The 55,485-nt window shown below is 57.9% G+C and carries 56 protein-coding genes and 2 pseudogenes (1 of these 58 only partly in view); 27 read left to right on the forward strand and 31 right to left on the reverse strand.

Translation table 11 applies throughout. The features are described 5' to 3' along the window. Positions 1-363 precede the first annotated feature (363 nt). The 3 genes from RYB66_RS09070 to RYB66_RS09080 are packed head-to-tail and all read right to left on the reverse strand — an operon-like array spanning position 364 to position 2,686. A complete protein-coding gene (locus RYB66_RS09070; RefSeq protein WP_004656474.1) occupies positions 364-696 on the reverse strand; it encodes a hypothetical protein in 333 nt (110 codons plus the stop codon). A 28-nt stretch (positions 697-724) separates the two neighbouring features. Then, entirely contained in the window at positions 725-2,275 is a 1,551-nt protein-coding gene (locus RYB66_RS09075; protein WP_002555028.1) for an AmpG family muropeptide MFS transporter, read from the reverse strand. A 54-nt stretch (positions 2,276-2,329) separates the two neighbouring features. Then, positions 2,330-2,686 (reverse strand): MGMT family protein, encoded by a 357-nt coding sequence (locus tag RYB66_RS09080; RefSeq protein WP_005740986.1) that lies wholly within the window; start codon positions 2,684-2,686, stop codon positions 2,330-2,332. A 164-nt stretch (positions 2,687-2,850) separates the two neighbouring features. Between RYB66_RS09080 and RYB66_RS09085 the strand changes: the two genes are divergently transcribed. Next, entirely contained in the window at positions 2,851-3,858 is a 1,008-nt protein-coding gene (locus tag RYB66_RS09085) for a DUF481 domain-containing protein (RefSeq protein WP_005733444.1), read from the forward strand. Positions 3,859-3,911: 53 nt separating this feature from the next. On the opposite strand, the gene RYB66_RS09090 is transcribed toward RYB66_RS09085, so the two are convergent. Beyond that, complete coding sequence (locus RYB66_RS09090; protein WP_005740987.1) at positions 3,912-4,670, reverse strand: SDR family oxidoreductase; 759 nt, start codon at positions 4,668-4,670, stop codon at positions 3,912-3,914. 278 nt (positions 4,671-4,948) lie between these two features. Here RYB66_RS09090 and RYB66_RS09095 point away from each other — a divergent pair, with 278 nt between their 5' ends. The 3 genes from RYB66_RS09095 to groL all read left to right on the forward strand — a co-directional run bounded on the left by RYB66_RS09095 (position 4,949) and on the right by groL (position 7,684). After that, complete coding sequence (locus tag RYB66_RS09095; RefSeq protein WP_002555024.1) at positions 4,949-5,443, forward strand: FxsA family protein; 495 nt, start codon at positions 4,949-4,951, stop codon at positions 5,441-5,443. Positions 5,444-5,697: 254 nt separating this feature from the next. Then, the gene (locus tag RYB66_RS09100) at positions 5,698-5,991 is read left to right on the forward strand and encodes a co-chaperone GroES (RefSeq protein WP_003304675.1); all 294 of its coding nucleotides are present in this window, start codon (positions 5,698-5,700) and stop codon (positions 5,989-5,991) included. Between the two features lie 49 nt (positions 5,992-6,040). Further along, entirely contained in the window at positions 6,041-7,684 is a 1,644-nt protein-coding gene (gene groL, locus RYB66_RS09105; RefSeq protein ID WP_002555022.1) for a chaperonin GroEL, read from the forward strand. 80 nt (positions 7,685-7,764) lie between these two features. Here the strand turns inward: groL and RYB66_RS09110 are convergent, their stop codons facing one another. Next, positions 7,765-8,505 (reverse strand): phosphatase PAP2 family protein, encoded by a 741-nt coding sequence (locus tag RYB66_RS09110; protein WP_004666171.1) that lies wholly within the window; start codon positions 8,503-8,505, stop codon positions 7,765-7,767. A 177-nt stretch (positions 8,506-8,682) separates the two neighbouring features. Here RYB66_RS09110 and colR point away from each other — a divergent pair, with 177 nt between their 5' ends. The 5 genes from colR (at position 8,683) to RYB66_RS09135 (ending at position 12,478) form a co-directional block, all read left to right on the forward strand. Further along, positions 8,683-9,366 (forward strand): two-component system response regulator ColR, encoded by a 684-nt coding sequence (gene colR / locus RYB66_RS09115; RefSeq protein WP_002555020.1) that lies wholly within the window; start codon positions 8,683-8,685, stop codon positions 9,364-9,366. Continuing rightward, entirely contained in the window at positions 9,356-10,645 is a 1,290-nt protein-coding gene (locus RYB66_RS09120) for a sensor histidine kinase (RefSeq protein ID WP_002555019.1), read from the forward strand. The genes colR and RYB66_RS09120 overlap by 11 nt, the downstream gene beginning before the upstream one ends. A 201-nt stretch (positions 10,646-10,846) precedes the next feature. Further along, on the forward strand, positions 10,847-11,527 hold the full coding sequence (locus tag RYB66_RS09125) for a class I SAM-dependent methyltransferase (RefSeq protein ID WP_002555018.1): 681 nt from the start codon (positions 10,847-10,849) through the stop codon (positions 11,525-11,527). Positions 11,528-11,531: 4 nt separating this feature from the next. Next, the gene (locus RYB66_RS09130) at positions 11,532-12,254 is read left to right on the forward strand and encodes a lipopolysaccharide kinase InaA family protein (protein WP_002555017.1); all 723 of its coding nucleotides are present in this window, start codon (positions 11,532-11,534) and stop codon (positions 12,252-12,254) included. Next, entirely contained in the window at positions 12,251-12,478 is a 228-nt protein-coding gene (locus RYB66_RS09135; protein ID WP_002555016.1) for a hypothetical protein, read from the forward strand. The genes RYB66_RS09130 and RYB66_RS09135 overlap by 4 nt, the downstream gene beginning before the upstream one ends. Before the next feature lie 24 nt (positions 12,479-12,502). Here the strand turns inward: RYB66_RS09135 and RYB66_RS09140 are convergent, their stop codons facing one another. The 3 genes from RYB66_RS09140 to RYB66_RS09150 form a co-directional block, all read right to left on the reverse strand. Further along, positions 12,503-13,609, reverse strand: a complete 1,107-nt coding sequence (locus RYB66_RS09140; RefSeq protein ID WP_117140071.1) for a DUF1513 domain-containing protein — start codon at positions 13,607-13,609, stop codon at positions 12,503-12,505. A gap of 16 nt (positions 13,610-13,625) precedes the next feature. Further along, on the reverse strand, positions 13,626-14,690 hold the full coding sequence (locus RYB66_RS09145; protein ID WP_005779024.1) for an imelysin family protein: 1,065 nt from the start codon (positions 14,688-14,690) through the stop codon (positions 13,626-13,628). Between the two features lie 78 nt (positions 14,691-14,768). Continuing rightward, the gene (locus tag RYB66_RS09150) at positions 14,769-16,196 is read right to left on the reverse strand and encodes a di-heme oxidoredictase family protein (protein WP_005779026.1); all 1,428 of its coding nucleotides are present in this window, start codon (positions 16,194-16,196) and stop codon (positions 14,769-14,771) included. Between the two features lie 206 nt (positions 16,197-16,402). On the opposite strand from RYB66_RS09150, the gene RYB66_RS09155 reads away from it, so the two are divergent. Beyond that, entirely contained in the window at positions 16,403-17,032 is a 630-nt protein-coding gene (locus RYB66_RS09155; RefSeq protein ID WP_004656445.1) for a pyridoxamine 5'-phosphate oxidase family protein, read from the forward strand. 124 nt (positions 17,033-17,156) lie between these two features. On the opposite strand, the gene RYB66_RS09160 is transcribed toward RYB66_RS09155, so the two are convergent. From RYB66_RS09160 to RYB66_RS09175, 4 genes are all read right to left on the reverse strand, one after another. Continuing rightward, positions 17,157-18,515 carry an imelysin family protein gene (locus RYB66_RS09160; RefSeq protein ID WP_316894271.1) on the reverse strand — a complete coding sequence of 453 codons (1,359 nt, stop codon included), beginning with the start codon at positions 18,513-18,515 and terminating at the stop codon, positions 17,157-17,159. Positions 18,516-18,684: 169 nt separating this feature from the next. Beyond that, entirely contained in the window at positions 18,685-20,736 is a 2,052-nt protein-coding gene (locus RYB66_RS09165; RefSeq protein WP_117140073.1) for a putative bifunctional diguanylate cyclase/phosphodiesterase, read from the reverse strand. Positions 20,737-21,124: 388 nt separating this feature from the next. After that, complete coding sequence (sodB, locus tag RYB66_RS09170; protein ID WP_003313497.1) at positions 21,125-21,706, reverse strand: superoxide dismutase [Fe]; 582 nt, start codon at positions 21,704-21,706, stop codon at positions 21,125-21,127. A 192-nt stretch (positions 21,707-21,898) separates the two neighbouring features. Continuing rightward, the gene (locus tag RYB66_RS09175; RefSeq protein WP_005740997.1) at positions 21,899-22,501 is read right to left on the reverse strand and encodes a LysE/ArgO family amino acid transporter; all 603 of its coding nucleotides are present in this window, start codon (positions 22,499-22,501) and stop codon (positions 21,899-21,901) included. A gap of 94 nt (positions 22,502-22,595) precedes the next feature. Between RYB66_RS09175 and RYB66_RS09180 the strand changes: the two genes are divergently transcribed. From RYB66_RS09180 to RYB66_RS09195, 4 genes are all read left to right on the forward strand, one after another. Beyond that, positions 22,596-23,495, forward strand: a complete 900-nt coding sequence (locus RYB66_RS09180; protein ID WP_005753926.1) for a LysR family transcriptional regulator ArgP — start codon at positions 22,596-22,598, stop codon at positions 23,493-23,495. Positions 23,496-23,569: 74 nt separating this feature from the next. Continuing rightward, on the forward strand, positions 23,570-24,562 hold the full coding sequence (locus RYB66_RS09185) for an NAD-dependent epimerase/dehydratase family protein (RefSeq protein WP_316894274.1): 993 nt from the start codon (positions 23,570-23,572) through the stop codon (positions 24,560-24,562). Between the two features lie 84 nt (positions 24,563-24,646). Then, entirely contained in the window at positions 24,647-25,498 is an 852-nt protein-coding gene (locus RYB66_RS09190; RefSeq protein WP_004656426.1) for an ATPase, read from the forward strand. A gap of 166 nt (positions 25,499-25,664) precedes the next feature. Next, positions 25,665-26,288, forward strand: coding sequence for a hypothetical protein (locus RYB66_RS09195; protein ID WP_410478404.1), 624 nt, complete (start codon positions 25,665-25,667; stop codon positions 26,286-26,288). 71 nt (positions 26,289-26,359) lie between these two features. Here the strand turns inward: RYB66_RS09195 and RYB66_RS09200 are convergent, their stop codons facing one another. The 3 genes from RYB66_RS09200 to RYB66_RS09210 are packed head-to-tail and all read right to left on the reverse strand — an operon-like array spanning position 26,360 to position 28,940. Continuing rightward, a complete protein-coding gene (locus RYB66_RS09200; protein WP_016981203.1) occupies positions 26,360-27,409 on the reverse strand; it encodes an alkene reductase in 1,050 nt (349 codons plus the stop codon). 21 nt (positions 27,410-27,430) lie between these two features. After that, a complete protein-coding gene (locus RYB66_RS09205; RefSeq protein WP_005734688.1) occupies positions 27,431-28,597 on the reverse strand; it encodes an MFS transporter in 1,167 nt (388 codons plus the stop codon). A 28-nt stretch (positions 28,598-28,625) separates the two neighbouring features. Then, a complete protein-coding gene (locus RYB66_RS09210; protein WP_002554999.1) occupies positions 28,626-28,940 on the reverse strand; it encodes an ArsR/SmtB family transcription factor in 315 nt (104 codons plus the stop codon). 164 nt (positions 28,941-29,104) lie between these two features. Here RYB66_RS09210 and RYB66_RS09215 point away from each other — a divergent pair, with 164 nt between their 5' ends. Further along, positions 29,105-29,704 (forward strand): ACP phosphodiesterase, encoded by a 600-nt coding sequence (locus RYB66_RS09215; RefSeq protein WP_016981204.1) that lies wholly within the window; start codon positions 29,105-29,107, stop codon positions 29,702-29,704. Here RYB66_RS09215 and RYB66_RS09220 read toward each other — a convergent pair. Next, on the reverse strand, positions 29,662-30,498 hold the full coding sequence (locus tag RYB66_RS09220) for a lysophospholipid acyltransferase family protein (protein ID WP_004656418.1): 837 nt from the start codon (positions 30,496-30,498) through the stop codon (positions 29,662-29,664). The two genes, RYB66_RS09215 and RYB66_RS09220, sit on opposite strands and share 43 nt — an antisense overlap. Then, positions 30,498-31,253 carry an L-ornithine N(alpha)-acyltransferase gene (gene olsB, locus RYB66_RS09225; protein ID WP_005741003.1) on the reverse strand — a complete coding sequence of 252 codons (756 nt, stop codon included), beginning with the start codon at positions 31,251-31,253 and terminating at the stop codon, positions 30,498-30,500. Before olsB ends, RYB66_RS09220 begins: the two co-directional genes overlap by 1 nt. Before the next feature lie 313 nt (positions 31,254-31,566). Between olsB and RYB66_RS09230 the strand changes: the two genes are divergently transcribed. The 4 genes from RYB66_RS09230 (at position 31,567) to RYB66_RS09245 (ending at position 34,851) form a co-directional block, all read left to right on the forward strand. Then, positions 31,567-32,673, forward strand: coding sequence for a serine hydrolase (locus tag RYB66_RS09230; RefSeq protein WP_316894278.1), 1,107 nt, complete (start codon positions 31,567-31,569; stop codon positions 32,671-32,673). Next, positions 32,670-33,008, forward strand: a complete 339-nt coding sequence (locus RYB66_RS09235; protein ID WP_005741005.1) for a hypothetical protein — start codon at positions 32,670-32,672, stop codon at positions 33,006-33,008. The genes RYB66_RS09230 and RYB66_RS09235 overlap by 4 nt, the downstream gene beginning before the upstream one ends. A gap of 81 nt (positions 33,009-33,089) precedes the next feature. Continuing rightward, on the forward strand, positions 33,090-33,671 hold the full coding sequence (locus RYB66_RS09240; protein WP_316894279.1) for a YceI family protein: 582 nt from the start codon (positions 33,090-33,092) through the stop codon (positions 33,669-33,671). Between the two features lies 1 nt (position 33,672). Further along, entirely contained in the window at positions 33,673-34,851 is a 1,179-nt protein-coding gene (locus RYB66_RS09245; RefSeq protein WP_316894281.1) for a phosphatidylserine/phosphatidylglycerophosphate/cardiolipin synthase family protein, read from the forward strand. A gap of 41 nt (positions 34,852-34,892) precedes the next feature. On the opposite strand, the gene RYB66_RS09250 is transcribed toward RYB66_RS09245, so the two are convergent. The 6 genes from RYB66_RS09250 to RYB66_RS09275 all read right to left on the reverse strand — a co-directional run bounded on the left by RYB66_RS09250 (position 34,893) and on the right by RYB66_RS09275 (position 39,521). Next, positions 34,893-35,126, reverse strand: coding sequence for a DUF6124 family protein (locus RYB66_RS09250; protein ID WP_002554991.1), 234 nt, complete (start codon positions 35,124-35,126; stop codon positions 34,893-34,895). 568 nt (positions 35,127-35,694) lie between these two features. Further along, a complete protein-coding gene (locus RYB66_RS09255) occupies positions 35,695-36,135 on the reverse strand; it encodes a type VI secretion system amidase immunity protein Tai4 (RefSeq protein WP_057404439.1) in 441 nt (146 codons plus the stop codon). Between the two features lie 28 nt (positions 36,136-36,163). Beyond that, positions 36,164-36,598: a type VI secretion system amidase immunity protein Tai4 gene (locus tag RYB66_RS09260; protein WP_117140077.1), complete on the reverse strand. Its 435-nt coding sequence runs from the start codon at positions 36,596-36,598 to the stop codon at positions 36,164-36,166. Continuing rightward, on the reverse strand, positions 36,598-37,098 hold the full coding sequence (locus RYB66_RS09265) for a type VI secretion system amidase effector protein Tae4 (protein ID WP_316882796.1): 501 nt from the start codon (positions 37,096-37,098) through the stop codon (positions 36,598-36,600). Before RYB66_RS09265 ends, RYB66_RS09260 begins: the two co-directional genes overlap by 1 nt. A 50-nt stretch (positions 37,099-37,148) precedes the next feature. Further along, positions 37,149-37,637, reverse strand: a complete 489-nt coding sequence (locus RYB66_RS09270) for an Hcp family type VI secretion system effector (protein WP_002554988.1) — start codon at positions 37,635-37,637, stop codon at positions 37,149-37,151. A gap of 360 nt (positions 37,638-37,997) precedes the next feature. After that, positions 37,998-39,521 carry a fumarate hydratase gene (locus RYB66_RS09275; RefSeq protein ID WP_002554987.1) on the reverse strand — a complete coding sequence of 508 codons (1,524 nt, stop codon included), beginning with the start codon at positions 39,519-39,521 and terminating at the stop codon, positions 37,998-38,000. Between the two features lie 179 nt (positions 39,522-39,700). On the opposite strand from RYB66_RS09275, the gene RYB66_RS09280 reads away from it, so the two are divergent. After that, positions 39,701-40,639 (forward strand): iron-sulfur-binding ferredoxin reductase, encoded by a 939-nt coding sequence (locus RYB66_RS09280; protein WP_316894283.1) that lies wholly within the window; start codon positions 39,701-39,703, stop codon positions 40,637-40,639. Positions 40,640-40,758: 119 nt separating this feature from the next. Here the strand turns inward: RYB66_RS09280 and pyk are convergent, their stop codons facing one another. Then, positions 40,759-42,210, reverse strand: a complete 1,452-nt coding sequence (pyk, locus tag RYB66_RS09285) for a pyruvate kinase (protein WP_002554985.1) — start codon at positions 42,208-42,210, stop codon at positions 40,759-40,761. 176 nt (positions 42,211-42,386) lie between these two features. On the opposite strand from pyk, the gene RYB66_RS09290 reads away from it, so the two are divergent. Continuing rightward, positions 42,387-42,782, forward strand: coding sequence for a tetratricopeptide repeat protein (locus RYB66_RS09290; RefSeq protein ID WP_002554984.1), 396 nt, complete (start codon positions 42,387-42,389; stop codon positions 42,780-42,782). Between the two features lie 193 nt (positions 42,783-42,975). Continuing rightward, the gene (locus tag RYB66_RS09295; RefSeq protein ID WP_005745539.1) at positions 42,976-43,335 is read left to right on the forward strand and encodes a PilZ domain-containing protein; all 360 of its coding nucleotides are present in this window, start codon (positions 42,976-42,978) and stop codon (positions 43,333-43,335) included. Positions 43,336-43,363: 28 nt separating this feature from the next. Here RYB66_RS09295 and RYB66_RS09300 read toward each other — a convergent pair whose 3' ends face one another. Both RYB66_RS09300 and RYB66_RS09305 read right to left on the reverse strand, forming a co-directional pair. Then, positions 43,364-44,707 carry a DUF58 domain-containing protein gene (locus RYB66_RS09300; protein WP_057404443.1) on the reverse strand — a complete coding sequence of 448 codons (1,344 nt, stop codon included), beginning with the start codon at positions 44,705-44,707 and terminating at the stop codon, positions 43,364-43,366. Then, the gene (locus tag RYB66_RS09305; protein ID WP_005779058.1) at positions 44,704-45,807 is read right to left on the reverse strand and encodes an AAA family ATPase; all 1,104 of its coding nucleotides are present in this window, start codon (positions 45,805-45,807) and stop codon (positions 44,704-44,706) included. Before RYB66_RS09305 ends, RYB66_RS09300 begins: the two co-directional genes overlap by 4 nt. Positions 45,808-46,100: 293 nt before the next feature. Here RYB66_RS09305 and RYB66_RS09310 point away from each other — a divergent pair. The 3 genes and pseudogenes from RYB66_RS09310 to RYB66_RS09320 all read left to right on the forward strand — a co-directional run. Beyond that, positions 46,101-46,373 (forward strand): annotated as a pseudogene (locus RYB66_RS09310) (haloacid dehalogenase); the annotation flags it as partial. Beyond that, positions 46,361-46,495 (forward strand): annotated as a pseudogene (locus RYB66_RS09315) (D-amino-acid oxidase); the annotation flags it as partial. The pseudogenes RYB66_RS09310 and RYB66_RS09315, both read left to right, overlap by 13 nt. Before the next feature lie 531 nt (positions 46,496-47,026). Continuing rightward, entirely contained in the window at positions 47,027-48,412 is a 1,386-nt protein-coding gene (locus tag RYB66_RS09320; RefSeq protein WP_002554979.1) for a GntP family permease, read from the forward strand. A gap of 120 nt (positions 48,413-48,532) precedes the next feature. On the opposite strand, the gene RYB66_RS09325 is transcribed toward RYB66_RS09320, so the two are convergent. Genes RYB66_RS09325 through RYB66_RS09340 form a run of 4 tightly spaced genes read right to left on the reverse strand, consistent with a single transcriptional unit; the run spans position 48,533 to position 53,025 of the window. Next, entirely contained in the window at positions 48,533-49,750 is a 1,218-nt protein-coding gene (locus RYB66_RS09325) for a DUF4350 domain-containing protein (RefSeq protein ID WP_005745550.1), read from the reverse strand. Next, positions 49,747-51,336 carry a DUF4129 domain-containing protein gene (locus RYB66_RS09330; protein ID WP_316894286.1) on the reverse strand — a complete coding sequence of 530 codons (1,590 nt, stop codon included), beginning with the start codon at positions 51,334-51,336 and terminating at the stop codon, positions 49,747-49,749. Before RYB66_RS09330 ends, RYB66_RS09325 begins: the two co-directional genes overlap by 4 nt. Next, positions 51,323-52,303, reverse strand: coding sequence for a stage II sporulation protein M (locus RYB66_RS09335; protein ID WP_005745552.1), 981 nt, complete (start codon positions 52,301-52,303; stop codon positions 51,323-51,325). The genes RYB66_RS09330 and RYB66_RS09335 overlap by 14 nt, the downstream gene beginning before the upstream one ends. Then, complete coding sequence (locus tag RYB66_RS09340) at positions 52,300-53,025, reverse strand: RDD family protein (protein WP_002554974.1); 726 nt, start codon at positions 53,023-53,025, stop codon at positions 52,300-52,302. Before RYB66_RS09340 ends, RYB66_RS09335 begins: the two co-directional genes overlap by 4 nt. Before the next feature lie 179 nt (positions 53,026-53,204). On the opposite strand from RYB66_RS09340, the gene sbcB reads away from it, so the two are divergent. Then, entirely contained in the window at positions 53,205-54,635 is a 1,431-nt protein-coding gene (sbcB, locus tag RYB66_RS09345) for an exodeoxyribonuclease I (RefSeq protein ID WP_004658864.1), read from the forward strand. Between the two features lie 70 nt (positions 54,636-54,705). On the opposite strand, the gene mvaT is transcribed toward sbcB, so the two are convergent. Further along, positions 54,706-55,086 carry a histone-like nucleoid-structuring protein MvaT gene (gene mvaT, locus RYB66_RS09350; RefSeq protein WP_002554971.1) on the reverse strand — a complete coding sequence of 127 codons (381 nt, stop codon included), beginning with the start codon at positions 55,084-55,086 and terminating at the stop codon, positions 54,706-54,708. Positions 55,087-55,443: 357 nt separating this feature from the next. Between mvaT and purU the strand changes: the two genes are divergently transcribed. After that, on the forward strand, positions 55,444-55,485 hold the beginning of the coding sequence (gene purU, locus RYB66_RS09355) for a formyltetrahydrofolate deformylase (RefSeq protein WP_003363851.1). It continues 810 nt past the right edge of the window; 42 of the gene's 852 nt are visible here — the first part of the coding sequence; the start codon lies at positions 55,444-55,446; the stop codon falls past the right edge of the window.

Raw genomic sequence — 55,485 nt, forward strand, 5'->3', positions numbered from 1 at the left:
GGTTTTGTGGCGCAAATAGCGCCGTTAGATCCTTTAACATTGTTGCTCCGTTATATAAAACCAGCCGCTCGTTCCGCTAGAGAGTGCTGATATAGAGAGGGGCGTGAGTCTATAGACTTCTTTCCGGGGCACACACTTAAATTGCAATGGGCCATCACCGGGCAACATTACTCCTCATGGCGCGCTGAGGTAGTGGGGAATGGCTAACGATTTCGTCGTCCAATTCATAAGAAGCTGTAGTGCGTTTCTTACGGCGCAATGAACACAGCCATGCAGGCTGCAAGACTTTGCTTTTGGAGAGGGCTGGAGGCGTGTGCTATGAAAAGCCCTGGCTCACGAGCATCAGGGCTTTTTAGTTGGCGATTACTGCAGGCTTATATTGGCCAGCGTGACGATAATGCCGATGCCCGCGACAGTGGCGGCTACTGCGTTGATGGAGAACACTGTGCGTATCTTTCTGGACAGTCTCCATGGCTTTACGGCGAACGCATAAATCAGCAGAAAGATGATCGCAAAGATTTCCACCTGCGCGAGCAGCACTACCGCACTGCCCAAGGCCATTGATCCGGACAGGCCATCAGCGTCTCGCGACAGATAATATGTCAGCAGGGTGCCGATGATGGGTAGCCAGATCCCCAGGCTGATAAGAATCAGTGGGATGGGGTTGAAAGGGCGTGTTTGGTTTTCGGTGTCCACTTTTTTTCCTTGATGAGTGATCCAGCGATCAGGGCTTCTCAATCTCTGAAACTGCTGTCGGCGCCTCGGCCTTCGCGGTGCGTATCTCGCGGCTCCATTGCAGGATGATCATCACCAGCGTTGGAATGCCCAGTAAAGCGGTGATCAGGAAGAAATTGTGATAACCGAATTTCTCCACCACCACGCCGGAATAACCGCCCAGCAAACGCGGCAACAACAGCATGATGGAACTGAGCAGTGCGTATTGAGTGGCGGAAAACTTCAGGTTGGTGAGGCTCGACAGGTAGGCGACAAACGCTGATGTCGCCAGCCCGGAGCTGAGGTTGTCCAGTGAGATGGTCAGGATCAGCATCTTCACGTTCGGCCCCATGTCCGCCAGCAACAGAAACAGGATGTTGGTCGCTGCCGAGGTGAAGCCGCCGATGAACAGGATCGGCATGATGCCGAAGCGTACGATCAGCAGACCACCGGCGCCAGCGCCCAGCAGGGTCATGATCAGGCCGAAGATCTTGCTGACACTGGCGATCTGGTCCTTGGTGAAGCCCTGGTCGATGTAGAACACGTTGGCCATGACGCCCATCACCGTGTCCGACATTCGATAGGTTGCAATCAGGCCCAGTAACAGCAGGGCCTGCCAGCGATAACGCATGATGAAGTCGTTGATCGGCGTAAGTACCGGTGCCAGCCCGCGACGACCCATTGACGACAGGCAGGCGAAGGTCAGAAGCGTATAGAGAATGGCGCGCAGGAAAGCCCGGTCTTCCAGCAGCAGGTCCATCCAGCTGGTGCCGTTGAACAGCACGCTGGCGAAGTCGGTGTTGTAAAGCTGGGTAAACATTGCTGGTACTGAAACCAGCAGCACAATGAGCACGAACACCGAGGCCAACTGGTGGGTAAAACCATAGCGCGCTGCCGACAGTTGGGTGCGCAACGGTACGGGTGGCTCGCGCATGATCAGTGTAGTGACCAGCGCTGGCAGCATCAGCAGGCCAAACAGCACATAGGTGCCGGTCCACGCCGAATGCTTGTAGGCAAAGCCTGTTGAGCCGAAACCTTCAGCGAAGTACAGCGCGCCCGCGGTCGCCAACAGTGCGGCCACCCGATAGCCGGACATATAGCTGGCGGCGAGGGCGGCCTGCTGGGTGTCCTGAGCGATTTCAAGGCGATAGGCGTCGATGGCGATGTCTTGGGTTGCGGAGGCGAAGGCCACCACCACGGCAATTGCGATCAGCCAGGATAAATGCTTCTGCGGATCGCAGAAGCCCATCCCGATCAGGCCGAGAATCACCAGACTCTGTGCCAGCACCAGCCAGGAGCGCCGCCGCCCCAGCTTGCCCAGAAACGGCAGGCGCCATTGGTCGAGTAAGGGCGACCAGACCCATTTAAAGGCGTAGGCAAGACCGATCAGGCTCGCATAACCGATGGTCTCGCGAGCAACACCGGCTTCGCGTAACCACACGGATAATGTCGAAAAGACCAGCATATAAGGCATGCCCGCAGCGAATCCGAGCAGCAGTAACACTAATGTCGACGGGCTGGCATATGCGGCGAGCGCGGCGCGCCAGGTTTTACGGGGCATGGGCTGGAATCTGCCTCAGGTTACGAAAACAAAGGGCGCACTCTAACCGCTGTGCTATAGGGGACGCCAGCCATGGCGCTGCATATCCACCCGATTATTCAGAATGGTAACGCCCTCGGCGCGCAAACGGGCCCGCTGTTCGTCACCGGACACACTGCCAACGGGCAGACTGAGCCGACCGCCGGCCCCCAGCACCCGATGCCAGGGCAGGGAAGAGCCGTCCGGCAACTGACTCAATGTACGGCCCACCCAGCGCGCAGCTTTGCCCAGCCCTGCCAGTTCAGCCAGTTGACCGTAGGCGACCACCTTGCCCTCCGGTATTTGCGCCATCGTCAGGTAGAGGGCCGTACGTCGCATTTCGGCAGCTGACGGCTCGCCAGGGTAAAGAAGTGTCAAGTCCGGGTCGGTCACGCGTTTATCCTGTATAAAACGATATTGATTGTCGTTCGCGGAACTTTGATCGATCGTCGCTGTCTGTTACCACCGTGTCCGGCGGTCCATGGATTGAGATCGCCTTGATGTTTTTCTGCAGGATGATGCCCGCCTTCCCGCCAAACAGAGCCTGATTACCGCTTATGTTGTCCAGAACCCTGCTGTGCCTCGCAATTACTACTGTTTCCACTCCATTGCTTGCCGACACTGTCTGGTTGAAGAACGGTGATAGGCTGACTGGCACAATCAAAGTGTTCGACGGTGGCAAGCTGCTATTGCAGACCGAATACGGCGGCGCTATTCCGTTGGACTGGAAGCAGGTCAAAACCCTGCAAAGCGATCAGCCACTGTTGGTAAAGCAGGATGAGCACACAGGCGAAGTCTCCAAGTCGTTGCAGGCTTCGGACGACGGCAAGGTCGTACTGGCTAATGGCGATGCACCCAAGACCGTCGAACTGGCAAGCATTCATCAGATCATCAAGCCCAAGCCGGTTATCACTGATCTTGTCTGGAAAGGCAATATCGATGCGGCGCTGGATTTCCAGCAGGCAGAAAACGATACCAATGACTACAACATTGCCTTCAAGACTTCGGCGCGTCACGGCCAATGGCGCCATAACGCCAAAGGCGATTACAACCGCGAAACGACCGATGATGTGGTGGGCACCGACAACTGGAGCGCCGAATACTCGCTGGACCGCTTCCTGACCGAGAAATTCTTCTGGGATGCTCGTGTGACCTACAAGCGCGACAAGATCGAAGACCTGTCGCGCCAGCGTGTTGTCGGTACAGGTCCTGGTTACCAGTTGTGGGATGACGAGCTGGGAGCCTTCAAGGTCGGTGCGCTGCTCAACCGTACAGATTTCGAATTCTCCAATGGCCAGAAGGAAAACTTCTATTCCGTTGCCGGCACCTGGGATTACAACCGCTACCTGATCGGCAAGAAGTTCGAGTTCTTCAGCAACGGCGAACTGGGCAAGCCGTTGAGTGGCGTTGCCGATTACTCGATGGATGTCGAAGCCGGGCTGCGCTACAAGGTTACCGACTGGGCGTCGCTTAACCTGAAGGCCGAGAAAAACATCATCAGTGGCTCGGATAACGGCGACGTGGACAAGACCCGCTATACCGCCGGTTTCGGTGTGAGCTGGTAAACAATGTGGCGAGCGATGCACACCGTGTGCATCGCTCTGCCGCTATGCGCTGACTAGATTCTCATCGCGCCGTCCAGCTCCAGTATGCGGCCACTGAAATAATCGTTTTCAAGAATGTAAGCCACCGAGTGGGCGATTTCGTCGGGCTTGCCCATACGCTTGAGCGGGATGGCCGAGGTCATTTTCTCAAGTGCCTCAGGGCGCATGCTGCCGGTCATTTCGGTTTCAATGAACCCAGGTGCCACGCCCGCCACACGGATTCCGTAGCGTGCCAGTTCCCTTGCCCAGGTAACGGTCGCGGCGGCAACGCCGGCCTTGGCTGCCGAATAGTTGGTTTGTCCGATATTCCCCGCCCGTGAAATCGACGAGATATTGATGATCGTGCCTTGGCTCTTCTGCTCGATCATTTTCGCCGCCACCTCGCGCGTGCAGAGGAATACGCCGGTCAGATTGACGTCAATCACCGATTGCCATTGCGCCAGGCTCAGTTTGGTCATCACGCCATCCTTGACCTTGACCAGCAGGCCGTCACGCAAAATACCGGCGTTGTTGACCAAGCCATGAATGGCCCCGAAATCCTCGGCGACCTTATTGACCGTGTCGGCGACCTGTTCTTCATTGGCGACATTGCATAGATAGGCGCGAGCCTTGACCCCGAGCGCCTCACAGGCTACGACGGCCTGATCAAGTTTGTCCTGATTCAGGTCCAGCAGTGCCAGGTTCGCGCCCTTGCCAGCCAGATATTCGGCCATGGCTCTGCCTAGCCCCTGGCATCCGCCGGTGATAATTATCAGCTTGTCTTTCAATTCCATGTGCGTGCCCAATCACAGTTGATCGTTTCCATGGCATCACTGGCTTGATGCGAGTGCTTATGCCATAGCCAGAGCACGTTATAGGCTGTTTTCGCCCGTTCGTCTCGCCTCTGCCACCCAGCCCTGAAATACACCGATACACGTTTGTGAAGCCCAGGTTCAGCTGACTTATGCGCATAATTAAGCTGTTACCCAAGCGCAGGGAGCTTGAATTAACGACCTTCTGACATCACATACGGTCTACTCGGAAGGCATTCTTCCCTTGAGGAACTCATTTGATGCGTGTTTTTTTGCTGCTGTTCTTATTATTCCCGGTACTTGAGCTGTTTCTGCTGGTTCGTGTCGGGATGTCCATCGGCTTTCTCTGGACCTTCCTGCTGGTCGTCGCGACGTCGATGCTGGGCTTGTTCGTCATGCGGGTAGCCGGTTTTGCAACGGCGCTGCGTGCGCGCGAAAGTCTGGCGCGTGGCGAGCTGCCTGCCCAGGAAATGCTCGAAGGCCTGATGGTCGCTGTCGGTGGCGGTCTACTGCTGTTGCCCGGCTTCATCAGTGACATTCTGGGTGTGATCTGTCTGCTGCCGATTACTCGTCGTCTGCTGATCAACAAGGTTCGTCGCCGTGCAGAGGATCAGGCTATGCGTCAGCGCGCCTTCGCCGATGATCTGCAGACTCAGGCCAATCAGGGACCTGCCAGCCATCGCCCCAATGCCATTCACCAGCCGACCCGCGAGCCGGATGTGATCGAAGGCGAGTTCGAACATCGCGACAAGTAGCCGTTACACCCCCGGCAGCGCGGCACCTTCGGGTGCCGCGCCCGTTTTGGGGTGGCAATTGGGTTGTAAAATTTTTTTGCCCAAGACTTGTAATCACTTTGCCCGCCCTTATGTATGGGTCACCGCAAGGTTTCTGGCATGAAGGCCAGACCGTATTCTGCGGTTCGCGCGTCGAACCGTAACCGGCAAGTCCGGATTTAAACCGGCCGGTGCACTCACCGGACGATCAAACAAACATAATCAGGAGATCGACAATGAAGCTTCGTCCTCTGCATGACCGCGTCGTAATCCGTCGCAGTGAAGAAGAAACGAAAACTGCCGGCGGTATCGTTCTGCCAGGTTCGGCTGCTGAAAAGCCTAACCGTGGCGAGATCGTTGCTGTGGGTACCGGCCGCGTGCTGGACAACGGTGAAGTACGTGCGCTGGCTGTGAAAGTGGGTGACAAGGTTGTGTTCGGCCCTTATTCCGGCAGCAACACAGTGAAAGTAGACGGCGAAGACCTGCTGGTGATGAGCGAGAACGAGATTCTTGCTGTCGTCGAAGGCTGAGTGTTCCCGCTGATTTCCATTACTACAAAGTATTCAAGGAATAATGATCATGGCTGCTAAAGAAGTTAAATTCGGCGATTCTGGCCGCAAAAAAATGCTCGCCGGTGTAAACGTCCTGGCTGACGCAGTTAAAGCGACCCTGGGCCCTAAAGGCCGTAACGTTATCATCGAGAAAAGCTTTGGCGCTCCGCTGATCACCAAAGACGGTGTGTCGGTTGCCAAGGAAATCGAGCTTAAAGACCGTTTCGAAAACATGGGCGCGCAGCTGGTCAAAGACGTTGCCTCCCGTGCCAACGACGATGCCGGTGACGGTACTACTACTGCTACCGTTCTGGCTCAGGCTATCGTCAACGAAGGCCTGAAGGCTGTCGCTGCCGGCATGAACCCGATGGACCTCAAGCGCGGCATCGACAAGGCGACCATCGCCATTGTTGCCGAGCTGAAGAAGCTGTCCAAGCCATGCACCGACACCAAGGCTATTGCCCAGGTCGGCACCATCTCGGCCAACTCCGATCACTCCATCGGCGACATCATTGCCGAAGCCATGGAAAAAGTGACCAAAGACGGCGTTATCACCGTTGAAGAAGGTTCGGGTCTGGAAAACGAGCTGTCTGTTGTAGAAGGCATGCAGTTTGACCGTGGTTACCTGTCCCCGTACTTCATCAACAAGCCGGACACCATGGTTGCCGAGCTGGACAGCCCGCTGCTGTTGCTGGTCGACAAGAAGATCTCCAACATTCGCGAAATGCTGCCGGTTCTGGAAGCAGTCGCCAAGGCTGGCCGTCCTCTGCTGATCGTTGCCGAAGACGTTGAAGGCGAAGCGCTGGCCACTCTGGTTGTCAACAACATGCGCGGTATCGTGAAAGTTGCAGCCGTCAAGGCTCCAGGTTTCGGCGATCGTCGCAAGGCCATGCTGCAGGACATCGCTGTTCTGACTGGCGGTACCGTTATCTCCGAAGAGATCGGCCTGAGCCTGGAAACCACTACCCTGGAACACCTGGGTAATGCCAAGCGCGTCATCCTGAACAAGGAAAACACCACCATCATCGATGGTGCTGGCGTGAAAACCGATATCGACTCGCGTATCTCCCAGATCCGTCAGCAAATCGGCGACACCAGCTCGGACTACGACAAGGAAAAACTGCAAGAGCGTCTGGCCAAGCTGTCTGGCGGCGTTGCAGTGATCAAGGTCGGTGCCGGTTCCGAAGTCGAGATGAAAGAGAAGAAAGCCCGCGTTGAAGACGCCCTGCACGCAACCCGCGCAGCCGTTGAAGAAGGCGTGGTACCTGGCGGTGGCGTGGCACTGGTTCGCTCCCTGCAGGCTATCGAAGGCCTGAAAGGCGACAACGCTGATCAGGACGTCGGTATCGCTCTGCTGCGTCGTGCAGTCGAAGCGCCTCTGCGCCAGATCGTTGCCAACTCCGGTGACGAACCAAGCGTTGTTGTTGACAAGGTCAAGCAGGGTTCGGGTAACTTCGGTTACAACGCTGCTTCCGGCGAATACGGCGACATGATCGAAATGGGTATCCTTGACCCGGCCAAGGTGACTCGTTCTGCTCTGCAGGCGGCGTCCTCCATTGCCAGCTTGATGATCACCACCGAAGCGATGATCGCTGACGTGCCTGAAGACAAGCCAGCAGGCGGCGGCATGCCGGACATGGGCGGCATGGGTGGTATGGGCGGCATGATGTAAGCCGGCTTTACCCCGAAAAGCTACACCCATAAAGAACCCCGCCTTGTGCGGGGTTTTTTTGTCTTGCTGTTCCGGATCAATCAGTGCGTCGGTTGTACTTTGCTGTTATCGAGGCCCTTGGGTTCGGGGCGGTAAAGTACAAAGTAGTAAACCCCCAGACAGATCAACCAGCAAAACACTGCAGTCCAGATGTTATGGGAAAAGAAGTGCGCGCCTTGCAGCATTCGGCCGATAGAGAACACTGTTCCCAAACCGAAGGCCAGGGCCAGCCCCATTTTCGCCATTCTCGGGCGGCGGTCGCGCAAGGCGAAGAACAGGGCAAACAGGGTAAAACCGGTGGCCGCATGACCTCCCGGCCAGCAGCGACCTGGCTTGTCGGTGGCGGGGCGCGGGCTCAACAGTTCACTGTAGGTTTCCTGGCCGCCGAACTCGGTCAGGCTCCAGGGGCATTGCACCGAGGTCACCACTTTTACTGGTGTCACGAAGGCGGTTGAAAGCGCCATGGACAACACCAGACAACCCAGTTCTCTGCGCCACGGGATCAGGCGTTCTACCTTGAATGACGCGGCAAAGCCGATCATCGCCAGTACGCCGAAAACCATCACCAGTTGTTTGGCGCGGTCGTGAAGGACGTCTTCCAGAAAATAGCTATGCCTGCCAATGAATTGCCCACTGACGGGATCGAAGGCAAGCCTGGCGATGTCCATGTCCAGCGAAGTCAGCTCAAGGAGTACGAGGATCAGCGCGACAACAGCGGGGATACCCAGATAAATCCATGGATTTATTGAGCGAGAATAGGGTGGGGCGACGGTTTTCGACATATCGAATCCAGATCGGTGAAAGGCATGCCGCGATCATTGTGTGCGACGGTTTGTCTCAAAGTGTGTCATGTGCTTTGTAAATCATAGGTGAAAAAATCGTCATGCCATATCGGCGCTGGCCCTGACGCTCACTTCGTCTTAAGCTGCGCCAGCCCAAACTGCATATGAGAGTGCGTTATGCGAATTCTTCTGGTTGAAGACAACCGCGACATCCTGGCGAACATGGCCGATTACCTGGGCATGAAAGGCTATACCGTCGACTGCGCTCAGGATGGCCTCTCAGGACTGCACCTGGCAGCCACCGAGCATTACGACCTGATTGTCCTCGACATCATGCTGCCGGGCATCGACGGCTACACGCTGTGCAAGCGTCTGCGCGAAGATGCCCGTCGCGATACCCCGGTCATCATGCTGACCGCACGTGACCAGCTGGACGACCGTCTGCAAGGCTTCCGCTCCGGCGCTGATGACTACCTGCTCAAGCCGTTCGCCCTGTCCGAACTGGCCGCGCGCATCGAAGCGGTGTTGCGCCGTGCCCAGGGCGGCGGACGGCGTACCTTGCAGGTCGCCGATCTGGTCTATGACCTCGACACCCTTGAGGTGACGCGTGAAGGCCGGATGCTCAAACTCAACCCGGTCGGGCTCAAACTGCTCGCCGTCCTGATGCAGAAAAGCCCGCATGTATTGCGCCGCGAGATTCTGGAAGAGGCTCTGTGGGGCGACGACTGCCCGGACAGCGACAGCCTGCGCAGTCATGTGCATCAGTTGCGTCAGGTGATCGACAAACCGTTCGGCAAACCGCTGTTGCAGACCGTGCACGGTGTGGGCTATCGCTTGGCCGAGGGCCGGGATGGAGTTTAAACAGAGTCTTGCCCAACGGATCATCATTGCCTTTGCATTGATGAGTGCACTGGTCGCCGGGTCTTTCGCCATCGGCATTATTTCCACGGTCCATCTGGTCGAAGAAAAACTGATTTCTGCCGGTCTTGGCGGCGACCTTAATCGCCTGATGCTGATGGACAGTGTCAGTGACTGGAGCCACCGGCCCAAGCCCGATCAGTTGTTCTACTTCAGCAACGGTCCGGGCGATTTCGATCTGCCCAAAGACCTTCGGCACCTTGAACCCGGTTTTCATGAGGTCTTCCGTGGGCCGCTGTCGTACCACGCCATGATCGAGGTGGTAGACGGTCGGCATTACGCCCTGCTTCAGGACCAGAGCGATTTTGAAGAGCGTGAGCGGGTTTTGTTCGCTGTCGTGCTGGTCGGTTTTGTTCTGGCATTGGCGCTGGCGGTATTTCTCGGCTGGGTATTGGCCCGTCGGGTGATGGCACCGGTAGTGCGTCTGGCCAGGCAGGTTCGTCACCGTGACCAGTTGCTGGGGCTGGCACCGCCACTGGCACCTGACTACGCCGCTGATGAGGTCGGCGAGCTGGCGGTGGCGTTCGATGCAACGCTGGGGCGTCTGAGGCAAGCGTTGATTCGTGAGCGCATGTTCACCAGTGACGTGAGTCACGAGCTGCGTACCCCGTTGATGGTACTGGCCAGCTCCTGCGAGCTGCTGCTGGAAAACCCTGCGCTCGACCTGCGAGGGCGTCGTCAGGTCGAGCGCATTGGCCGCGCCTGCGAAGAGATGCGTGATCTGGTGCAAACGTTCCTCATGCTCGCCCGCACCCAGCGTGAAGACCCGGCCATGACGCCCAAGGCCACGCTGGTCGGAGTGGCCGAGCAGTTGATCTCTCAATGGCGTGATCCGATAGAAGGCAAGGGGCTGCAACTGACCTACACGCCACCTGCCGATGACCAACTGTCCGAAATTCGTTACAACGCGACCTTCCTCCATGCCGTGATGGGTAACTTGCTGCGCAACGCGCTGCACTACACTGATTACGGATTCATTGCGCTGACCCTGCACGCCGAAAGTTTCACCGTGGAAGACAGTGGCGTCGGTATTCCCGAGGAAAAACGCGAGGCCATGTTCGAGCCATTTGTACGTGGTAACGAGCAGCGCGGGGAAGGCCTGGGCCTTGGTTTGTCGCTGGTGCAGCGCATCTGCGCCAACCAGGGATGGAGCGTCGATCTCACGCCCATGGAGCCACACGGTTGCCGGTTCGAAGTGACATTGAACCTGAACAAAACCTGACGTTCATTTTTGAGCAGACCCACCTCAGTGTGTGACGGTAAATCGACTACACTTCGTCGATAAGTCACACACGGCGTCTAACTCTCTGTAAAATCTCGAAACATCTGAAGTATAGAGGTAACAATATTTTCACATTCAGATGACCTGACAGTGACAGCGGTGCCTTTAGTTTGGCCCGCATCAACGTCAGGAGCAGCTCTCATGAGCGACCGCATAGAACTCGAGTTTTCCCGCAAGTACGACAAGTCGCATGCTCGTCAGTACCTTGAAAAGCATCAGGACGGTCTTTGGCGCAAGTTGTCGCATCATCGCGATGAACAACTGGCGAGAAAAGCGCTTCACCTGGCCGGTGACCCTGGCCTTGTGCTGGATCTGCCTTGCGGCGCGGGGCGTTTCTGGCCATTGTTGGCCGAGAAACCGAACCGCTCGATCATCGGGGCTGACAACTCCGCAGACATGCTCAGCACCGCTTGTGCCTCACAGCCGGCAGAAGTTGTAAAAAGGGTACAACCTTTGCAGACATCTGCCTTTGACATCGACCTGCCTGATAACGCAGTAGACAGCATCTTCTGCATGCGCCTGCTGCACCACGTCGGTCAGTCAAGCGATCGGATGGCTCTATTGCGTGAGTTCCAGCGCGTAACCCGGGACAGTGTGATTGTCTCATTATGGGTCGACGGCAATTTCAAAGCATGGAAGCGTGCACGTCTGGAGAAACAGCGTCTCCAGAAAAACGGGCAGGAAAGTTACCAGAATCGTTTTGTGTTACCGGTTGCTACCGCAGAATCCGAATTTGAACAGGCAGGATTTCGTATCCAGAACCGAATGGATTTTCTGCCGATGTACGCCATGTGGCGTGTCTACGTCTTACGTAAAAGGTAAACAGATGGGTTTGCAGTCCTTGAAAGAGCCAGTTGTGAACTCGGTGCAGGATGAGTTCAACCATTTCTGGAGTCAGCACGGCGAATGGGTTGAAGAACCCAATTCCCGTCGAGGTGGAGAAAGTGGTGTACAGCGGCTCACGATGGACAACGGGCAAACGCTTTATGCCAAGCGTCAGACAGGGCATATATACCGCAGTTTGCTGCACCCTTTGGGGCGACCGACTGTATTGCGTGAGCGTGAAGCGCTTGAAGGTCTGCGCAAGCTTGGCGTAGTCGTGCCGGAAGTGGTGTTTTGCGGTGCCGAGCGTGGCGAGGACAATGCCTGGCGGGCATTGCTGGTCACGGTTGCGCTGGAAGGTTTCGAAGAGATAGAAAAGTGGCAGGCTGGCGGAGGACGCGAGCGGCATGGCGAGCTGTTCTATGAGCTCGTGCTCAAGGAAGTGGCGGCCACCCTGGCCCGCATGCATCTTGGCCGCTGGCAGCATAGCTGCCTGTATATCAAGCACATATTTGTACGTGTGACCGGTGAGGGGCCGGATGCCAAAGTCGAGGTTGCCTTGCTGGACCTCGAAAAAGGCCGGCGTCGCCTGACAGCCCAAGGGGCGGCCCAGCATGATATGAAACAGCTACGACGCCATTCGTCATTCAGCGCTGCAGACTGGCAAAAGTTGATCTACTTTTATCAGGCAGCGTTTGGCAGCTCTATCAAAGGTTTAGAGTCATGAAGCTAGAAATGGCAAGAGGTCTGTTTATCTTCGGTGCATTGGCAATTGCCACCGTCGCAGTGGCAGCGCTTGAACAACCGTCTACCCAGATACTCACGACACAGCACGGCGAGGGATATTGCCCGTTGCCGCGTGTGGCCAAGAGTCTGGTGAGCGTGCAGCCTGATCATGACCTGTTGCTGTTCATGTACAGCCTGGCGCAAGGGGCTGGGGTGAGGAACTGAGGCGCTTTGCTGCCTGACTTCTGACTATCCTGCTTGAGCCAGATGAAGGTGGTTGTCCCACAGCCCTGCTGGCAGGTCCAACGGTTTGGCCAGCAGTTGCGCTTTGCGACAATCATAGAAGCGGCAACGCCCTTGGCCCGAAGTCACGATAAACCCGTCGGCTACCGCACCCACGCCTGCGCAGTCTGGTAGCGGCGCATCCAGCTTCAATGCACCGCTGTCCAGATCCCAGATAAAGAACCGGTTGCCACGCGGCGCTGTCAGGGCTACCAGGCGCAGATCACTGTGCACTGCAACGCTTGCAGTGTAATGAGCCATCGCCCGCAGTTGTTCTTCTGCCACCGGAAAGGCCTGAAAGGGCTGCCCCGGCCGTTTGATTGCCAGCAACTCGGCTACTTCGTGGCTGTCGCCCATGAACTGCTGGCCTGCCACGATGGTGCCGTCGCTGGCGATGCCCATGTGACGCACGCTGTTCATCTGCTGGGAAAGAGTCTCCTTGCTCAGCAATATACCGTCACGCTGCATGATCACCAGGCTGGGCTGCATGGCATTCAGGTTCATCTCTACCCGGCTTTCCGCTTCGGTGCGAATACCGCCGTTCGCGACTACCAGCGTTTCGCCATCCGGCATCCACGAAACCTGATGCGGACCGATACCGTGCGTAGGAATTTCAGCCGAGTGCACCAGTCGCTGATCAACGAATCGATAGACGCCCAGTAGCCCTCGGCCTGGGTCAAGGGTGTCGTTTTCCGTCGCATATAGCCATTCGCCGTCGCGGTGAATCACCGCATGACCATAGAAGTGTCGGTTCGGCTGCGAAGCGATGGTTTGCAGCAAGCGGCCATCGCGCAAATCGATCAGATAGCTTTCAGTACCTGGACGACGTGCGATGAACACCGCAATCGGCAGGTCGGGATGATTGATGATGTCGTGGCAGCGCTGGCCCACCTGGGTGGCAAATACCTGCGTTCCGTCGAGCCGGAAACCCACCGCGTAGTGTTTGCCTTCGCCATCGTCGCGAGCGGAGAGCAGCAGAGGGGGTGCGTCTTTTTGCCTGAACAGCGTCCAGCCGCCCAGCGTGAAAGCGCTGAGCAAGAGACTGCCGAGGGCCATGGCCTGACGTCGCAACATCACGTGTACCTCTTGATCAATCGCCGTCGTTGGCGTTGAAGCCCAACTGAATGCCCAATGCCTTGGCCAGCTCGCCTTCATGCAGGCGGTGCACCGCATTGAGGCTGTCGTAGAACGCATTGAGCTGCTGACGTCCTGCTTCGGTGGCCAGCAGGTCGGCGAGCGGCGGCTTGAGTTCCGACAGTAATTTGCGGCTGGTAGCGTAGGCCGCATCGATTTTGTCAGCCAGCGGTTTCTGCTCGGCGGGCAGCAAGCTGCGCAGGCCCTTGTTGTCGACACCGGTCCAGACCGTTTCGGCGCTGATCAGGCTGGCTTCCAGGCTGCTGAGCGACGATTTGCTGCGCCATGCATCTGCCTGGAAGGGTTGCGGCTGGCCCTTGCTCTGGCGACCCAGTGGCGTGCCCAGTTTCTTCTTCAGACTGTCGAGGGCCGTGACCTGAACCCGCAGCAGTTCGGCGATGGCTTCATGAGAATCTGCGTAGCGCTGGTTGGGGAATTTGCTCAGTTGCGCAAGCATGCCGTCGGTACTGTTCCAGCTGCTGAGGATTTCCTCGGCAAGCTGCTTTTGACGCTCGCCGATTGCCATCAGCAGCGGGCAGTAGCGGGCTTTCTGTTCGGCGTTGGCCATGTCGATTTCCGCGTCGAACAGAATGTATTCGTAAGCGGACAAACCTTGCACCACGACGCTGGCCTTGGACAGCTCCTGAGCAGTGATCTGCGGCTGTGCCGTCACCAGTTGCTCGACCTGCCGGCCAACCAGGTTCTTCTTGTCTGGCCAGAACTGTATTTGCCAGGCGCGATTGCCCTCGGCCAGAGGGCCGATCAGCAGCGGTTGCAGCTCGGCCCAGGTCTTCTGCGCCTTGAGAAAGTCGGCGCGTGCTGTGGCCAGATCAGTCTTGCCCTGACAGAACGCCAGTGCGCTGGTTGCCAACTGACGATCAGCATCGACCCAACGGCTGTAGGTCGGCAGGATTACCTGTTTGGCAATGGCTGCGGACGTGACCGCCTGAGGGTCGGATGGCGAGCAGGCACCCAATGCAAGCGCCGCAAGGCTGGTCAGCAACAACTTGGGTCGGAACATGTCCGGCTCCTTATTTTATTTTCGAAAGATGATTTTGAAAAAATAATGTTGAACGAGACGATTCTGGAATGGGAGCAATCATAACGAATTCAGAAACGCCAACAGCGCTTCACGCTGTTGCGCGTCAAATGCAAGAACCTGCCGCTGCGCTGCCTGGGCTTCGCCGCCATGCCACAGTATCGCCTCAAGTACATTGCGGGCGCGACCATCGTGCAACAGTTGGGTGTGCCCGCTCACCGTGCCGGTCAGGCCAAGCCCCCACAGTGGGGGCGTGCGCCACTCGCGGCCAGTGGCCTGGAACTCGGTACGGTTGTCGGCCAGCCCTTCGCCCATGTCGTGCAGCAGCAAATCGCTGTAAGGGCGAATATCCTGATTGGCCAGCTCAGGTTCGGCAGCGTCGCTACGGGTCTTGAACGAGGGCGTGTGGCATTGCTGGCAGCCCGCCTCAAAAAACAGATTCTTGCCCGCCAGCACCTGAGGGTCATCGACCTTGCGGCGTGCCGGAACCCCCAGGTTGCGTGTGTAGAACTCCACCAGACGCAGGATGTTGTCGCTGACCTCCGGCTCGCCGTTCGGGCCATTGCCGTTGGGCGCTGCCAGGCAATCGGTCTGGGCGGGCGTGCAGTCATCAAAGCGGCGCAGGCTGGTAGTCAGCCCCATGTCGCCGGAAAAAGCGTGCACGTTCTGCTGATTCAGGTTGGGTTGCCCGGCTTTCCAGCCGAATCGGCCCATGACGACTTTTTGCTGTGCATCGTCCCAGACCCAGTTTGGGCGTCCCGATATGCCATCGGCGTTCTTGTCATCCGGGTCGGCATTGGCAAGAATTGCTTCATCGGCAATCGCCTCAAGCAACCCCAGCCCGATCATCGGCGGGGCTATGCGCGCCGAGATGTGGGTATCGGGGTGCATCGGTCCGTAACCCAACTGGGTGATTCGGAGGGTCGGCTGGCGCAGCTCGACTGAGGTGCCATCGCGAAACTCGACCGCCAGCGCATCGTACTCGACCCGCACCTTGCCCTCGGGGGCCACGCCGGGGTTCGACATGTCCTGCAACTGCCCACCGTAAGTCGGCTCAGGCAGCACGCCATTGCGCTGCACAAGATCGGCGTAGGCCGGGTCATCAGGAATCGACAGCCTGACCAGCATCGACACGGCGTTGCTGTCGCCAGTTTCTGGCGGATGACCACGACCGTCCTTGATGTGGCAGTTCTGGCAAGCGTTGGTGTTGAACAACGGCCCAAGCCCGTCGCGAGCGGTCGTGGTCGATGGCGCAATCACCCACGGACTGCGGAAAAAACTGTTGCCGACACTGAAGTCCAGCCGCCGCACGGGCGACAAGTTGGCCGAGGGCATGGAAAAGGCATTCTGATCGCTCTTCCTGACCGTCGCACTGCCTCCGGACAAGGCTTCTCCCGGCTCGGCATGAGTGAAACGCGGGGCGTCATCGCATGCACTCACGGCCAGAGTCGTAAGCAAGGCGAGGGATAGACGGAGCCGCGTACTCATACACATCCTGCAACGAGGCGAAAATCGGGGCGTGCAAGCTTATCAGCCTCGTGCGGTTTGAATAAGAGGGATTATCGTTTGCCCGCTCTGACGTAATGCGTTGTTACGAATCTCTGAGGCTGGTCCGGTCCCGGCATTTTTGCCTATGCTGCACATGTCGAAGCTGACAGCACACACAGACAACATGCCCAGCAGAGGCCACATCAATGGATAACCCGGAAAACAGCGCGCTCGTGACCACAATCGAGACGCTGGAAGCGCTCTATGGCCCGATTGCTCCTCCTTCCATGATCAAGGAAGTTGACCATATTCACGCGGTCTACCGGCCCTTCATCGAGTCGGCACCCTTTGTTGTGCTGGCCTCTGCCGGGTCTGATGGCCTTGATGCGTCCCCGCGTGGCGATCAGGCGGGCTTCGTGCATATCGAGGACAGCAAGACGCTTTATCTGCCTGACCGGCGCGGCAACAACCGCATCGATACCCTGCGCAATATCATCAGCGACCCACGCGTCGCGTTGCTGTTCCTCATACCAGGAGTAGGTGAGACCTTGCGGGTCAACGGAACAGCGCAGATATCGGTTCAGCCCGAACTGTTGTCGCGTTTTGAGGTGAACGGCCAACTGCCCAGGTCAGTGCTGCGCATCTCCGTGACCAGCGTGTACTTCCAATGCAGCAGGGCAACCATCAGGTCCGGTTTATGGGATGCAACCCGGCACATCGAACGCAGCACGCTGCCGACTGCCGGGCAAATACTAAAAGCGGTTTCGGCCGAGCAGATCGACGGTGACGCCTATGACAAGGCTTTGCCGGGACGCATCGCGGATACGTTGTATTGAAGCTCCGGGAACTCGCTTCTGTAATGGTCAGCGCTCAGCAGTTGAAAGCAACGCATATCGGTCAGGCATAAAAATGCCGGTCAGCGAACTGACCGGCATTGGTTGTTACCGCAAACAGTATCTGTCAGAACTCGTGATCAGCGTTGTCCGGGTTCAGGTCGGTGATGCCGAGCTTGCCAGCGGCCTGTTCGATAGCCCCCGTCTGTTTGACCAGCGCAGCAATGGCGTCACGCACCACTTGATTGCCTGCCGTGTTGCCGGCAGCGATCAACTGGTCGAAGTGCTCACCCTTGTTGGCGTGATCAACGATGACCTGCAGCTTGGCCTGGGTGTCGTCCAGATCGGCGCGCAAGGTGGCGTCGGTGGCAGGGTCTACCTTGGCAACCAGAGACGAAAGGCTCGGGCCGCTGACTTTGCTGCCATCGGTGCGCGTGTATTCGCCCAGGTAAACGTTGCGAATACCCTTGCCGTTGTAGAAGTGCGAGTTGTGCGTGTTGTCGCTGAAGCAGTCGTGTTCGTCTTCGCTGGAGTTGGCTTCCAGTGCGACTTTCATACGCTCGCCCGCCAGTTCACCCAGCGACAGGCTGCCCATGCCGAAGAGCATTTTGCGCAGACCGCTTTCGCCGGATTCGGCTTCCAGCGTGGCGCGGTAGTTGTCGGCAACGCCGGCCTTCCAGTTGCCGGACATTTCTTCCAGATCGCTGACCAGCAGATCGGTAACAGCCTTGAGGTAGGCGCGGCGGCGGTCGTTGTGGCCGCCGGTCGCACCGGCGCCTTCAAGGTAGTCACTGGCTGGACGAGCCCCGGCACCAGGGCCGGTGCCGTTCAGGTCCTGGCCCCACAGCAGAAATTCAATGGCGTGGTAGCCGGTAGCAACGTTCGCTTCGGAGCCGCCCAGCTCGTTCAGGCTGGCAAGTTTTTCGGAGGTGATCTCCTTCACGTCGACCTTGTCTTCGCCGACCTGAATTTCGGTGTTGGCGATGATATTGGCAGTCGCGCCCGGGTTGCCCAGCGCGTGCTGGTAATCCTTGGCGACATAGTCGATCAGGCCTTCGTCCAGGGGCCAGGCGTTAACCTGTCCTTCCCAGTCGTCGATGATGGTGTTGCCGAAGCGGAAGACTTCGCTCTGCATGTAAGGCACACGCGCAGCTACCCACGCATCCCGTGCGGCTTTCAAAGTTTCATCGTTGGGTTTTGCCAGGAATGCGTCGACGGCGGTGCTCAGTTTTTTCGCACCAGCTTCGGCGTCGTCGAACACCGCAGACACCATGTTGGCGTAATTCGCGACCACAGCCTTGGCCGCCGCGTCGTCAGTCTGGGCGGCTGCGGCCGGAGCAGGGGCAGCAGGCGTCGCCGCGGGAGTCGCAGGAGCAGCGGCTGGCGCGGGTGCCGGGACGGCAGCCTTGTCCTTGCCTTCGCCACAACCGGCGAGAGAGATAGCGATGGCCAACAGACTAGCGGTTGCCAGAGGCATACGAATCATGACGGAATCCTGCGTCGATAAAGTTGATGGCGGGGTGCGCCCAGAAAATCTGCGACATGATGCGAAAGATTTGCATTCGATGTAAAGGCAAAACGCCTTCGCGGTCGTGTTCAGGTATTCAGCAGGTTGTAACAGTCGGTTTCAAGATGGCTCGAAAGAGCACTGCCGTTCAAAGGCTGGCGGCGTTACGCTCTCTCGACTGTTTCAAGTAGGCCAGCAATTCCCGACCGGGCAGCGGCTTGCTGTACAGGTAGCCCTGGCCTTCGTGACAGCCCTGAGTGACGATATAGGCTTCCTGCTCTAGCGTCTCCACACCCTCGGCGATGACCTGCATGCCAAGGCTTTTACCCAGCTGGATAATGGCCCGCACGATGGTGGCGTCATCGTCGTCGTCAATCAGGTCCTGAACGAAACTCCGGTCGATCTTGATCTTGTCCAGCGGCAGGCTTTTCAGGTAACTCAGCGACGAGTAACCGGTACCGAAATCATCAATGGCGATCAAGGCGCCGGAGCGTCGCAGGCTCAGCAGGTGCTGGGCGGCGGTGTTGATATCTTCCATCAGGCCGGTTTCGGTCACTTCCAGTTCCAGGCTGCGCGGTGGCAGGCGGTAGATCTGCAACAGGTTGTTGACCACGCGCGGCAGTTCCGCGTGATGCAGTTGTACGGTCGACAGGTTGACCGCCATGCGCAAGTCGGTGAAGCCCTGATCAAGCCATTCGCGTAACTGGCGGCAGGCCTGATCAAGCACCCATTCGCCGATGGCGATGATGGTGCCATTCTGCTCGGCCAACGGGATGAATACATCCGGCGGCACCAGACCATGCTCTGGATGTTGCCAGCGGATCAGGGCTTCCACGCCAACGATGCGGTGATCGCGATAGCTGATCTGCGGCTGATAGACCAGGTACAACTGATTGCCCGGCAAGGCTTCGCGCAGATCTTTTTCGAGTTCACGACGGCGGCGCATTTCGCTGTCGACGCTGGCGATGTAGAACTGATACCGGTTACGCGAGCGGGCTTTGGCCAGCGTCATGGTCTGTTCAGCTTTTTGCAGCAGTTTCTCGGTGTTGTCGCCGTCTTCGGGAAATAGCGTGATGCCAATGGTCGCTCGTAAGCGGATCTGCTGTTCACCGACTATAAACGGGGCCTCCAGCTCATCCAGAATATTCTGCGCCAGCTCTGCTGCCTCATAGGGTTGCTCGATTTTGGCCTGCACCAGTGCAAACTGATCGCCGCCCAATCGCGCCAGAGCGCCGAGTCGCCCGCTGTGGGCGCGCAGCCGGTCAGCCAGCGCGAGTAACAGTTGATCGCCTGCCTGATAGCTGAACTGTTCGTTAATACCTTTGAAGTCATCCAGGCCAACGCAGAGAATCGCGACCCGGTGCTGCTGACGCCCCGCATCTTCGAGAATTCTGTCCAGACCGATCTGCAACTGAAGCCGGTTGGGCAGGCCGGTCAGGAAATCGTATTGCGCCATGCGCTGCAGATTGTTCTCCGCCTCGTGGCGCAGATAAGTGTGGCGCTCGATGGAGGCCAGCAGCTGGTTGGCGGTATTGACCCAAATCCCCAGTTCGTTTTTCTCGTGGCCTTTGAGCAATGGCAATTGGTGTTCGCTGGGGCGGTCGGGGTTGATCGCGATCAGATGTTCGATGATTTTCGACAGTGGCCTGGTCAGCAACCAGTGATAGACCAAGTACAACACCAGCCCCATTGCCAATGCACGCAATACACCAGCGATGAAGATGATTGCGGCATTGACCAGAAAGCTTTCGCCGTAATTGGCAGTGTCCAGCGTGATACGCAGGTCGCCGTAATACTCGCTGTAGGGGCTGCGACCGACCAGTTGCGTGGTGAAGCTGCGCTCCTGGCCGAGGATAAGGTCTGTCAGCCAGCGGGTTGGAGAGCTTTTCAGCGGGCGGTCTTTTTCTGCGAGCAGGCTTTCGTTGGGGTGTCCTATCGATGCCCTGCGTACCGCGTCGTCCTGAAACAGGCCTTCGATGACCTGCATGCCCATTTCGCGGTCCAGGCTGTAAACGGCCTGCGTGGAGGGATCGCGGAACATTCCGAGAATTCGTTCGGCATCGTTCGCCACGGCCTGACGCGTCTTGTAGGCGTCGAAAACGATTTGCGCACAGCTTAGTACGACGCCTACCAGCAGCGCCGAAAGCAGTACGACGCGCAGCAACTTTACCGAAAGGCTATTCTTGAGTTCCAGCTTCAATGGCCGTTCCTTAGTTCGTGTCGGAGGACATATCGCCCTATGACCCTCGAAAAGCCAGATCCGACCGTCGTGACGTGGTCAGAAACGGTGCGTCTGGCTGATCTTCGCGTTCCTTGCACCTACTGGCCCAAGCCACCTGAGTGTGTCGGGTGGCCAGGTGGGTAACTTGAGCAGAACACTGTAAAGAATTACGTCGTGATGCGAGTCAGCTAGCGTTTTCTGACAATACACAAAGTAACAGCGACAGGCGAAAAAACATTTGCTGTTCACCTGACTGGCAGGTCGAAGTCTGACGCCGTTTATTAAACACGAATCTGGAAAGACTACAGGTATAAACCTGGAGCATAAAAAACCCGGCGCGAGGCCGGGTTTTTCGATGAGGCTGGAATCAGGCTGCGAATTGCTTGGCCACGAAGTCCCAGTTCACCAGGTTCCAGAACGCTTCTACGTACTTAGGACGCAGATTGCGGTAGTCGATGTAGTAGGCGTGTTCCCACACATCGCAGGTCAGCAGCGGGGTGTCGCCGCTGGTCAGCGGGTTGCCGGCACCGATGGTGCTGGCCAGAGCCAGAGAGCCATCAGCCTTCTTCACCAGCCAGCCCCAGCCGGAGCCGAAAGTGCCGATGGAAGTCTTGCTGAACTCTTCCTTGAACTTGTCGAAGGAACCGAACGCCTTGTTGATGGCTTCGGCCAGAGCGCCGGTAGGCTCGCCGCCAGCGTTAGGGGCCAGGCAGTTCCAGTAGAACGTGTGGTTCCAGACCTGAGCGGCGTTGTTGAAGATACCGCCCGAGGAGGTCTTGATGATTTCTTCCAGGGTCTTACCTTCGAACTCGGTGCCTGGCACCAGGTTGTTCAGGTTCACGACGTAGGTGTTGTGGTGCTTGTCGTGGTGATATTCCAGAGTCTCCGCAGAAATGTGCGGCACCAGAGCGTCTTTGGCGTAGGGCAGTGGCGGCAATTCAAAAGCCATGGTTTATCTCCTTTCAGGTCAATTGCGGTAGTCGCACGGCCGATCACGGGCGGCCAGATACAGCATGCACCGGGAGTTTTACTCTTTTGCGGCGCAGACCCCGGATCATAGCACCGGGTCTGCGGCTTAACCACGCAACAACTGTGTGGGATAGAGGTTCCAACGCGTTTGACCTGGAGGTCATGAAACCCGTCAGGCTGAGCGGATCAATTGAAAGGCCACGCTGAACATCATCACGGCGATCATCACGTCCAGCATGCGCCATGTGGCGGGGCGGGCCAGCCAGGGCGCGAGCCATGCCGCACCTAGTGCCAGGCTTGAGAACCACAGCAGCGAGGCGCTGGCAGCACCGGCCACGTACGCACCCGGCACGTCCTGTTGTGCCCCGAGCGAGCCAATCAGCAGCACGGTGTCCAGATACACGTGCGGGTTCAGCAAGGTAACGGCCAGCGCACTAAGCAACACCGTGCGCAGCGATCTTTTGCCAACGGCTGCGCTGTGTTCAAGGCTTTGCCGCGAGCACGCGCGCCGCAGTGCCTGCAGGCCATACCAGCTCAGGAATATCACACCGCCCCAGCGCGCTACCGCCAGCAATGTCGGGTTTTGTGCGAGCACATTGGCCAGTCCGAAGACGCCTGCCGCTACCAGAATGGCATCGCACACAATGCACAGCAACGCCACGGGCACGTGATGTTCACGGCGCAGGCCCTGAGCGAGTACAAAAGCGTTCTGAGTACCGATAGCCATGATCAGGCCTGCCGCGATCAGCAGGCCATTAAGGTAGCTTTGCCACATAAAGACGTTCCATTGAGCAGATTCAGATGGCGATTCTTATGCGTTGAGCGCTATAAGGAAAACAAATAATACTCATCGCTCATTAGGAAAACTGATGTTCGACTACAAATTGTTATCTGCATTGGCGGCTGTGATCGAGCAAGCCGGTTTCGAGCGTGCCGCTCAGGTGCTGGGGCTGTCTCAATCTGCGGTTTCGCAGCGCATCAAATTGCTGGAGGCACGCATTGGTCTGCCGGTGCTGGTGCGCGCGACGCCACCGAGCCCGACCGACATCGGACGCCGCCTGCTCAATCATGTACAGCAGGTCCGTTTGCTGGAGCGCGACTTGCAGAGTCAGGTGCCGGCGCTGGATGAAGAGGGCATGCCCGAGCGTCTGCGAATCGCCTTGAATGCCGACAGTCTGGCGACCTGGTGGGCACCGGCCATCGGCGCGTTTTGCACGCAACACCGGCTGTTGCTGGATCTGGTTGTCGAAGATCAGGACGTAGGGCTCAAGCGCATGCGTGCAGGCGAGGTCGCGGCCTGCCTATGTGGCAGCGAGCGTCCGGTGGCCGGGGCGCGCAGCCAGTTGCTGGGGGCCATGCGCTATCGGGCGCTGGCCAGTCCTTCATTCATCGCCCGCCATTTTCCGCACGGCGTGAGCCCGGCAAATCTGGCCAGATCGGCAGCACTGGTGTACGGGCCGGACGACCTTTTGCAGCATCGTTATCTGGCACTTCTTGGCGTTCAGGACGGCTTCGAGCATCATTTGTGCCCGTCGTCCGAAGGTTTCATACGTATGATCGAGGCCGGGATGGGCTGGGGCCTGGCGCCCGAGTTGCAGGTGCGCGACCAATTGCGCAGCGGCACCCTGCTTGAATTGCTGCCGGAGCGCTGCATCGATGTGCCGTTGTACTGGCACCATTGGCGTAATGGCGGGCAGCTCTTGACGCAGCTTACCGAACATCTTGCGCAACATTCGGCCGATTGGCTGGTGCCGCTGAGCGAGGAATGATCGTCAACATGATCATGTGTAATCCATGCAGGCAGGGTTTTCCCTTTTCTGCAGATGCGTTAACGGAGCGGTAAATGAAGATTCTGGTCACCGGCGCGAGCGGCTTCATCGGCGGACGCTTTGCGCGTTTTGCCCTTGAGCAGGGCATGAGCGTGCGGATCAATGGCCGTCGTGCCGAAGGTGTCGAGCACCTGGTCAGGCGTGGCGCCGAGTTCATCCAGGGCGACCTCGCTGACCCTTATCTGGTGCGGGCGCTGTGCGATGACGTGGAAGCGGTGGTGCACTGCGCAGGCTCCGTCGGCCTGTGGGGACGCCGCCAGGATTTCATGCAGGGCAACGTGCAGCTTACCGAAAACATCGTCGAGGGCTGCCTGAAACAAAGGGTGCGAAGGTTGGTTCATCTTTCGTCGCCCTCGATCTACTTTGATGGCAAATCGCACCGCGGCATCAAGGAAGAGCAGGTGCCCAAGCGTTTCCATAATCACTATGCGGCGACCAAATACCTGGCCGAGCAAAAGGTCTTTGGTGCCGAAGAGTTCGGTCTGGAAGTGATCGCCCTGCGGCCGCGCTTCGTCACTGGCGCGGGCGACAACAGTATTTTCCCGCGTTTGCTGCACATGCAGCGCAAGAAGCGTCTGTCGATTGTCGGCAACGGTTTGAACGTGGTGGATTTCACCAGCATGCACAACCTCAACGAAGCCATGCTGAGCAGCTTGCTGGCAACCGGCTCGGCGCTGGGCAAGGCCTACAACATCAGCAACGGCACGCCGGTCCCGCTGTGGGACGCAATCAATTATGTGATGCGCCAGATGCATCTGCCTCAAGTCACCCGTTATCGTTCATACGGACTGGCCTACAGTGCCGCAGCAATCAACGAGGGTGCCTGCCTGCTGTGGCCGGGCCGACCTGAACCTACCCTGTCAAGAATGGGCATGCAGGTCATGAACAGGGATTTTACGCTTGATATCAGCCGCGCCAGGCATTATCTGGATTATCAGCCTCGGGTCAGCCTGTGGACAGCGCTGGATGAATTCTGCGGCTGGTGGCAGGCACAGCACGCAATCTGAATGCGGTAGTGGCACAGTGAGATTGGTTACGCGCTGTTGTTATACTGCCCGACTTTGGTTTAACAGCTTCCTGAAGGGTTATTCATGCGCAACGATCCATACGACGACGTCGATGACGTTCCCAGCCTGAGCGCCAAGGACGACGATGACGACTTCGCGCCGGGCAATGGTGCACGCGAACGCACCACGGTCTATTCGCGTACCACACCGGTGGTCAAGGTAAAGGGCCCGAGCACCGGACCGCTATGGGCGTTGGTCGGCGCGCTGTTCATTGCCTTTTGCGGTCTGGGCTGGTGGAGCTTTCAGCAGGTCTCCCTCATGGAACAGCAATTGGTGGCCACTCAGGAGAGCTTTGCGCGCATCAGCGAAGAAGCGGCGGGACGCCTGCAGGATATTTCCGGCAAAGTCGTTGCGACCGAGGCGCTGTCCAGCGATGGCGAGGCGCTCAAGCAGCGCATCAAGCTGCTGGAAGCGCAACTGGAAGATCAGGACAAACAGCGCGAGGGCGTTGAAGGCCAGCAGGGCAGTCTCGACAAGCGCCTGGAGCAGATGGCCGCGCAAACCGCCCAGCAGCACAGTGAAAGCGCGCAGTTGCAGGAGCAGCTCAAAAGCGTCGTCGCTGAGCTGACCACGCTGAAAGCCGCGCTGCCCGATCTGAAAACCGCACAGGCCGATCAGGGCAAGCTGGATGCGCAAATCAAAAGCGTGGCAGCCGATGTTGCGACATTGAAGAAACAGGGCAACCCGTCGGCTGCTGTCGAGCGCCTGGAGCAGGACCTGATGGTCCTCAAAAGCGAACAGGAAAACCGCCCGGCCCCGTCAGCAGAGGCCAATACTGCCGAGTTCGACGCGTTTCGTGCTCAGGTCACCCGCAATATCAATACCCTCACCAGCCAGATCCAGAATCTGTCGCAACAGCTCAACGCGCGTCGTTGAAGGCAAGACTTGCCGGCGGCTGTCCATAGCAGATAGCCGCTGGCAAATTTCCTGACATTTTTTTTTGTACTCGTTAAATAGATATGTACTTGCCAATAGAAGGAAGGCTTACGCTTGCCTGGCTGTTAACTAAATTGGAGTTTCAACAATGAATGGAATCAATGAAATGTACACCGATGCCCCGCAAGAAAAGACCGAAAATTACATCCCGGCTGAAGACTCAGACCAGGGAGTAGACGAAGTTTCCAGGACGCCGTTGCCCACTTACGCCGACGTACCGGATTATCCGGAAGATTTGGTACGCCAGCAGGTCAAGCCACCGGTAAAGTTCAAACCGCCTGTAAAGCCACCTGTCAAACCGCCCGTCAAACCTGTTATCAAATCACCCGTTGCGCAAAAGTTAACGCCGGCCCCTGAGGCACCTTCGCGCCTGGACAAGCTGCTGGCAGTCATAAGCACGGTCACCGGTGTTTTACAACTGGTCCACCCGCTAAACAGTGTCTTCAACCCCGATGGTACGGTCAGTTATCCGAATGGAAGTGTTGCGGCAGCAGATGGCCAGTCCTTGACGCACACGGATGGCACTGTTCAACACCTGGATGGCACCACCGTGCATGCCGACGGTTCGGTCGAGCACCCCGGCGGCGATGTTCAACACAAGGACGGGACCTGGGTTATGGCAGATGGCTCTGTCAACTACGCCGACGGTCGCTGGAAGTTACCGGACGGGACTATCACTGATGCCGAAGGCAATGTGCTAGGTACAGTCGGGCCTGAGGCTAAGCTGTAACAGTAATAAGTACGGGCGATAAAAAACCCCGGCTCTTGCGAGTCAGGGTTTTTTGCTGTTGCAGCGCCGTGTTACAGGCGTGGGTAGTCGATATAGCCGACCGGCCCTTTGCCGTAGAACGTTTCGGGATGCGCTTCATTCAGAGGCGCATCGCTGGCCAGACGCTCAGGCAGGTCCGGGTTGGCAATATAAGGCACACCAAATGCGATAGCGTCGGCCTTGCCTTCTGCCAGCCAGGTATTTGCGGTGTCCTTGGTGAATTTTTCATTGGCGATGTAGATGCCGCCGAAATCCTTCTTCAACTGCGGGCCGAGGCTGTCTTCGGCGTCACGCTCACGGGCGCAGATGAACGCGATACCGCGCTTGCCAAGCTCTTTGGCCACGTAGCTGAAGGTTTCAGTGCGGTTAGCATCGCTCATGTCGTGCATGTCGAAGCGAGGCGAAAGGTGTACGCCTACGCGACCAGCGCCCCACACCTCAATGACCGCATCAGTCACTTCCAGCAGCAGACGAGCACGGTTTTCTACCGAACCGCCGTACTCGTCAGTGCGCTGGTTGGAGCCGGTCAGCAGGAACTGTTCCAGCAGGTAGCCGTTGGCACCGTGTACTTCCACGCCGTCGAAGCCCGCAGCCTTGGCGTTTTCCGCACCGACGCGATAGGCCTCGACGATGTCACCGATTTCTGCCAGTTCCAGCGCGCGCGGGGTCGGTAGCGGGGTGATCGGGCGCATCAGGCTGACGTGGCCTTCAGCTGCGATAGCGCTAGGGGCCACCGGAGTTTCGCCGTTCAGGTACGCCGGGTGGGAGATACGGCCAACGTGCCACAGCTGCAGCACAATCCGGCCACCAGCGGTATGCACGGCATTGGTGATGTTGCTCCAGCCGCGTACTTGGTCGTTGGACCAGATGCCGGGTGTGTCCGGGTAACCAACACCCATCGGCGTGACAGATGTGGCTTCAGTCAGGATCAGGCCTGCAGAAGCACGCTGCACGTAATACTCGGACATCAATGCATTGGGTACGCGACCTTCGTCGGCGCGGCAGCGCGTCAGTGGCGCCATGATGATGCGGTTTGGCAGTTGCAGATCGCCAATGGTGATCGGGTCAAAGATAGTCGTCATGTGTCGAATCCTCGTGATTGATCAATGTGTAGCAGGTGCCAGATCGGGGTTGCCGGTCTGACGAAAAGTAATCAGTGTGATCAGCAGCGCGAGCACTGCCAGCATGGCAGCGGCCAGCGGTACGCTGGTCAGGCCCAGGCCGTGGGCGATGACGCTGCCACCGACCCAGGCACCAAGCGCGTTGCCCACGTTGAAAGCGCCGATGTTCAGGGTTGAAACCAGGTTGGGCGCGGCTTTGCCGAAGGTCACCACGTTGATCTGCAGAGCCGGGACGGCTGCAAAGGCAGCGACCGCCCAGAGGAACAGGGTGATTTCAGTCGGGATCAGCGCGGCGCTGGTCCAGCTGAGAGCGGTTGAGATCACCGCCATCGAGACGAACACGGCAATCAGCGTGGATGACACACGGCGGTCGGCCATCTTGCCGCCAATCACGTTACCTGCGGTCAGGCCCAGGCCTATCAACAGCAGGGTCCAGGTCACGCCCTTGGGCGATACGCCGGTGACTTCGCCGAGCAGCGGGGCAATGTAGGTGAACAGGGTGAACATGGACGCTGAAAACAGCGCGGTCATGGTCAGCGACAGCCAGATACCGGCACCTTTCAGTGCGGCCAGTTCGGCGCGCATGTCGAGCTTTTCTTCATTGCGGTTGGTCGGCAGAAAGCGGATCAGGCCGATCAGCGCAATCACGCCGATGACTGTTACCGCCCAGAAGGTCGAGCGCCAGCCTGCGTATTGACCCAATGCAGTACCCAAAGGCACGCCCAGCACGTTGGCCAGGGTCAGACCGGTGAACATCAACGCTACTGCCGAAGCGCGGCGATTGGCAGGCACCAGCCCTGCGGCAACCACTGAGCCGATGCCGAAGAACGCACCATGACACAGCGCTGTAACCACGCGGGCGAACATCAATACGTTGTAGTCACTGGCCAGTGCGCAGAGCAGGTTGCCGATGATGAAAATGCCCATCAGCGTGACCAGCGCAGCCTTGCGTGGCAGTTTTGCCGTGGCCATGGCCATGAACGGCGCGCCGACGGCCACGCCCAGCGCATAGCCGGTTACCAGCCAGCCTGCGCCGGGGATAGATACACCAAGGTCAGCCGCCACATCGGGCAGCAGGCCCATGATGACGAATTCGGTGGTGCCGATGGCAAAGGCGCTCAGGGCCAGAATAAGTAGCGAAAGAGGCACGGGGCAGCTCCTGGTAAACGTTGGAAAATCAGGTCGGGTTGTTCAGCTCTTCAACCAGCGCCTGAACGAATGCCTGTATGACTTCTTCGTTGCGTCTGAAGAAATGCCATTGGCCAACCTTCTTGCTGCTGATCAGGCCAGCGCGTTGCAAGGTCGCCAGATGGGCCGAGACAGTGGATTGGGACAATCCTGCACGCTGATCGATCTGTCCGGCGCACACGCCGTGTTCAATCGAGTATTGCTGAGCAGGAAAGCTCGCGCGGGGGTCCTTCAACCAGGTCAGGATTTCTCGGCGGACCGGATGGGCCAGGGCTTTTATTATGTCGTCGAGGTCGATAGGCATGTCGTTCTCACAGGCGGTGTAGCGATATATCGCGATAGGGCGAACCTTATATCTGTATTTCGCGATATACAAATATGATTTTGTGCTTAGGACTGGAAAAATCGCTATATCGGGTTATATCGATATATAGACCTCGGCCTTGAAAGCGGCGTAGGCTTGCAGGCATGAACTATCTGGCACATCTTCATCTCGGCGGGCATCGGCCTGCTCAATTGCTTGGCAGCCTGTATGGCGACTTCGTCAAAGGTCCGCTGTCGGGACGTTTTCCTGCAGAGCTTGAAGCGGCCATTCGGCTGCATCGCAGCATTGACGCTTTCACTGACAGCCACCCGCTGATCAAGGCTTCCATTGCCCGCTTTCCATCCCAGCGGCGACGCTATGCAGGCATTATGCTCGACGTCTTTTTCGATCATTGTCTGGCTCGCGACTGGCATCGCTATGCCGATCTGCCGCTGGACGTATTCACTGGCAAAGTCTATGGCACGCTGGCCGCCGAGCCGCAATTGCCCGAGCGGCTCGCATTGATCGCGCCGCGCATGGCCGCGCAGGACTGGCTGGGTTCGTATCGGAATTTCGACGTGCTGGGGCAGGTGCTGAGCGGGATATCGCGACGCTTGTCACGGCCCGAAGGGCTGGCAGGCGGCATGCAGGAACTGCAGGCGCTTTACCAGCCCTTGAGTGCGGATTTCGCCGAGTTCTATCCGCTATTGGAGAATTTTGCTCAGGCTGCCCTGGCCGAGCGCGAAGCCACTTCGCTCGGCTGAGCAGGCTCGCCGGATACTTGTTTACCGATCACTGACTCCCCCGTGACAGGTTCACCGAACAGCGCCACCTGAACGGCTTGCTGGGCCTTGAACGCCAGTGCAGCGCGCTCCTGATCCGCCGTCGGAATCGGGGTCAGCAGGTGAATGTGCACATCGCTCTGCTCATTGGCGAACAACCGGCGCAAATGGGACAGCAAATCGTCGTCGCCAATGAACGGGGCAATCGGGTCCGGTTTACCGTCACGCGAGTAACCGATGGCCACTGGCTGGATCGGCACGCCGGCTTCAATGGCACTGGACAGCAGACGGCCGTGGAAGGTGCGCAGGCTTCTGCCATCGGTGGTGGTGCCTTCCGGGAAGATCAGCAGTGCGTTGCCTTGTTGCAGGTGATTGCACATCTGCTTTTGAATCAGACGGCTGTCGCCCGACCCGCGACGAATGAACAGCGTACCTGCCTTCAGTGCCAGCCAGCCCGCTACCGGCCAGGTCCGGACTTCGGCCTTCGACAGAAACGACAGCGGTGCCAGCATGCCCAGCAGTGCAATGTCGGTCCACGACACATGGTTACTGACCCACAGCATGGGCTGGGTTGGCAACTGACCTGTCACGGTGACGCGAAACGGCAGGGCATTGGTCAGGCGCGCCATGAACCAACGGCTCCAGCGCTGCCTGCGCTCCATCGACCCACCGATTCTGGTGCGTTCCAGAACCGCGAACGTTCCGGCAATCGTCAAGCCGAGCGCCACGACCAGCAGCACCCGGACTACGCGGGCATAGCCGCGTGCCCGGCTCATCACACGGCCGCCTTGAAGTGGCGGGCGTAACGCGGGCACAAGTCGTCGCGCTTGAGCAGGATGAAGACGTCGGCCACCTGGAAATCTTCGTCCCAGCAAGGTTCGCCGCAGATCTTGGCGCCCAGGCGCATGTAAGCCTTGAGCAGTGGCGGCATCTCGCAGATCACATTGCTCGGGATATCGAGCGTCGGCAGCGGGTTTTTCGGCTCGGCGCGCAAGTGCTCGTTGCACAGGTAGCGTTCGCGCAGGCGTTGCATGATCGCGTGCGCCTGAATGCCGCCGTCGTGCATCGGGATGCTCGCGCAGCCCATCAGGTAGCTGTAGCCGCCTTCGTTCAGCACCTCGGCCAGCTCGCTCCACAACACCGCGATGGTGCCACCGTTGCGGTAGGCCGGGTCTACGCAGGTACGGCCCAGCTCAAGAATCGGACCCTGCAAATGAACCAGACCGTGCAGGCTGAATTCTTCTTCACTGTAGAAACGCCCCAGCGTGCTGGCAGCCTTGTGGTCGAGCAGCCGGGTAGTGGCAACCAGACGCCCGGTGTTCAGGTCACGCACACCAATGTGCGAGCAATGAACATCGTAATCGTCGATATCCAGGCCTTGTTCAGCGCCGTTGAGACGGGCGTTGAACTCTTCGCTGAACACACTGAAACGCAACGCCTGTGCTTCCTGCAGGGCGCGCGCTCCAATCAGGCGCTCGGCCTGAAGACGACGTTCAGAAGTGTTGTCACGAATGCGGGCGATCTGGGTCATACGAATCTCCATGAGCCAGCCATGCAGAGTTTGGCTGGTTGACTGATTTGTCCAGGCGCTTTGCCGTACTTGCAGGCTAGGGAGATGGCGTGTCATGCCTGTGAAGCTTTGGTGATGGTTGTGTGACGGGCAACGCTGTGGGCATTTCCACGCTGGTGGAGCGGGAGGAGCGAGCGGCGTACGAAGGACCACTATCGTGCCTATGCTCCGCGTGGGTATGCCGTTCTGGACGCTCTGCGTCCTGTCCCGGGGTAATGGCTGACTGTCACGAAGCCCTGATACGGTATGCGGATTACTCTGTAGAGGCTCTGTCATGCCGCGTAGATTTTTCCGCCTGTGTCTGGTTTTGATCCTGGGCTTCAGTGCCCAGGGCGTCGTTGCTCAAACATGGCCGACAGAGCAATGGTCATCTCAGCCTGCGCCGCGATCTGCGGCAATCGAAGAACTCGAGGCCTACGCCTTCCCGCCCCGTGACGACGCCACACGCAAGGGCATTCGCACCGATGCGCTGCTGGTGATTCGTGATGGCGAAGTTGTGTATGAGCGCTACGGCGGTGTGACCACAGCGCAAACTCCGCACCTGACCTGGTCGATCAGCAAGAGCGTGATGGCGACAGTGCTGGGCGTGGCGTTTACCGACGGGCGCTTTCAACTCAATGATCCAGTGGCGAAGTTCTACCCGCCGTTCAAGGCGCACCCCGATATCGCCATCAAAGACCTGATGCACTGGGCTTCGGGGCTGAATTGGCAGGAAGATTACGAATATGCACCGCTTAACTCTTCCGTAGTCGCCATGCTCTACACCCGTGGGCGTGACGACATGGCGCGCTTCACCGCCGAGCACCGCGCAGCCAGATCCCCCGGCAAGGCGTACCTGTATTCCAGCGGCGACAGCACGGTTCTGGCTGCTGCGTTGAAAAATATCGTCGGGCCACAGGCGTATGCGGATTATCCGTGGACCGCACTGTTTGACCCGCTTGGCATCCGCAGTGCCGTCTGGGAAACCGATGGCGTGGGTACATTTGTAGGGTCGTCCTATGCCTACATGACCGCCCGCGACCTGGCACGCATCGGCTTGCTGATGCAGCGCGGCGGGCAATGGCAGGCTCGGCAGTTGCTCAACAAGGAATGGATGAACTTCGTGCTGACGCCGTTTGCAGGCGAGCAGATAGATGCCAACGTCGAAGTCCCTGGCGGCCAATGGTGGCTCAATCGAACTGCCGATGGCGGCAGGGGGCCGTGGCCGGATGCGCCCCCTGATACCTTTGCCGCACTGGGCCATTGGGGGCAGGCGCTGTACGTGATCCCCGACCGGAAGCTGGTGATCGTGCGCTATGCCGATGACCGCGACGGTACTTACGACCACAATCAGATGCTCAAGCGCATACAGGCAGCCTTTGGCAAGGAGGGCGGGCAATGAGCAGTCGCCGAATGTTCATCCTGCGTCGACCCTTCAGCAGCCTGCTGTTGCTGATCCTTGCTGCGCTCGCGGTACTTGCCTGGCAGTACCGCGTGAACCTGCAGGCATTCCCCACCATCATCAGTGCCTACACCGCCAAGGAATACTGCTCGTGCAGGTACGTCATGAACAACTCCGAGGCGTATTGCATGGGCTACGTCAAACAGTACGTGCCCAGCGCGCTGATCGACGACAGCAGCCAGAAAAAGGTCATTGCCAACGGGCTTGGACGAACCAGCAGTGCGTCGTGGCAGGGTGAGCGACAAGGCTGCCGACTGTTGCCATCCGAGCCTTGATGGATTACTGCCGAACGTCGTGGTTTGCCAGAGGTCAGACAGGCGGATAAGGTGGCCCTCAATTGCACGTCTGGAGTCTGCATGCTCACTATGAATTGCCTGCTGCTGGTCATGCTGGCCGCAGTGGCGTTACCTGCCCATGCGAACTGGTATCTGGATAACGAGTCGTCGCGGCTCTCGTTCACGTCAACCAAAAATGCCGACATTGCCGAGGTGCATCGCTTCCTCGTGCTGCATGGCAAGGTCGACCCCAAAGGGCTGGCTGAGGTGGAAGTCGAAACGGAGTCCATTAGCACCGGTATTCCCCTGCGTGACGAGCGCCTGCGGGAGCAGGTGTTTCAGGTACACAAGTTTCCCGTTGCGCAGATCAATGCCCAGCTCGACATGCGCCCGATCAATAACCTTGCCCCCGGCGCGCAACTGGAATTGCGTTTACCACTGACCGTCAGCCTGCGCGGCAAGAGTCACAGCTATAACGCCGAACTGCTGGCGACGCGCCTCGACGAGCGCCGCTTTCAGGTTGTGACGCTCGAACCGCTGGTGATTCATGCTCAGGACTTCGATATGGTTTCGGACTTCAATGCCCTGCGCAACGCGGCAGGCTTGTCGGCGGTCAGTCTGTCAGTCCCGGTCGGGGCTGTCCTGATCTTCACGGCGCGCTGATATGAACGGTGCGATTTTCCCGTGGCGTGAAAACAACCGCTTTCAATTGCTGATCGACGGTCCTGCGTTCTTCCCGCGCATGATCGCCGCCATTGATCGCGCTGAGCAGCAAGTTGATCTGGAGCTGTACCTGGTCGAAGCCGGGGCCTGTGCCGATGCCATCGTGCGGGCGCTGGTCGAGGCGGGCAGGCGTGGTGTGATCGTGCGCTGCCTTTTCGACGACTTCGGTTCTAAAGCCTTCGACGCCGGCCTGCGCAAGCAACTGACCGATGCCGGTGTGATTCTGCGTTTCTACAACCCTATTCACTGGCGACGCGGCGTGCGCAACTTCTACCGCGACCATCGCAAATTGCTGGTGGTCGACAAGACGCTGGCGGTGGTCGGCGGTACGGGTGTAACCGATGAATTCTGGGAGCCAGACGATGAATTCTGGGAGCCAGACAAGGATGTCAGCCAATGGCACGAAGTGATGGTGGAAATCACCGGGCCGCTGGTTCTTGACTGGCAAGCGTTGTTCAACCGGCAGTTTCACGCCAATGCCCGACGTTTCGCCTGGCGCCCGAAAGAAAACTTTGGTCTGGATCATCTGCCCACCGCCCCGGTAGCCGGTGAAGGCCTTGGCCGTGTGGCGTACGCCGACTCTCGCCAGCACCGCGACATTCTGCAATCGCTGGTGCGCACGCTGAACACCGGGCAAAAGCGCATCTGGCTGGCAACCCCCTACTTTCTACCCACCTGGAAAGTCCGCCGCGCCTTGCGCAGGGCAGCGTCGCGCGGCGTCGATGTACGTTTGCTGCTGACCGGGCCACGCACCGATCACCCGTCCGTACGCTACGCCGGTCACCGTTACTACCCGCGCTTGCTGCGGGCCGGGGTCAAGGTCTTCGAATACCAGCCGTGTTTTCTGCACTTGAAAATGGTCCTGATCGACGACTGGGTGAGCATCGGCTCGTGCAACTTCGACCACTGGAACCTGCGCTTCAACCTTGAAGCCAACCTCGAAGCCCTGGACCCAGGGCTGACCCGCGATGTGGTCGCCAGTTTCGAAAAAGACTTCGCCCTGAGCGCCGAAACCACACTGGCAGACTGGAAGGCCAGACCACTGTGGCGACGCGTCAAACAGCGCTTGTGGGGGTGGATCGACCGGCTGGTGGTGAACCTGCTGGATCAGCGTAATTGAGGTGTACGCGGGGCCGAGCGTGGCCCCGGGTTGTCATCTGGTCAAACGATGCATTCCAGTGAGCGGTCAACCATGGCTTTGGCCATCTCGGCCATGTGCAATACCGAAAACGCCAGATCACGGCTGGTGCCCTGAGTGCTGTCGCCGGACTCATAGGCCGTCGTGATGATGCAGCGCAGCAGATCCGAAGCGTAGTTGAGCGCTTCTTCCTGGCTGACGGATGCGTTGACGGTGAACAGGGCGGTGGGCGGGTCGGGGACGATTTTATGGGGCATGTTTGCAACTCCTGATCATTGAAGGAGCCGCCCTGTTCGCTACCAAACGATCAGGGTGGCGGCCGTACGCAGGTTGGTAGACCGGTGACCAGGCAAGCCGGTGCGTCCGAAAACGCCAAGCGCACGGCCACCATAAACGCAGGCCGTAAGAATGCGCCCTGTAGAAGGTGGCGCATTGCGCACAGGTCACTCAGGTCTACCAAACCTGATCGCTGATTGGGCAGCGACCGTTGAAGGCTAGAGACCTGAATAGACAAGCGCAAGAGGCCGGGATTTTCTCGGAAATTTCCTTCAAATGGAAGGGAGGTGTCCTGCGGTTAATTCTTACAAGAGTTATCGAAAAAGGTTTTCTGAGGATGTTCGCCGAGTAGGCGGGAAGTGACTGGCGCTGTTTATCAGTATTTCAGCAAGCAGTACATCACCGAGGGGAGACGTTAAAAAGCTATCGGATTACATTGAGTCAGCATGATGTGTCTCCGCCCTACAGATAATGTGCGGCGTAGAGTGCTTGCAATGAAAATAGCCTGTGCAGCGTTTGCCGGACAGGCTTGTTGCATGAAGAGAGTAGTTAAGGCTTTTTGATATTCTGCATGTAGGTCTGATTCGGGTGAGTCACGACCTTTTTCGTCAACGCGTCCAGTTCCTTGCTGTGATACATGTCCAGGCATTTCAGCAGGTCGAATTTTATTCCCTTTATCTGGGATTCGGCCAAAGGGTTTGTGTAGTCTCTGGCGAGGTATTTTTCAACCAATGCCTTGACCGCAAGGGGGCTTTTTTCCATGTCATAGTAGGTCCAGTCACGCATCGCGCTGACACTACTGCCCGCGTCAATGCCGACGTTCACATCATATTTATAAGCGGTGGTTATGCAGGTGGCGAGTGCCATGTCCTTGTAGTTTTTTTCAAAGGTTCTGTACATTCCTTCAGGCGATGAGGTGGGGGTGTAGGCGAAGCTGTTGGATGTTGTTAAGACCAGAGATGCTGTTAGGGCCGTAAGACATGATTTCATTCTACGAACCTCCCTGTGAATATGGATGTTATTTGTAGTCCTGCATGTAGGTGTGTGTTGGATTTACGACAGTTTTTTTTGTCAAGGCATTCAGCTCCTTGCTGTGGTAAAGGTCCAAGCACTTTAAAAGGTCAAATTTCACACCCTTTATCTCGGACTCGGTTAAGGGGTTCGTATAATCTCTGGCCAGATACTTGCTTACGAGCGCTCGAATTCCATCGGGTCCTACTTCCCAGTCGTAATTTGCCCAGTCCTCAATGGCGGTGACGCTACTTCCAGCATCAATTCCGACCTTTACGTCAGAGGCGTAAGCGTTTGCTATACAGGTAGCAAGGACCAGGTCCTTGAAGTTTTGTTCATAGCTTCGGTGCATGCCCTCTGGTGATGAGGATTTTGTATGTGCGAAGCTCTCGGTTGCCAAGAGTGCGAGACAGACTGTGATGGCTGTGACAATGAGCTTCATTAAACTAAGCTCCAGAAATTTGCCATATCCGTACGGTAGTTAACGTCGGGCTCGTTAAAGTAGCAATGGTCATAGCAAATGTCACCGTCAAATAACGTTGCATGGCCTTTTGCGTCTGTCCAACCCGATATTTCAAATAATATAACTCCTTTTTTTCTTGCAAGCGCTCCGCCGTCAGAGGGCGGGTATTTGACGACCTCAGGCTTGCCCCAGTGCGTTTCCAAAAAGCTTTTCAGGTTCGATACACGGAAAAAGTACTGATGCTGATCTGCGCCGGAGACTGTCTGTTTAGCTATCTTAGGTATTTTCAATCCTGAGTAGTTCAGGATGTAACTTAATCGCACAGCACAGGTGTTCCTCCACTTTGTCGAAGGATCAGGATTATTTATATCCTTCGCCACAAGCCCCCCAATCACCTCTGCCACTCGTTTTTCCGGTGCCACCGGATCATAAATATGTTGCGAAGCCGCCCACGCAGCAGTAAAAAATGGCCGTGCCATAGTCTTTCCCTGATCGTTCTGTAAGGTTCAATGCATGAGCGTTTAAAAAATCAGGAATAGACCTTGTTGTTGATACGGTTCCAGCCACCCGAGACATTTCCTCCACCGGCACCATCCGATCTTTTTTGCTGTGTGTAGGTGGTTTTTATTTTCCCGTAATTCAAGCTGATCGTTTCACTGGGTATGCCATCGTTGGCATGCTGGGTGTAGTTGGAAATGATGACTTCTTCCAGCAGCACTTCAAAGTATTTGACCTTTTCTCCGCCTGCACGATGCAGTGACAAAACAACTTCTTTCAGGTGTCTGCCCGCGCACAAGGTTTCCATGAGCTTGCAGCTCGATTTGTCCAGTGATTTGGTGAACGAGAAATCACTCAAGGAAGTCCTTCCGGACGATGCACCACCGGAAGAACTCGCCGTGGCGGAAGTACTTTGATGCATGCCGAAGCCATACCCGGTGATCTCGATACAGTCCTTGTAGCGGTCATCCAGCGCTTCGCCTGGAATGCCTTCTATCTTGATATAGGCGTCAAAAGCCATTTTGAAATCTCCCTGTTTATCAGGCGGTATGCCTGAGAAGTACATTTATTTTTCATGCGCTCACTGGTTTACAGCCAGCAGAAGAATAATCTGTCTTTCAGGGAGAGAAAGGGGTATTGAACCTCTGGGGAGTAGCGAACTGTCTCGGTTTATTGTCTGAAATGTATTACGGACTGATCGCAGGGTGCGATGTATATTACCAGTGAGTCGTATTGTTTATCGGGGATAAGTTGCCTTGTTATATTGGCCACAGGCTGAACGGTCTATTCCGGATTGCACTGGAAGATCGCAGGGACAGTAAGTTAATCCGCATAAAAAACCCGGCTTGCGCCGGGTTTTTATTGTCTTGCAGATCAGAATTTACTGCACTTCCACCGCCAGACTGTCGCTGATCTTCTTCTGCCAGATCTGCGGGCCTGTGATGTGCACGGATTCGCCGGTGCTGTCTACGGCAACGGTAACCGGCATGTCCTTGACCTCGAACTCGTAGATCGCTTCCATACCCAGCTCGGCAAAAGCCACGACTCGGGATTTCTTGATCGCCTGAGCCACGAGGTATGCAGCGCCGCCGACGGCCATCAGGTACACGGCCTTGTGGTCACGGATCGCTTCGATGGCGGTCGGGCCGCGTTCGGATTTGCCGATCATGCCCAGCAGGCCGGTCTGGTCGAGGATCTGACGGGTGAACTTGTCCATCCGCGTGGCCGTGGTTGGGCCTGCCGGGCCAACGACTTCTTCGCGTACCGGATCAACCGGGCCGACGTAGTAGATGAAACGACCCTTGAGATCGACCGGCAGGCTTTCGCCCTTGTTGAGCATTTCGACCATGCGCTTGTGCGCGGCGTCGCGGCCGGTAAGCATCTTGCCGTTGAGCAGCACGGTTTCGCCCGGCTTCCAGCTTTGCACTTCTTCCGGGGTCAGGGTGTCGAGGTTGACTCGGCGGGCCGATGGGCCAGCTTCCCAGACGATTTCCGGGTAGGCGTCCAGCGACGGCGCTTCCAGCGAGGCAGGGCCGCTGCCGTCGAGTACGAAGTGCGCGTGGCGGGTGGCCGCGCAGTTAGGGATCATGCACACCGGCAGCGACGCAGCATGGGTCGGGTAGTCCATGATCTTGACGTCGAGCACGGTGGTCAGACCACCCAGGCCCTGAGCGCCGATGCCCAGCTGGTTGACCTTTTCGAACAGCTCCAGACGCATCTCTTCGATGCGGTTCTGCGGGCCACGGGCCTTCAGCTCATGAATGTCGATGGACTCCATCAACACTTCCTTGGCCATGACCGCTGCCTTTTCCGCGGTGCCGCCGATGCCGATGCCGAGCATGCCCGGTGGGCACCAGCCTGCGCCCATGGTCGGAACGGTTTTCAGGACCCAGTCGACGATCGAATCGGACGGGTTGAGCATCGCCATCTTCGATTTGTTTTCCGAACCGCCGCCTTTCGCCGCGACGTCCACTTCCACGGTATTACCTGGAACGATGGAGTAGTGGATAACAGCCGGGGTGTTGTCCTTGGTGTTTTTGCGAGCGCCTGCCGGATCGGCAAGGATCGAGGCCCGCAGCACGTTCTCAGGCAGGTTGTAAGCGCGACGCACGCCTTCGTTGATCATGTCGTCCAGGCCCATGGTGGCGCCGTCCCAGCGAACATCCATCCCCACGCGCACAAAAACCGTGACGATGCCGGTGTCCTGGCAGATCGGGCGGTGACCGGTCGCGCACATGCGCGAGTTGATCAGGATCTGGGCGATGGAGTCACGAGCGGCAGGCGACTCTTCACGCAGATACGCCTCGTGCATGGCCTGGATGAAATCCACGGGGTGGTAGTAGGAAATGAACTGCAGTGCGTCTGCAACGCTCTGAATCAGGTCGTCTTGCTTGATCACGGTCATGCGGCGCGCTCCTCTGTAAGGACGGGAACATTCAATTACGCTATCGGCGGCAGTCTGGAACTGCGGCTTGAACCAGAGCTGTCAGGTTAGCCGTAGCGGGCGCAAAAAGGCGCGGCAGTATAACCCGCCCGACAGGCCAGTCTGTACAATCGCCGTTATTTTCTGCACAGGCCGCCTGAATGCCTCAATTGCATGTTGGTGAGCGTAGCTGGTCGGTGGCATCGGCCAGCAATCTGCTCGACGCCCTGAACCATGCCGGTGTGCCGGTTCCCTATAGCTGTCGTGCCGGCAGTTGCCATGCGTGCCTGGTGCGCTGTGTCAAAGGCGAGCCTGAGGACGCGTTGCCCGACGCCTTGCCCGCTGAAAAGCGCCAGCAGGGTTGGCGGCTCGCCTGCCAGTGCCGAGTGGTCGGTGACCTGGCTGTCGAGGTGTTTGACCCGCAGCGTGACGGCCTGCCTGCGACAGTAGTGGGCTGCGACTGGCTCTGCCCGACCGTGCTGCGTTTGCGTCTGGAGCCTGCGCGACCTCTGCGCTATAGCGCCGGGCAACACCAGGTGTTGTGGACTGACAGCGGTGTCGCCCGGCCTTATTCGCTGGCGAGCCTTCCGGGCGAGGACCCGTTTCTGGAAGTTCATATCGACTGCCACCAGTCCGGGGCCTTCCGCGACGTCGCCCGACAGCTGCGGGTCGGTGACACGTTGAGGCTCGGCGAACTGCGCGGAGGGGCGCTGCGCTATGACCCTGACTGGCAGGAAAAACCTCTGCTCTTGCTGGCTGCCGGTACCGGGCTGGGCCCGTTGTGGGGCGTATTGCGTGAGGCGTTGCGTCAGGAGCATCAGGGCACCATCCGCTTGATTCATCTGGCCCATGACAGCCAGCAGCACTATCTGGCCAATGAGCTGCAAGCCCTGGCTGAGCGTTATCCACAGTTGCTTGTTCAACTGATTACCGTGCAGACGCTGGAGACGACCCTGGCCGAGCTGCGCCTGTTGTCGCGGCATGCGATGGCGTTGTTGTGTGGCAGTGCCGACAGCGTGGAGATATTTGCCAAGCGGCTGTATCTGGCAGGTCTGCCGCGTAATCAATTGCTGGCGGATGTGTTTGTGGCGCGGGAATAAGGTGCATGTTAGTCACAGCTCTCGTTCGGCACGATTAATCACAAAGATTCGTCAGGCATACACAATGCAAAAGGCCCCGACTCTTGCGAGACGGGGCCTTGGCTTGCAGCGTTCTGCTATCAGACCAATGGGTCGCCGACGTGCAGAATCTTCATGCCGTTGGTGCCACCGATGGTGTGGTAGCTGTCGCCCTTGGTGAGGATGACCCAGTCACCTTGCTCGACCAGACCACGCTTGAGCAGTTCGTCGACTGCGGCCTGGCTGACCTGACCCGGTGGCAGGGCTGCCGGGTCGAACGGCACGGTGTAGACGCCACGGAACATCGCTGCACGCGCTTGAGTACCACGGTGCGGAGAGAACGCGTAGATCGGCACCGAGGAGCGGATGCGCGACATGATCAGCGGGGTATAGCCGCTTTCGGTCAGTGCGATGATCGCCTTCACACCCGGGAAGTGGTTGGCGGTGTACATGGCCGCCAGCGCGATGCTTTCGTCACAACGGGTGAACGAGTGGCCGATACGGTGGCTGGAAGTCTTGCCGGTCGGGTGCTTTTCAGCGCCGATGCAGATACGCGCCATCGCCTGAACCGCTTCGATCGGGTAGGAGCCTGCAGCACTTTCCGCCGACAGCATGACGGCGTCGGTGTAGTCGAGCACGGCGTTGGCCACGTCGGACACTTCGGCACGCGTCGGCATCGGGCTTGAGATCATCGACTCCATCATCTGCGTGGCGACGATCACCGCCTTGTTGTGGCGACGTGCGTGCAGGATGATGCGTTTCTGTACGCCAACCAGCTCGGCATCACCGATTTCAACGCCCAGGTCGCCACGCGCAACCATGACAGCGTCACTGGCGCGAATCAGCTCATCGAGCACTTCGTCGTTGGCAACGGCTTCGGCGCGTTCGATCTTGGCGACCAGCCAGGCTGTACCGCCGGATTCGTCGCGCAACTGGCGAGCGTATTCCATGTCGGCGGCATCGCGCGGGAAGGAAACGGCCAGGTAATCCAGGTCCATTTCGGCAGCGAGCTTGATGTCCTGCTTGTCTTTCTCGGTCAGTGCCGGAGCCGTCAGGCCACCGCCGCGACGGTTGATGCCCTTGTGATCGGACAGCGGACCGCCGATCAGCACGGTGCAATGCAGTTCGTCAGCCGTCTGGGTGTCGACGCGCATCACTACGCGACCGTCGTCGAGCAGCAGCTCGTCGCCTACGCCGCAATCCTTGACCAGATCCGGGTAGTCGATACCCACGATTTGCTGGTTGCCACTGGTCAGCGGATGAGCGGTGGAGAAGGTGAACTTGTCACCGACCTTCAGCTCGATTCGCTTGTCGGTGAACTTTGCGATACGGATTTTAGGACCCTGCAGGTCGCCCAGCAGAGCGACGAAGCGCCCGTGTCTGGCGGCGATTTCGCGGATCAGTTTGGCGCGTGCCTTGTGCTCATCCGGAGTACCGTGAGAGAAGTTCAGACGAGCAACGTCCAGACCCGAAAGGATCAGTTGTTCGATGACTTCCGGCGAGTTGCTGGCAGGGCCAAGTGTGGCGACGATTTTGGTGCGGCGAACGGTCATGCACAAACTCCTTAATTGAAGCGCAGCGAGAGGCTACTCCTGTCTGGGTCTTTAGTCATTGTTCCTTTGCACTACCGTGTTGCTCTCAGGGAGGGCAATCGGCTGACGGTCGGTGTGCGATTTACTTGAAGAAACAGGCTGTGACGCCGATACAGGGCAGAGAACAGGAGAGTCCCATGCGTATTGTAACGATTGTTGTATTACTGACTGCGCTCAGCGGTTGCACCCGCTGGGCGATGAATTCCAACCTCGATCACGCTTACCGTGCCTATCAGGAAGGTGATTGTGACCGGGTCATGCTGGATCTTTCCAAGGTCGAGCGTCAAAGCCGTTCGCGCCGTTATGTTCAGCCGGAAGTGTCGATGCTGCGTGGCCAGTGCCTGGAGCGGCAGAAACTGTATGTCGACGCTGCGCAGACCTATCAATTCCTGATGACTCAGTATCCAGAGAGCGAATACGCGTTCCGTGCACGGGCCAGGCTCGATACGCTCGCACAAACGGGTCTCTACCCCAAGGCTCAGCCTGCCAGGCCGATCCCTGCACCTGTTCGAAACGCTCCCGTATCAAAATAGTTACCCTCATTTGAATGGCAGGCGCCGTGTTCGGGTGGATTTTGAAAAATTCTGAGCTAGGCTGTGATCACATAGTGGACGAGCTGCAGAGCTCTAGGCCGAGGCGGTTATCGCGCAGTGCCTCGTTTTTGAAGTCCGCAGCCAGCGAACGGTGTTACGTGATCGCAACAGTGGTCTTAGAAGGCAGCCTGCCATGTATAAAGAGCGGAAAATAGAACGGCACCAATTGCAGGATTACCTGCAGGTCTTCAATCGTCATACTGGCAAGCTGATGGGGTGTTTGGGGAATGTGTCCGGGGAAGGGCTGATGCTGATCAGCGAACTGCCCGTTCTGGTAGGGGCCAGGTTCGATCTGTGTCTGAAAATGCCGAATGGCAATATCGGGCAATCAATAGATCTTAGCGCCAAGTGCCTCTGGAGCCACGAAGACGAGACGCCAGGGAGCTACGACTCCGGTTTCGAGTTGTCTCAGGTCTCGACAGAATACCTGGCGTTCGTCCAGCTCTTGCGGGAGTATTTCTGTTTCTACCCCTTTTATGAAGCCTCAGCCTGAGGCTGCTGGCTGACCCGCAAGGTTTCGCTTATAGCGTACCTGCCTTTTTCAAGCTCAGATAACGGCTGACCAGCTGCGGCCCCAGCTCCCTTGGTCGAGCATCCATTATTGCAATGCCTTGAGCGCTCAAGCGGTCGTGCAGCGAAGCGCGAGCGTTGAGGAAATTCAGGGTTCCGCAATAATCCAGCGCTTGATCATAGGTTTGTACGGGGGCCTGACGCAGACTGTCGAGCACTTCCTCCCTGAGGCTGGCAATCAGCACCCGGTGCTGCTTGCCAAGCTGTCTTGCAGCAGCCACCAGTTCCTCATCGTCTTCATCGCGCAGGTTGGTGATCAGTACCACCAGTGAACGTCTTTTATGGCGCACCATCAATTGGCGAACGGCGGCGCTGTAGTCAGCAGGGCGCCGGGTGGTCTGCAGGTCATAGACCGAGTTGAGCAACAGGTTGAGCTGCCCCGGCCCTTTTACGGGGGCCAGATAGCGGTCCTGCTCACCCGCAAACGTCGCAAGGCCAACCGAGTCACCCTGACGCAGTGCGACATAACTCAATAGCAGGCAGGCATTGAGCGCGTGATCGAAGTGAGACAAATCACCGTCCTGGCTGCGCATTCGACGTCCGCAATCGAGCATGAAAACGATCTGTTGATCCCGCTCGTCCTGATACTCGCGAGCAATGGGGGAGCGCTGGCGGGCGGTAGCTTTCCAGTCTATCTGGCGCAAGCTGTCGCCTTCACGAAACTCGCGCAACTGATTGAATTCCATTCCTGCCCCGCGACGTTGCAACTGGCGCACCCCCAGTTGGCTCAGCCAGTTGTCCACCGCCAGCAGTTGCCCACCGTAAAGTCGGGCGAAGTCCGGGTAGACGCGGGTCGTGCTGTGTACCGGAAGATAGCGGCGTGCCGTCCACAGGCCCAAAGGCCCCGGCAGGCTGATTTCGCACTGCTCGAAGATGAAATGACCACGGCTCGAGGGGCGCAGACGGTAACCGATGCTGCCTTTGCCGCGCGCAGGCAGGATGATGGACTGCGGCAGGTTTTCATGTTCCAGGCCATGCGGCACATGATCGAACACCTGCATGGTGACTGGCTTGGCACCGTTGTGTTGCAGGTCGAGCCGCGCCTCGTTCCAGCGGTCCAGCGCCAGGCTGCCCGCAAGCTCGCGCTGCACGCGTGGCGAGGGACGCCTGAACAGCCAGAATGCATCAAGCAGGCTGACACCCGCGAATGCCAGCAACGCTGCCCAATAAAACTCGTCGATTTTTGCCGGATACTCGATGCCCAGCGCATGGAGCGTTCCTGTCAGTAATGCAACGCACATGAACCCACCGAGCCAGCGCAGCATCGGAACCGACGGTTTCAGAACCTGATTCACAGGCGCGGTGCCGAGACCTGATCAAGGATCTGCCGAAGCACCTGATCCACTGAAAGGCCCTCGATGTCCAGCTCCGGTGACAGCCTGACCCTGTGTCGCAACACAGCCAGCGCGCAGCCCTTGATATCGTCCGGAGTAACGAACTCACCGCCGCGCAACAATGCTCTGGCCCGCCCGCCACGCACCAGTGCAATTGAAGCGCGCGGCCCTGCGCCCTGGCTAAGACCTGGCCAGGTGCGCGTACTGCGCGCCACGCGTACTGCGTAGTCCAGCACCTGTTCATCAATGGGCAGCTCGCTGGCAATGCGTTGCAGCGCCTGAACCTCTCGAGCCTGCATGATGACCCGCAGCGGTCGCACATCCAGCATGTCGGCACGGGTCGAGCGGGTGACCTGGCGCACCATGTTCAGCTCTTCCAGCGCTTCGGGATAGTCCATGCGCAGCTTGAGCATGAAACGATCCAGTTCGGCTTCCGGCAGTGGGTAAGTGCCTTCCTGTTCGATAGGGTTCTGGGTTGCCAACACCATGAACGGCTGCGGGATGGGCAGCGCCCTACCTTCGAGGGTTACTTGCCGCTCCTGCATGGCTTCGAGCAGCGCGGCCTGCGTCTTGGCCGGTGCCCTGTTTATTTCGTCGGCCAGCAGCAGGTTGGTGAACAGCGGCCCCTTGCGCAGCTTGAACTGCTCGGTCTGCATGTCGTACACAGCATGGCCGGTGACATCGCTGGGCATCAGGTCCGGCGTAAATTGAATGCGCGCGAACTCACAGCCTATGCAACTGGCAAGCGCCCGGACCAGCAACGTCTTACCCAGCCCCGGTACGCCTTCCAGCAGCACATGCCCGCCGCCGATCAGGGCGGTCAGCACGTCCTCGATCACCGCGTTTTGGCCAATCACAGCCTTTTGCAACTCGTTACGCAACGCCTGAGCCAGCTGGCTGGCGCGTTGCCGCTGCTGCAACTGAGTGCTCGCGGCGCTCGTCGGGCTGGCCGGTTCGATGGAAGGCTCGATAAAGGGCCCGGTGCTGCCTGATGTTTCGGGCGTTTGATCGCTCGCGACTTCTGGAGCGTCACTAACTTTTATATTAGATTTATCGTCCATAAATCAATTACTTACCTGATTTGGCTTTTTCGTAATTTTTGTGCGCAGCGACTGAATGTTTTTTCTCTTGCCGAGCATTATTTCCATGGTAACCGCTCAGGGCATGCGGCGTATTGGTGCATGCCATTCAATTGCACTGACATAGCTGCCGTCTGCACCAAAGATAGATATCTGCGCAAGGATGCCTTTTCTGTCTGAAAGGCAGGTGCGTTTGCGTGCCTGTTAGGTAAAGACAGCAATCGACCAGGATCGGGCACTCACAGGCAGTGCCCCTCCGGCTTTATTCAGGAGTAGCGCCGTTCCACAAAGTGTTCACCGCTCAACAGGCTCAAGCCTGTAAACCGCGCCTGGCAGCGTTTGAGTTCATGCTCGATAGCCTTGGCTGCGCACCTGAAGATGTGCTGCACGTATCTTCAAGCTTCCGTTATGACTTGATGTCGGCCCATGACATGAAAATCAAGCACAAAGCCTTCGTCGCCCGCGGCCATGAGCAGCCGGCGGATGTCGCCTTCGGCTACCACCAGATCCCTGACATTGGCGGATTGCCAGAATTGGTCGGTCTTTAAGCCCCGGCGCGGGTCACTTGATTGCCGATATTGTCAGCGTCGCACCCCCGATCGTTGATCCGCGACCGTATCACCCGGGCCGATTCCGGAAATCAGCCTGGAGTAAAGTGGCGGACTTCTGATCGACTGCATTGCTCCGCAGATTAGCTGGCGTCCCTGAACACAGCTTGCATCTGCCCTCTGTCTGCAGTTACGACCTGATCTTGCTTATGAAAGAAGATCAGTCTTGACAAGTTTTTGTCATTGGGGAAATACTTTGCTGCGATTCATATATATGACTATATAACAAGGCGAATAGGTCAATGAATGCTCTGTCCAACGATGCCCGTTTGCCGCTGTATCAACATCTTCATGACCAGTTGGCCCAGCAGATTGCAACCAATCACTGGCACCCTGGCCCGTGACTACGCCGGCACCCCGCTAGAGTGGCGTCGCTCTCATGCCTATTTCCATGTTGACCTCCTGACTGAACTACCTGACAGCAGTGACATGGCAGCAGGTCGCGAAGTGTTTGCCTTTCCTGAAACGGGTGTTGCACGTGAAGGCACCCATACGCTGTCTGGTTTTTTGCGTGCTCCGTCGAGCGTTACGTCTCGAACCGGTTTTTCAAATGCTGAGTGCAGCCTCAGCGCCAGCCCAACTGAGATATTTTCATGACTACCTTAGATATACAGCTTCTAATGACCGCGCTTGTCAGCGTCGTGGTATTGGTGGCACTGATCGTGTCGCGCCTCAAGATGCACCCGCTTTTGGCCCTGATGGTAGTTTCTGTGGGTGTGGGCTTTGCTACCCAAATGCAGCCAGAAAGTATCGTCGCTCACTTGATCGCCGGTGCCGGAAAGACACTAGGGGCCGTTGGGATTGTGATCGCGCTTGGCGCGATGCTAGGCAAAATCCTGGCTGATGCTGGCGTCACGGAGCAGCTGGCCGAGGTCATCCTCAAGCGCACCCCGGATCGCCTGATACCTTGGGCAATGATGATGGTTGCGTTTGTCGTTGGCATACCCATGTTTTTCGAGGTGGGTTTGGTGATTATGCTGCCGCTGATATTCAGTGTGGCGCGAAAGCTGGAAAGCCAGGCTCGCTTCAAAGGCTCGGCGTATGTGTATGTGGGTGTTCCAGTGATTTCGGCGCTCGCCGCTATGCATGGCATGGTACCGCCGCACCCTGGCCCGTTGACGGCCATCGCTGCACTCAAAACCTCAGTGGGGCCCACAATGCTCTACGGCTTTCTCGCGGCTATTCCAGCAATGATTTTGGGCGGTCCACTTTATGGCGCGTTCATTTCGAAGCGCATGAGCACCAGGCCTGATCAGGCATTACTTGATCAGTTCACTCTGGCCGAAAAAACCGACAATCAACCCCGTCCCGGCGTTTTGCTCGGCGTACTGGCAGCCTTGCTACCGGCGATCCTGATGCTGATCAATGCCGTCGCCGAGATGGTGCTACCAAAGGGCAATGCGATCCTGCAAATGGCCAGTTTCGTGGGCAACCCTTTGATATCCATGCTATTAGGCGTGCTTTTCGCCGGCGCAAGCCTGGTACTGGCGCGCGGTGGCGATGCCGAAAAGGTGCGTGATTCACTGGGTAAAAGCCTCAAGCCTATCGCCTCCATCATCATGATCATCGCAGGAGGCGGGGCATTTCAGGAGATGCTAACCAGTGCCAAGGTAGGCGATGCTATCGTGCACCTGACCCAGCAGTCTGCCTTCCCTCCGTTAATCCTGGGTTGGCTGATTGCGATGTTACTCTCGGTCTCTACTGGCTCCGCAACTGTGGGTATCGTAGGGGCTGCAGGCCTGTTGGCACCGCTTGCGGGTGCTGATCCCACCCTCAACTTGCCCTTGCTGGCATTGTCAATCGGCTGCGGTTCGCTGTTTTTCAACTATGCGAATCATGCAGGCTTCTGGATGGTGAAGGAGTCCTTTGGCATGACAATGGGGGAGGCGACGAAGACTATCTCGGTGGTTCAATCCATTGTGGCGGTGGTCGGATTGGTTGTGGTGTTGATCTTGAATGCGGTTATTACAGTAAGTTGAGTCGGGATTCATTCGCAGCGCCGAAGCCTGCCCAAATGAGGTATCCAACACTACGTACCCATGAGCTTCTAAAGGTTTGATTTCAATATCGCAGATATCCAACGATTCGCCAGTGCAGGATCATAGGGCATTCCTGAGCGTTTGCAGGTGGGCTACCTGACGGGTGAATTCGCTGTGTGAGACGCGTTGCGGCGGGCGAGGGCGCAGGGCGTCGCTGATGGCGCTGGTGGGCTGTCGGGTCAGGCGCGAAAGCACCTGCCATTGTTCTGCGACAGCCAGCCGCTCGAAGCCTGGATGAAGCTGGCGGGCGCGGCGCAGGATGTCTTGTTGCAGGCTCTTTATCAGCGTTTGTTGCCCGCTGCGTCTGCGCAGGAATTCGGCGCTGGCACGCAGGTGCTCGGTCAGTTGGCGACGTGCAAGGGGGGCGGGCCGTCGCATCGGGCCTTCGCGCAAGCCGATGTGCCAGAGGCCCAGGCCAATCAGCAACGCCAGCGTCAGCAGTGCCTGAGGGTAGTTGCGCAGCAGCAGGGTCAGCAGGTTGTCGTGTTCGGTTTGCAGCACGAGGGTCACTTCACTGCCCTGGGTCAGATACCAGAGCAGCCAGGCATTGTCATAGTTGCCGATCGAGCGGGTTTTCCACAGGTTGGCGTCAGTCACAATCGTGATCAATCCGTTACCACGGTTTATTTGCAGCAGGTGTGTGGCATCGGCGCTGTTGGCCCACGACTGTGCATGGTCTTGCGGGTCTTCCAGATGGAACGCAGGATCGAAGCTCATGTATGCCGGGGCACTTTCGTTTTCCAGATACAGGCGGGTCAGTTCCGGCCAAGGCTCTTTTTTGCGTTTTGGCGAGGGGGTTATCAACGGGATGGGCAGCGGCGGCTGAGCGTCGCTCAGCTGTTGTTCCTGCGCATTGATGGCCGTGGTGAGGTACTGATGAACCTGCAACCTGTCCAGCAACAGATCGCCGCTGCGACCTTTTTTCTCATTCCAGAGTTGCTCGGCCACCAATAGCAGGTGCCCGCCCGCTTCGGCCCAGTTCAGCAGCCGTTCGGTTTGTGCAGGTGTCATTTCTTCCCGGTCATTGAGCAATAGCAGCGTCTGGGTACTTTGACTCGGGTCGGGAAGTCGGGCCAGCGTGTCAGTGGTGTTTACCGGGATAGAGAGGCCACGCAGGAAGTATTCGGCCGCAAGCCAGGGATTGGCCTTTGCCTGTGGCGAGGGGCCCTGATCCACGGTTTTCTCGTAGCGCTCCAGGTGACGGCTCAGGTAAAGCCCTGCGCCTGCCAGCAGTAAAAGGGCCAGTAGCCCGATCAGTATTCCGCTACGGCGGCTCATGCCTGCACCGACGAGTTGAACAGGCGACGCCAGCCATCGCAGAGTTGCTGCCGGGCATGGGCCGGTGGCAGTCGATGTCCGTAGGCAAGGTTCTGCCAGTGCATGGTCAGGTCATGACTGAATTCACTGAGCAGCGGCTGGTTCAGCGCAGCGATGTGCGCCAATACCTGAGCTTCGGTATCGGCGCTTTTCAACGGCAGTCGATAGTCGTTCAGCAAGCGACTGAGCAGTGCGCGGTACAACAGGCTGAGGGCTTCACGAGGCTGACTGCTCCAGAGCTGTTCGGCCCGGCCAGCGACATCGTCAGGCAGGCTTTCGGCATTCACTTGCAGGCCCAGTAGCTGCCGGGGAGCCGGGCGGGCGGTTTTTGTTCTGCCGGGCGCCCTGCTTGCAAAGGTCTTGAGCCAGTCTCTGTAATACCAGAGCACCAGCCCGGTCAGGCCGATAACCACGCCCCAGAGCAGCACTTCAATCAGGCTGGCCAAGGCGCTTGCGGCCCGAAGAAGCCCATTGAGCCAGGTAATCAGCCAGCCCTGATCGTGCGTGTCCCGAACCACTGACTGGCTTTTCTGTTGTTCAGGGAAGTGCCAGCCTGTCTCAATTTTGGGGTTCTTGAAGGGCGGCTGTTGCAGGATGCTGTGTATTTCGCTACGTGCCGCTTCGCTGGTCAGTGTCTGGCGGGTCAGGCGCGGCGTGTCCGGTGCAGCTAGGGAGGTGGGCGGTTCTGTCGCGCTGCTATCGGGCAGCGGGCAGCTGTAGCTCTGTTGTTCGGCCCAGACCGTGGCCGGTGCCGTCGAAAGCACCAGTCCGACACCGATCAACACTACATAGGCGCTGCCGATCAGGCGCTGACGCAGGCGTCTGAAAACCAGCTCTATATCCCACGCCTCAAGGACCGTACGGCGATTGAGGTACAGGGTGAAGCCGCACGCAACGTAGATGGGTTCCCAGAGTACCAACGCCAGTGCATAGAAGAGGTTGGTCAGGTGGTCGATCCATAGCCACTGGTTTTCAACTTCGAGCAGACTCATCCAGTGCCAGTCGATCTGGATCTGCTGCGGAATAAACGCGTAAAGCAGGATCAGCAGACCTATCCACAATGAGTATTCCAGGTGTGCGCCGACGATGGTAAGCAGCCGTGCGGCGCGCAGGTCTTTCTGGCTGAGCAGGCTGATACGCAGGTCGCGTTCCGTGCCTGCCAGATGCTCCAGTTGCTGCACCGGTAACTGAAAGCTGCGACTCAGGCTGAGTCTTCGCCATAACAGGCTTGGCAACAGCTGGCTTTTCAAAGTGGCGGGCCACGCCTTGAGGGCTTGCCCGGGCGTCGGCGTTGCCCCGAACAGTGACTGCGACAGGATGAGCAGCGGCAAGCGTTCGAACGCAGGCTTGAGCCACCAGAACAGCAGAATGGCGGCCGTGGGATAGTCCCATAGCAGTGCGCTGAGCAGGCAGAAAACGGGCAGGGTGACGATTGCCCAACTGCTCATCAGCAGACCGCGGTGACGACCCGCGAGCAGCACGCCCAGGTCGATGGCTTCCCAAGGAGATCGAGGACGTATGGCGACGTTTGACTCAGTCAGGCGCATGGGGGGTACGTCCTGCGAGGGTCAGATACGCGGCGACCAGCAACCATAGGGCGGCACCTGCAAGGTACTTGAGCAGCGGTCCGGGCCAGGTCATCGATGACCAGTAAGCCTCAATGAATGCCGCAATAAGCAGGAACAGAATGACCCCGCCGATCAGTTGCACACTGGTCCTGGCCGCAACACGCAGCGCGGTACTGCGCGTCAGTCTTCCTGGGGCCAGCAAAGCCCATCCCAGCTTCAGACCCGCCGCCCCGGCCAGGGCGATGGCGGTCAGCTCGAAAGCACCGTGACCGATGACGAATGTCCAGAATGTCTGCCCAAAGCCTATGTCGGTCAGATGACCGGCAATTGCGCCTGTCATCAACCCATTGAACAGCAGAAAAAACAGGCTGCCCAGCCCGAACAGCAAACCGCTGGCGTAGGTTTGAAAGGCAATACCGATATTGTTCATGATGTAGTAGCCGAACATCATCCAGTCTGCGTCGGAGGCTCTTTCGGCGGGTTGTCCGATCCGGCTGGCCGATGGGTCATACATGCTCTGCATGTCGGCCAGTTGCTCAGGACTGACGATGCTGTAGATCAGTTGCGGAAAACCGTAGACCAACAACCCCATGCCGATCAGGCTGCCGAAGAACAACAGGCTGGCGACCAGGACGAAACGCCACTCGGCGCGCACCAGTCGCGGAAAACCTCCGAGTACAAAGCCCAGCAGACGAGCGCCCATCGCGCTGCGGTGGCGGTAAAGTTGTTGGTGGCCGCGCATGGCCAGTTGATGCAGGGGGTCGACCAGGTGGCTGCTGTAGCCACGCTCCTGTGCCAGCGCCAGGTGGTGGCAGACGCGTCGATAATCACCGGGGAATGTTTCGCAGGCATTGACATCGGCCTTGCCGTTTTCCAGCGCATCAAGGCGCTGACCAAAACGTTGCCACTCATCTTTATGGCGGGTTTCAAAGAGGCTCTGCTTCATTTCGGCCCCAGCAGGTTGCGGGCGATGCCGTTTACATGAGCGACCGCCTGATCAGCGGGGATGTGCAAGGGTTCAGCAAGAATTGCGGCCAGCTCCCGGGTGCGGGCAATGGACAGTTCACCTTGTCGTTCCGCCAGACCGAGCACTGCCCGTTGTTCGTCCAGATGCAGGGCGAACGGCACAATCACCGGTTCTGCCTCTGGCAGGGTGGGGCGCGTTACAGGCTGGTCGCTATAGATAACCAGCGTCCCGGCTGCGAGATCACCCAGCCGTTTGAACAATGGATGGCTCAGACAACTGATTGCACCTAGCCCGTAGCCCAGCGGGAGCATGTCGACGAAACGCAGCAGGTTGCGTATCAACGACGCGGACCAGTCTATCGGTGTGCCGTCATCGTGCACCACCCGCAGGCCGAGGACCCGCTTTCCGGGAGTGCGCCCCTGACTCAGCACTTCAAACAGCACCATGTACCACCAGTTGACCAGAAAAAACACGATGGCGGCCAGGCCCATGCCGAGCTTGTCAAACCACTGCAAGAGTAAAAAGAACACGCCGATAACGGCTGCGCGAATGGCGAAGTCGATTCCGAACGCCAATGCGCGGGAAACAAGTCCGGCAGGGCGAAGAACCATATCGATGCCTTCCGGCGTCTCGATTTCAATGCGGGTGTCCAGTGGCGTGGGCAGCGCTGCATTCCTTGGCGAAGCGGGAAGGGATGACATTGTCGGAGGACGCGCCTGAAAACGAAAACTGATGCTAGCTATCGCAGCGGAGCTAAGCAACCGACCATTCAAGACGCGGGCTGTAAGAAAACATTTCCCGGTACGCCGGATATTACCCGATTAGGCAATGACACCTGTCACGCCCTACACTTCGCGGGTCTTTTGTTCAGGATCAGCCCGTGACTTCCAGCATTTTCTGGTACGACTACGAAACCACCGGCATCAACCCGCGCAATGACCGTGCGCTGCAGATGGCCGGCATCCGCACCGATACCGAACTCAATGAAATCGCGCCGCCGGTCAATCTTCATTGCCAGCTAAGTGACGACATTCTGCCCCATCCCGTTGCCTGTATGATTACCGGAATAACGCCGGCCACGCTGGCGGAAAAAGGCTTGTGCGAGGCGGATTTCATGACCCGCGTACATGCCGAACTATCTGCGCCAGGGACATGTGGTGCGGGTTACAACACCTTGCGTTTTGACGATGAAGTCACGCGTTACAGTTTTTACCGCAACTTCTTCGACCCTTATGCACGCGAGTGGCAGGGCGGTAACAGCCGCTGGGATCTGATTGATGTCGTGCGCGCGGCCTATGCATTACGCCCCGACGGCATTGTCTGGCCCGAACAGGACGGTCGCGTCACACTCAAGCTGGAACGACTGACTGCTGCCAACGGTATTGATCATGGACAGGCGCATGATGCGTTATCCGACGTGCGTGCAACTATTGCCCTGGCGCGCCTGATTCGTGAAAAACAGCCGAAGCTTTATGACTACCTGTTCGCATTACGCAGTAAACAGAAAGTCCAGGAGCAGGTTCGTCTGATGCAGCCACTGGTGCATATATCGGGACGTTTTTCTGCGGCACGCAATTACCTTGGCGTGGTGCTTCCGCTGGCATGGCACCCGCATAACCGCAACGCGCTGATCGTCTGTGACCTGCACCTTGACCCTTCACCGTTGTTGCAAGACGACGCTGAAATACTCAAGCAGCGTTTATATACCCGGCATGAAGCGCTGGGGGAAGGCGAATTGCCGGTGCCGCTCAAATTACTGCATATAAACCGTTGCCCGGTGATAGCCCCCCTGGGGGTGCTACGCAGCGAAGATCAGCAGCGGCTGCAACTGGACATGGCGGGCTACCAGGCACGCGCAACGCAGTTGAGTGAAAGCCGGGAAGTTTGGCAGGATAAACTGAGCGTCCTTTATGGCAAGGAAGATTTTGCTGCAAGTGAGGATCCAGAACAGCAGTTATATGACGGTTTTATTGGTGACCGTGATCGTCGACTGTGCGAGCAAGTTCGGCAAGCCGAGCCCGAACAACTGGCACGTGACGCGTGGCCGTTTGATGACGCCCGCTTGCCTGAATTGTTATTCAGGTACCGCGCTCGTAACTTTCCTGACACCTTGAGCAGTGAAGAGCAACAGCGGTGGCAGGACTTCTGTCAGCAGCGGCTGAGCGACCCGGAACGGGGGGCGCCCAATACCCTGAAGGACTTTGCGACTGCGCTGGCTGAATGCTCTCTTAGTGCCGCGCCAGAGCAGTTGGAGGTATTGCGCCAATGGCAGGATTACGCGCAGGCGCTGAGTAAACGTCTGGGTGTATAAATAACGGACAATAAAAAACGCCAGCAGGCTGGCGTTTTTGCAATCGCAATGAAGCGCGACCGTTTGAAGCTTAGCCCAGCAGAGTGGCCCAGCTTTCGACGTCGTCGCTGCCCCACTTGGCTTTCCACTCTTTCAATGTCTTGTGGTTGCCACCTTTGGTTTCGATGACTTCACCGTTGTGCGGGTTCTTGTATTGCTTGACCTTGCGGGCGCGTTTGGTACCGGCAGGTTTAACAGCGCCGCCACGGGGGGCTTTGTTTACCTTGGCATCCGGATCCAGCAGGGCAATGATGTCACGCAGCGACTTTTGATATTCGCCCATCAGCGTACGCAGCTTGCCTTCGAATTCCAGCTCGGTTTGCAGTTTGTCGTCTTGCGACAGGTTCTTCAAACGGGCTTGCAGTTCTTTGATGGCTTCTTCTGTGGCGCGGTATTCGTTGATCAGGGACATGAGGAGACCTTATGTTGTGTAGGTTGCAGGGATACAGTGGGGCAATAATAGTCACTGTAAATGAGCAAGTAAACATTAAATAAAAGTTTTATTTGAATTATTTAGCAATATACACGCGTCCTACAGACGTCTGAACTAGGCAAGCGCCGAGCCCCCTTCAAAAGATCCTCGCTATAAAGCCCTTCTTTATATAGGTCTTGTTAGGCGTCGCGGGTGGTAAAAGTCGATACTGGCACGGTGCAATCTTTTGCCTGGGCGGTGTCCTTTTCTGCCTGCACATTCAGGCAGCAAAGATACTGCAGTTTTGCTGCGCAGCCGCTAGAATAGCGGCTTTGCGAAGTTCTGGAGTTTCCCCCAATGCGCACTTTTCGTCTGGTGATTGCTTGCCCGGACCGTGTA

The organism is Pseudomonas syringae group sp. 243L2 (assembly GCF_032587875.1).
In the GTDB taxonomy this organism is placed as follows: domain Bacteria; phylum Pseudomonadota; class Gammaproteobacteria; order Pseudomonadales; family Pseudomonadaceae; genus Aquipseudomonas; species Aquipseudomonas amygdali.

Coding starts and splice junctions, on each gene's coding strand:
- RYB66_RS09075 (WP_002555028.1), bottom strand. CDS start 2,275: ATGCCCCGTAAAACCTGGCGCGCCGCGCTCGCCGCATATGCCAGCCCG.
- RYB66_RS09085 (WP_005733444.1), top strand. CDS start 2,851: ATGTTGTCCAGAACCCTGCTGTGCCTCGCAATTACTACTGTTTCCACT.
- RYB66_RS09090 (WP_005740987.1), bottom strand. CDS start 4,670: ATGGAATTGAAAGACAAGCTGATAATTATCACCGGCGGATGCCAGGGG.
- RYB66_RS09095 (WP_002555024.1), top strand. CDS start 4,949: ATGCGTGTTTTTTTGCTGCTGTTCTTATTATTCCCGGTACTTGAGCTG.
- RYB66_RS09100 (WP_003304675.1), top strand. CDS start 5,698: ATGAAGCTTCGTCCTCTGCATGACCGCGTCGTAATCCGTCGCAGTGAA.
- groL (WP_002555022.1), top strand. CDS start 6,041: ATGGCTGCTAAAGAAGTTAAATTCGGCGATTCTGGCCGCAAAAAAATG.
- RYB66_RS09110 (WP_004666171.1), bottom strand. CDS start 8,505: ATGTCGAAAACCGTCGCCCCACCCTATTCTCGCTCAATAAATCCATGG.
- colR (WP_002555020.1), top strand. CDS start 8,683: ATGCGAATTCTTCTGGTTGAAGACAACCGCGACATCCTGGCGAACATG.
- RYB66_RS09120 (WP_002555019.1), top strand. CDS start 9,356: ATGGAGTTTAAACAGAGTCTTGCCCAACGGATCATCATTGCCTTTGCA.
- RYB66_RS09125 (WP_002555018.1), top strand. CDS start 10,847: ATGAGCGACCGCATAGAACTCGAGTTTTCCCGCAAGTACGACAAGTCG.
- RYB66_RS09130 (WP_002555017.1), top strand. CDS start 11,532: ATGGGTTTGCAGTCCTTGAAAGAGCCAGTTGTGAACTCGGTGCAGGAT.
- RYB66_RS09135 (WP_002555016.1), top strand. CDS start 12,251: ATGAAGCTAGAAATGGCAAGAGGTCTGTTTATCTTCGGTGCATTGGCA.
- RYB66_RS09140 (WP_117140071.1), bottom strand. CDS start 13,609: ATGTTGCGACGTCAGGCCATGGCCCTCGGCAGTCTCTTGCTCAGCGCT.
- RYB66_RS09145 (WP_005779024.1), bottom strand. CDS start 14,690: ATGTTCCGACCCAAGTTGTTGCTGACCAGCCTTGCGGCGCTTGCATTG.
- RYB66_RS09150 (WP_005779026.1), bottom strand. CDS start 16,196: ATGAGTACGCGGCTCCGTCTATCCCTCGCCTTGCTTACGACTCTGGCC.
- RYB66_RS09155 (WP_004656445.1), top strand. CDS start 16,403: ATGGATAACCCGGAAAACAGCGCGCTCGTGACCACAATCGAGACGCTG.
- RYB66_RS09160 (WP_316894271.1), bottom strand. CDS start 18,515: ATGATTCGTATGCCTCTGGCAACCGCTAGTCTGTTGGCCATCGCTATC.
- sodB (WP_003313497.1), bottom strand. CDS start 21,706: ATGGCTTTTGAATTGCCGCCACTGCCCTACGCCAAAGACGCTCTGGTG.
- RYB66_RS09175 (WP_005740997.1), bottom strand. CDS start 22,501: ATGTGGCAAAGCTACCTTAATGGCCTGCTGATCGCGGCAGGCCTGATC.
- RYB66_RS09180 (WP_005753926.1), top strand. CDS start 22,596: ATGTTCGACTACAAATTGTTATCTGCATTGGCGGCTGTGATCGAGCAA.
- RYB66_RS09185 (WP_316894274.1), top strand. CDS start 23,570: ATGAAGATTCTGGTCACCGGCGCGAGCGGCTTCATCGGCGGACGCTTT.
- RYB66_RS09190 (WP_004656426.1), top strand. CDS start 24,647: ATGCGCAACGATCCATACGACGACGTCGATGACGTTCCCAGCCTGAGC.
- RYB66_RS09195 (WP_410478404.1), top strand. CDS start 25,665: ATGTACACCGATGCCCCGCAAGAAAAGACCGAAAATTACATCCCGGCT.
- RYB66_RS09200 (WP_016981203.1), bottom strand. CDS start 27,409: ATGACGACTATCTTTGACCCGATCACCATTGGCGATCTGCAACTGCCA.
- RYB66_RS09210 (WP_002554999.1), bottom strand. CDS start 28,940: ATGCCTATCGACCTCGACGACATAATAAAAGCCCTGGCCCATCCGGTC.
- RYB66_RS09215 (WP_016981204.1), top strand. CDS start 29,105: ATGAACTATCTGGCACATCTTCATCTCGGCGGGCATCGGCCTGCTCAA.
- RYB66_RS09220 (WP_004656418.1), bottom strand. CDS start 30,498: ATGAGCCGGGCACGCGGCTATGCCCGCGTAGTCCGGGTGCTGCTGGTC.
- olsB (WP_005741003.1), bottom strand. CDS start 31,253: ATGACCCAGATCGCCCGCATTCGTGACAACACTTCTGAACGTCGTCTT.
- RYB66_RS09230 (WP_316894278.1), top strand. CDS start 31,567: ATGCCGCGTAGATTTTTCCGCCTGTGTCTGGTTTTGATCCTGGGCTTC.
- RYB66_RS09235 (WP_005741005.1), top strand. CDS start 32,670: ATGAGCAGTCGCCGAATGTTCATCCTGCGTCGACCCTTCAGCAGCCTG.
- RYB66_RS09240 (WP_316894279.1), top strand. CDS start 33,090: ATGCTCACTATGAATTGCCTGCTGCTGGTCATGCTGGCCGCAGTGGCG.
- RYB66_RS09245 (WP_316894281.1), top strand. CDS start 33,673: ATGAACGGTGCGATTTTCCCGTGGCGTGAAAACAACCGCTTTCAATTG.
- RYB66_RS09250 (WP_002554991.1), bottom strand. CDS start 35,126: ATGCCCCATAAAATCGTCCCCGACCCGCCCACCGCCCTGTTCACCGTC.
- RYB66_RS09255 (WP_057404439.1), bottom strand. CDS start 36,135: ATGAAATCATGTCTTACGGCCCTAACAGCATCTCTGGTCTTAACAACA.
- RYB66_RS09260 (WP_117140077.1), bottom strand. CDS start 36,598: ATGAAGCTCATTGTCACAGCCATCACAGTCTGTCTCGCACTCTTGGCA.
- RYB66_RS09265 (WP_316882796.1), bottom strand. CDS start 37,098: ATGGCACGGCCATTTTTTACTGCTGCGTGGGCGGCTTCGCAACATATT.
- RYB66_RS09270 (WP_002554988.1), bottom strand. CDS start 37,637: ATGGCTTTTGACGCCTATATCAAGATAGAAGGCATTCCAGGCGAAGCG.
- RYB66_RS09275 (WP_002554987.1), bottom strand. CDS start 39,521: ATGACCGTGATCAAGCAAGACGACCTGATTCAGAGCGTTGCAGACGCA.
- RYB66_RS09280 (WP_316894283.1), top strand. CDS start 39,701: ATGCCTCAATTGCATGTTGGTGAGCGTAGCTGGTCGGTGGCATCGGCC.
- pyk (WP_002554985.1), bottom strand. CDS start 42,210: ATGACCGTTCGCCGCACCAAAATCGTCGCCACACTTGGCCCTGCCAGC.
- RYB66_RS09290 (WP_002554984.1), top strand. CDS start 42,387: ATGCGTATTGTAACGATTGTTGTATTACTGACTGCGCTCAGCGGTTGC.
- RYB66_RS09295 (WP_005745539.1), top strand. CDS start 42,976: ATGTATAAAGAGCGGAAAATAGAACGGCACCAATTGCAGGATTACCTG.
- RYB66_RS09305 (WP_005779058.1), bottom strand. CDS start 45,807: ATGGACGATAAATCTAATATAAAAGTTAGTGACGCTCCAGAAGTCGCG.
- RYB66_RS09320 (WP_002554979.1), top strand. CDS start 47,027: ATGACTACCTTAGATATACAGCTTCTAATGACCGCGCTTGTCAGCGTC.
- RYB66_RS09325 (WP_005745550.1), bottom strand. CDS start 49,750: ATGAGCCGCCGTAGCGGAATACTGATCGGGCTACTGGCCCTTTTACTG.
- RYB66_RS09330 (WP_316894286.1), bottom strand. CDS start 51,336: ATGCGCCTGACTGAGTCAAACGTCGCCATACGTCCTCGATCTCCTTGG.
- RYB66_RS09335 (WP_005745552.1), bottom strand. CDS start 52,303: ATGAAGCAGAGCCTCTTTGAAACCCGCCATAAAGATGAGTGGCAACGT.
- RYB66_RS09340 (WP_002554974.1), bottom strand. CDS start 53,025: ATGTCATCCCTTCCCGCTTCGCCAAGGAATGCAGCGCTGCCCACGCCA.
- mvaT (WP_002554971.1), bottom strand. CDS start 55,086: ATGTCCCTGATCAACGAATACCGCGCCACAGAAGAAGCCATCAAAGAA.